Source organism: Streptomyces sp. TP-A0356 (genome assembly GCF_001417775.1).
Lineage (GTDB): Bacteria > Actinomycetota > Actinomycetes > Streptomycetales > Streptomycetaceae > Streptomyces.
Genome location: NZ_BBZJ01000042.1, coordinates 1 through 54479 on the forward strand (window position 1 = coordinate 1; position 54479 = coordinate 54479).

Consider the following 54479-nt stretch of genomic DNA (forward strand, 5'->3'; position numbering starts at 1 on the left):
GCGTCGTCGCTTCTGATGCGTCCTGGGGGGACACATGACCAACCCGTACATGCCGCCGCCACCGCCTGCCCCGCCTGTCCGTCCAGCCCCGAAGTGGGCGCGGAAACGGTACGTGCTGCCCGCGATCGGCTTCGCCTTCTTCCTCGGAATCGGCGCCGGCGCCAGCGGACAGAACGACAACAGCGTCAAGAACGCGGCCGGTGAACCGCGGCCGACCGCAACCGTCACCGCAACGGCCACAGCGACAGCGACAGCCACCGCCAAGCCTGCACCGACGCCGACGGTGACCAAGACGGTCCAGGTGAAGGTGACCGTCACCGCGCAGGCCGCCACCGACAGCAGCTCCGGTTCCGGCAGCGACGGCAGCGGCAGCGGTGGTCAGAGTGCTTCGGGCACCTGCTCGATCGTCTCCAACTCGGGGAACTGCTATTCCGCCGGCGAGTTCTGCCGCAACAGCGACCACGGAGCATCCACGACCGACGCGAGCGGTACGAGCATCACCTGCGCACCCAGCGGGAGCAGGTGGCGCTGGACCTACTCCTGACCCACGGCAGGAGCCAGCACAACCACCGCCGGCCCCGCATGGGCCGCTCGTCGTACCTGTCCGCCATCTCTTCAGCACGGCTCCGGCCAGTGGCCCGGAAGCTCGGGAACCGATCAGCACCGAGACCACCTCCTTCCCGTCTCGCCTACTGAACGAAGCCTGGCCCATCACCACGGGGGGAGTGACGGGCCAGGCTCGGCGTCCACGGTGCCACATCCCCCGCAGGTACGCAGTCTCTTCAGGAACGGCCGTGTCGACGCGCTTGGCATTCGGCTCTGTCCGCCGGGTGACGTCCCGGGGCGGGCACCGGGTGGCCGCGGTGGCATCCGTGCCGGTACCCCGCCCGGGCAGATCAGCTCAGGCTCAGCTTGGACAGGGCGGTGGTCCAGTCATTGGCGATGGCCTGCTGGGCGGCAGCGAGGGTGACCTTTCCGTCGCAGACCGCGGTGTGCAGCTTCGTCTCCACCGGGTCCTTCTTGTTGTTGATCCCGCCGCCGGACTTGTGGCCGGGGTCGGCGGGTTCGACCCACAAGTTGCGCTCGTCATTGGGGTCGCCCCCAAGCTGGAGACTGATGAGGTGGTCGTACTCTGCGTCTCCCATGCGGCCGGTGTAGCCGTAGGAGGCCGCGTTCAGCTTCTTCTCCCGGCTGGTGACCGAGACAGGCGGGCGGATGCCGCCGGTGTAGCCGCCCTTGCGGCAGATCGTCGACTTCAGCGTCGCCTGGGTGACCGCCGGAGAGATCGCACCAGGCGTGCACTTGGGATCCGGGAGCGGCTCCCCACCCTCGTAGCGGTAGTGGCAGCTGCCCGCCGGAGGCTGCTGCTGCACGGTGTACGTCTTCTGCGGACCGGCACCCACCGCGATCGCCTGCCCCAAGCCGCCGCCCGCACCGGTGGCCGATGTCTTGGACGACGGGGTTCCGCCCAGTGATCCGGCCCCGACGTTATGGGCTTTGGGCGAGCAGCCCGCCAGAAACAGTCCAGCGAGCAGCACGGACGACGCGATACGGACAGCGGATCTCATGACGGCACCTCACACATGGGCAGTATCTGAGCAGATGCTGCCCCAGCCGCCTTCCGCCCTACCGACCGGGGGGCGGCGCGAAGGCGCACAGCGTCACACGGGGCGGCGCCCACCTGCAGTGCAGGTGGCATTCCTGCTGGCTGTCGAGTATGTAGGTGGTGGTGTAGTCCTGCCACTGGCACAGCCAGGACTGCGGCGTAGTCGGCGCGGTGCCTGCCAGTCCGGTCGGCGCGCTACTCCCGCCAGGTGGTCGCGCTCTGGTCGAAGTCCTCCCGGTAGGCGCGGCGCTGGGTGAGGTCGGATTCGGTCAGCTGCGGGTGTACCGGCGGCTGCTGCGAGGCAGGCCAGAGTTGGATCAGGTGGCGTTCGCCGCGGTCGCCGACGCCGGGCTCGGGGTTGGGGGTGTGGCAGTACAGGCGCATCCGAATCCACGCCGGCAGGTGGTCGGTGGGCAGTTGGAGTGGGCCGTCTTCGGGTTCGGCTTCTTCGAAGTCTCCGCTGCCGAGGATGTAGATGCCGGGGGTGTCCTCGGTGGCGTGCAGGCTCATCTCTTCCGCGGGCCCCCAGGCTGGGTCGGTCTCGGGTGGGGGCGGCCCGTCGTGGGTCTGGACGGTGATGGTGATGGTGCCGGTATCGGTGTCGGTGAGGATGTGCGCCGTGTCGTTCCCGATGGGCCCGCACCGCCAGCCGTATGGCCACTCGGGCGGCCATTCGTAGTCCTCGCCGAGCGCGAGGAGGTAGCCGTACTCGCCGGTCTCCGGCGCCAGGGTGGTCTCAGCGATGATCATCGTGGTTTCCTCACGCAGAGGGGGCACCCTCGGCTCGCGGGAGTGCCCCATGTTGCCGTAACGGCCCACCGTGTCAGACCGTCAGGCGACGACGTAGAACGGGTCGTGGTCCATGACGTGCATCGGCCGACGCCAGTTCGTGATCCGGGCGCCCTGGGTGTTGTTCTCGTTCGGGCTCACCCACGTCGTCTCGCGCTGCGAGGCGGGCAGCTTCTTGCCGCCCTCGTAGGTTGAGGCGAACGGGTACTCGTCACAGTAGGTGCGCCCCACCCGCTTCATGTCCGGCGGCGCTGTCCGGCCCCCGCAGACTGCCCTGCGGTTGTCGTTCTTCTGCTTGGTGTTGATCATCCAGTGCAGGGGCTTGCCGCCGTTCGGGTCGCCGTAATGGCCGCCCTGGGCGCGGAGCTTGCGGATCCCGTCATCGATCCACGGGATACCCACCATCGACACCGCCGTGGGCGCGTCGGTCATGGCGCAGCCGGAGGTGCCGTAGTAGTTGTCACACCGCCAGGTCGCCGACTTGTAGCCGGTCGAGCCGGGGACGTAACCCGGTTTGGTGAAGCTGAAGACGTACCTGGTCTGGGTCTTGTTGTTGATACGACCCTTGCGCATGGGCCCGGTCGTGTAGGTGACGCTGCCGCTGGAGGCCGCATCGAGCAGGTGCGGCCCGTAGTGCGTTTTCGCGCTGGTGCCGTTCCCGGCCGTGGCGGTGACGTTGACGGTGATGCCCTTGCCCTCGCCGGTCGTGCGGGCCTTGGAGAGCTGGAACTTCTCCCCCCAGTTCGCCGACTTCGAGTTCAGCGTCATCGAGTGACGGACGGTGAACGTGGCCGTGCCCACCTGTCGAGGGACGTTGTTGATGACGCGGATGACCTTGACGCGGACGGTGGCCCACTCGCACTCGCTGAACCGGTTGATCAAGATCGTGTCGACCCTGCAGGTGGCGTTCGCCTTCGGCGCCACGGCCACCGCCCCCGCGGCGGTGGCCGGTGGAGCGGTCTGTACGGCCACCGGCGCGATGTCAGCCTGGATCACCGCCGAGGCCGCCGACCGCTCCACGGCCGCCTGCGAGAGCCCGGCGGCCGGGACAAGCAGTCCGGCCGCCAGAGTAGAGACGGTGAGACTTCTGACGATGTGATTTCGCAAGACATTCCCCCTGTGCTGACCAACGGTGCGCGAGGCGCAACCAGCAACTGGCATGCGCTCTCGTCGCGTTGGCGACATCCAAGCACGGCCCTCTGCGGGACGGCATCCGCGTTACGGCCGTCCAGGATTTCCTGCCCGGAGTTTCGGCCACACTGCCCGCGTGAAGCCGCTGCAGGTGAACGCCCCACAAGCAACACGGGCGGGCGGGCACGCCCGCCTGTGCCGCTCACGCCAGCGGACATCCCGCGAGTACCGCGGCCACCGGGCACGTCTCACGAACGCTCCGAAAGACGACAACCCGCTCAAGGAACAACCCTGGCGTCACGACCGCGTGAACAGGCCCAGCCAGCGGCCATCGAGGCCGCACGCGCCACGCACACGCCGAGCGGAAGGTTGTCTCAACTCCGACTCTCTCCGCGAGATCGGCTGGCGTTCGAGCGGCTGCAGCAGCGTCTCGCCCGGCGGGGCCGGTGCGGCCGAAGCGGCGCGCCAGTGGCCGACGCACTACGTGGTCTTCGGCCTGGTCCATGCGGGCGCGGAGCTGACCAACTGGCGTACGAGCGGCGGCGCGCAGCGTTTAAGGCGCTGTTCGCCGACCACGGCCCGGAGGCGTCGCTGACGCTGTGCCCTTCGACCACCGAGCCGGAGACGGCGAGAGGGTGGCTGGAGTGGACGGCGGCCGGGCTGGAGGGGCTGTGCTTCAAGCGGCTGGATGAGCCGTACCGGCCGGCGCGCTCCTGGCGTCAGTACAAGGTATGGGTCACCACCGAGGCCATCATCGGTGCCGTCACCGGCTCTCTCGCAGCACCTCGGACGGTGCTGCTGAGCCGCTACGCCACCACGGGCCGCCTGCGTAACCGCTCCGCTAATCCGGTCAAATTCTCTCCAATACAGAACAGTATCTATCTCTCAATAGATATATGCGAGGACGGCAACCTTCTTAGTACGGACTGAAGTTGGACAGTTCTCGATCCCGGGCGTTTTTCCATCACGTGATGGATTCTTCAGGGCGCCACAGCGGCAATCCCTCACGTGATGGATAATTCAGGTACGCTCGGGGGTTATCTAGTGCGTGCTGACGGCTTTGGAATGGTCTCTCAGCACTCGGCGCTCTCTGGGGGTGGCTCCCCCTGCAGCGCCAGCGAAGACCTCGCCCTCGGGCGGGGTCTTTCGTGTCTCTGGGTCCCTCCTGAAGGTAACGGAGAGCGCGCGGCCTGGCACACACAACTGGCGGTGAGGCGCCAGATCTTAGTGCGGGCACGGTGATCACGCTTCTGCTCCGGGAAATGGAATGGAGCACTCCGTCAGCATTGGCCAACGAAGCCCAGCGCTCAAGAAAGTGACCGAGATTCAACTCGGCACACCCTTGTTGAGTTCCGGGTGGGCGGCAATTGGTCACCCGCTTGCCATGCCGTAGCATGCGATGCAACCGGTGGTGAGTTCCTCGCCAGGACTCACACCCCGACACCGGCCTGCGCACCAAGAGAGACCATTCCATTCCGTGGTCGAGCTTCGATCGGATGATCGAAGCTCGGCCCTATCTCCTGTTAGGAGAAGCAGTTGTCGCAGGGAATCCTGGCGGCGGTGCTGATCTACGGGATCACGCTGCTCGCCGCATGTCTGGCCATCTGGCTGCTGAAGAGCAAGCCCGTACGGATCGCCGCGGTGATCGCTGCCCTCGCCACGCTGGTGGCCGCCCTGGTCCCCGCTGTGAAGGTCCTCGTGCAGGACAACAGTTCGCCGCCGGCCGACGTTGTGGCGCCGAAGGTGCCGGGCCAGGCCACGCTCGGCGCGTCGACCCCGCCCACAGAGCCGACGGACACGTCGAACGCTTCGCCCTCCACGGACAAGGAGAGCAAGTAGATGGCGCGGCACCCGCAACCGGTGAGGCAGGCAGCACAGGTCCTCGCGAACACCGGGCTCGCGGCCTCGCTGAACCTGACTAAGGAAGCGAGAGCTGTCCTCGATGCCAGGATCCAGGATCTGGGCATGGGTGGCAGGTCCGCGATGGCAGACCTGTCGTCGGCGTACGAGCTGCCGATCTCCGTCCTGCTGGAAGTGAGCTCCGTTGCCCGGTACCGAGTACACGGACGCGGGGAGCGGCTGCTTCTCCGCAGGAGCACGGGGAACGTCATCTTCTTGATGGACGGCTGCGTTGCCGAGCGGACCTTCGACGATCAGGTTGTCCGTCTGTGGCGGGGCGGTGCGGTTTTCGGGGACGATGACGTCGTCCGCAGCGCGTTGCGGGCCGACGCGAAGCTGTACAGGAACTCGTACCTGACCTTCCTGTCAGAGACCCGGACCCTGCTGATCCCCAAGGACAAACTCCGCAGCTTGGCGATGGCTGAGCCCACAACGGCGCTCATGCTCGCGCGGATCGGGATGGAGAGGGCCCAAGTCGTCGAACGGCTCTACACCTCCAACCGGAAGTCGTCGGCGTCCCGCGTGGCCGCGCTCCTCGACTATCTCGCCGGCGAGAGCACCGTGATGCGCGCGCAGACGGTCGAGAACGAGGACCGGCAGCTCGTCGTGAAGCCGATGAGGAACGCGGTCGTGGACGGCCCGACGCAGACCGACATCTCGGAAGCGCTGACCTTGGGCAGGGCCACCGTCGAGAGAGCCATAACGCAGTTGCGCAAGGAGGGCGCCCTCCTCCACTTCCCGAAGGGCGCGCGCACCTACAGGGTGTACGAGATCGGGGACCGCGACCTCCTGCAGGAGATCGCACGGGGCGGCTGAACACCGGCCCCATCGCGGTGAACCGCGGACGCGCGGCACAGAGCACTGTGCCGAGCCTCCGCTCCTCCCCCACGTCACCCGCGCAGGAAGACGAAAGCGGCGACCGGAATCACGCCACCGACGCAGGCGGAACCACGAGCGGACGACCGCGAGCGGGCTGAGCGGGGCGTGGAGATCCTGCTGCCGCTGGTGCAGGAGTCACCGCGCTCCACTTCCCGTAAGGCCACGGACCCTCTCGCGGACACGCTCACGCGGACAGTCCCACCCACTGAGACCGGTAGACCGGTGGTCTACCGGTCCAGCAACGTCCTACGTCCGTACGGACTACAGGTTGCTGTACGGAAATACGCCGTACGAATGGGAGTTCACACCCCCGCGAGGCAATCGAAGGACCGCCGCCTCGTCGGACATCGATGACGCTCACTGTTGCTTTCTCTGTCAAGTTCAGCGTGTCGAAGTGAATCGTGGCCCCCCGGGTGGCCGCTGAGTAACCCTGACTTGGTTGGCCTGGACGGTGAAGAGGACTCGAGGAGTGAGCCGGGCCGGACGGCCTGGCTCGTCGACCGTTTCCCGGAGGGTCGACGAATTACGCGAGCTCAGAGCTACTGGGAAGTATCAGTGCCGAGTCCGTGTGGAGCGTGATGCGCACCGGTGTGAAGGTGGTGGCGTCCACCGGCGACTCACCGGTGCCCGGGTTGCGGGCGTAGCGTGGGTGGGCGCCTCCGCTGATCTGCCAGCGTATGCGGTGGCCGATGGGGAAGCGGTGCGCGGTGGAGCTCATCGGCACGGTGACCTGCGAGGGCTCCTGTTCGGTCGTCCGGAGTCGGACGAACCCGTCACAGATGTTGACGGAGCGGCCTTGTGCGTCCACGTCGCAAAGGCGGGTGAAGACATCGGCGTGTCCGGTGTCCGTGGAGATGCTCATCCGTGCGGAGACGGGACCCAGGATGTCCATGGGCTCGGTCAGTGGTGGGCCGGTGAATGTCAGGACGTCGTCTCGGGCCTCCAGGGTGGCGTTGTTCCGGGGGCCGGCGGCGCGGGAGAGCAGCGGACCGCCGAGGGAGGGGGTGGGGTCGGCCGGGTGGTAGCGGAACGCCGTCACGGGTGCGGAGTCTGCGGGGGCCAGCTGGGTGAGATGCCCGCCGGGGATGGGGTACCACGAGGTGGCAACCGCGGCTGGCGGCCAGTCGTCGAGGTCCCGCCAGGTGTCTTCGCCGCCGATGTGCACACGCACCGCGGTGGGACGCAGGCCGGAGGGATCGGCGTACAGGTGCGCGCGCAGCCACGCGAGGCTCTCGGTGAATACCTCGGGCCATCCTTGCTGCAGGGCCGAAGTATGGGTCCAGGGACCGACGAGCAGGGCGGTCTCACATCCGGCCTGGCGCAGCCGGTCGTACTGCTCGAAGGTCTGGTCGACTAGTGCGTCGTGCCATCCTGTGATCAGAGCCGTGGGCACGCGGAGCCGCTGCGTCGACTTCGCCAACGACGCGCCGTGCCAGTAGGCGTCCTTGGCGTCCGGGTGTGTCATCACGCCGTCCAGCCAAGGCAGTTCGCTGCCGAAGGCTGACACGTACGCCCCACGCAGGGGCCGCGCGGTGGTGACGTCGCGCAGGCGGCGCTGCAGGCGCAGCGTCGCCTTGAGGAACGGTGCCATGCCCTGGTGCTGGTAGTTCATGGCTGCACGATCCCTACGCCCTGTTCCACGCAGGCGGTGCGCTTCGCCTGGAGAACGCCCTCGCCGTGGGCGTGGGCCCTACTTGCACCACCATTGCCTTCAGTTCTGGCGGTGGGTCCAAAGCGAGGGCCCATTGCACGTAGCCCAGGTAACTGGGACCGACGGTCCCCAGTGTTCCGTTGAACCAGGGTTGCTCGCGCAGCCAGGACACCGTGGCCTGGCCGTCGGCGGCCTCGTTGCGCCACAGATCGAACATGCCGCTCGAACCTCCGGTGCCGCGGCAGCTCTGCAGGACCACGTGGAAGCCCTGTTCGGCGAAGAGCAGGCCGTACTGGGGCGACCACGGCAGGCCTCGGCCATAGGGCGAGCGGACCAGGAGGGTGGGGAAGTCTCCCTGGGCGCGCGGGAAGTAGTGGTCAGTGATCAACGGGCTGCCGTCGGCGGCCGGCACCAACAGTCCCGGCTCCCATCCGGCCTCGTACCGTTTCGCCGGCAGACCTCGCCAGGTCGCCCTCATCATCCGGGAGGACAGCGGCGGTTTTCCGGCGGGTGGCACCCAGACTGGCCTGGCTACGGCGTCGGGCGTACGTGATGGCATCGTCCCCCTCCGGCTGCCGCTCACCGTCGCCGGCTGCTGCAACGACCCCGCCGAGCAGCCCTACATCGAGGGGGAACTCCGGCCCCGGATGGGCGATGACGTGCGCTGGGTCGGGGAGGCCGACCGGCGCACCAAGCTGGACCTCCTGGCGAGCGCCGGCTGCCTGCTGTTTCCGATCCAGTGGGAGGAACCCTTCGGGATGGTGATGATCGAGGCGATGGCCTGCGGCACGCCGGTCGTCGCACTCCGCCGTGGATCGGTGCCCGAGATCGTCGAGGAAGGCGTCACCGGCTTCAACTGTGATCATCTCGCCCAACTGGCCCAGGCGATCGGCTCGGTGGACCGGCTGGATCCCCGCGCCTGCCGAGGACGAGTCCACCGTCACTTCGACACCGATCAGATGGCGGCCGCCTACGCCGCCCTCTACCAGCAGCTTTGCTGGAGGCACCCGCGCAGCGAACCGGCCGCCCGCATGATCCCTCTGCTGCGCTAGGCGCGGTTCGGGCCTAGCGCACCACGTCACGGTCAGCCCCGCCCGCGATCCCACCTCGTGTGGTCACCTGGGGATCGAGCCGTGTTTGCCCACGTCCCCGAGGCCGTGGTCACCGATCTCGCGAAGGAGTCGGCATGCCGGACCCGACCCAGGCCGTCGGGCACGTACGAGAAACGCTTTCGCCGGTGAGGACGTGTGTCAAGCCCCGAGGCGTGCGTCACGTCCACGCGGCGACCGGACGGTTGCGCGGGTTCGTAAGCAAGCTGAGGATTGGATAAGGGCCACGCGAAAACTCCCGTTTTATTCGCTATGTGGCCTTCACCTTCTCGCTCAAGCAACCCTCCTTCCGTCCACCTCACCGCACGTGGGGAGCACTCATGAAGACAGACGCCCGTTCCACCTCCCGCCTCCGGCACGATCCGCTCGTGCGTGGCCTGGGCTGGGCCAGTGCGGCCCTGGGCGTTCCTCAGGTCGTCGCCCCGGCGGGCTTTGCCCGGGCCTTGGGCGTGGGCGACGCCTTCCGGCACCGCTCGGCGACGTCCGCCGTCGGTGTGCGTGAGCTGGCGGCGGCGACCGGTCTGCTGGGGCGGCCGCATCCGGCCTGGCTCTGGGGTCGCGTCGGTGGTGACCTCATGGATCTGACGATGCTGACCCGTGCCCTGAGGAACCACAACGGTCGCGGCCTGGGCCGTACCGTTGCCGCGACCGCCGCGGTCACCGCCATCACGGCCATGGACGTCTACGCGGCCGTGACCCGCACCCGTAGGAGCACCCCCATGGAACTGACCGCGGCCACCACCGTCACCCAGCCCCCGGACGAGGTCTATGCCCTCTGGAGGGACCTTGAGCGACTGCCGGACTTCATGGCGCACCTGGACGAGGTGCGCGTCACCGGCCCGCGCACCAGTCACTGGCGGGCCAGTGCGCCGTTCGACAAAGCGGTCGAATGGGACGCCGAGACCACCCAGGACGTCCCCGGCCAGCTGATCGCCTGGCGGTCGGTGGACGGTGCCGACATCGACAACTCCGGCGAGGTCCGCTTCGTGCCCGCCCCCGGCGGCCGGGGCACGGAGATCCGGGTGACCCTGCGCTACGACCTACCCGGCGGGGCGCTGGGCAAGGCCGCGACGCGCTACTTCGGCGAGGAACCGCACCAGCAGCTGGACGACGACCTGCGCCGCTTCAAGCAGATCGCGGAGACCGGCGAGGTCGTCCGCTCCGAGGGCGCGCCCGGTGGCAAGCGGGCCCGCGGCGAGTTCCCACAGCACCCGGCCCGACCGCTGACCGAGGACGAACTGAAGGAGGCCCTGGCATGAAGGCGAACTGCTGGACGGGACGCAACTCGGTCGAGGTGCAGGACGTCCCCGAACCGTCGATCCTGAACAGCCGCGACGCCATCGTGAAGATCACCTCGACGGCGATCTGCGGATCCGACCTCCATCTGCTCGACGGATACGTCCCCACCATGGAAAAGGGCGACATCATGGGCCACGAGTTCATGGGAGAGGTCGTCGAGGTCGGCCCCGGCATCAGCGACGACAAACTGCGCGTCGGCGACCGGGTCGTCGTGCCCTTCCCCATTGCCTGCGGCGCCTGCGCGTCCTGCCGCGTGGAGCTGTACTCGTGCTGCGAGAACACCAACCCCAACGCCGGCATCTCGGAGAAGTTCTTCGGCCATCCCACCGCCGGCATCTACGGCTACTCCCACCTCACCGGCGGCTTCGCCGGAGGCCAGGCCGAGTACGCCCGGGTGGTGCTCGCCGACGCCAACGCTCTCAAGATCGAGTCGGACCTCAGCGACGAGCAGGTGCTGTTCCTGTCCGACATCCTGCCGACCGGGTACATGGGCGCTGAGATGTGCGACATCCAGGAAGGTGACGTCGTCGCCGTCTGGGGCGCCGGGCCAGTCGGCCAGTTCGCCATGGACAGCGCCAGGGTCCTGGGCGCGGAGAAGGTCATCGCGATCGACAAGGAGACCTACCGGCTCGACATGGCCGCCGCCGAGGGGTACACGACCATCGATTTCGAGGACACCGACGTACGGTCGGCGCTGCTGGAACTCACCGGCGGCCGAGGCCCCGACAAGTGCATCGACGCGGTCGGCATGGAGGCCACACACGGCGCCTCCCACGTCCACCTCTACGACCGCGCGAAACAGGCGGTCCGCTCCGAGACCGACCGGCCACACGCCCTGCGCCAGGCCATCCTGTCCTGCCGGAGCGGCGGCGTGGTGTCGGTCATCGGCGTCTACGGCGGGCTGATCGACAAGTTCCCGGCGGGTGCCTGGATGAACAGGTCCCTGACCCTGCGCACCGGGCAGTGCCACGTGCAGAAGTACATGAAGCCGCTGCTGGATCTGATCGAGCAGGGCAAGATCGACCCCACCCGGGTCATCACCCACCGGCTGCCCCTGACCGAGGCACCGACCGGCTACGACCTGTTCAAGAACAAGAAGGACCACTGCGAGAAGGTCGTCCTCAAGCCATAAGGTCCGCGCCGATGAACTGCGGCGCCCTTGCGGCGCCCAGCGGCCGGACTCTTGGTGGCAGGAGCTCGCCGGGACGCTGGAGAAGGTGTCGGTTGTAGACACCGACCGCGTCGCTGTACGACAGCAGGGATGGGCCGCGCGCCGGAGTCCGGCGGGCGCAGCAGGTGTCCGGCCGGGCATCCGACTACAGGTTGACGGTGAGGCAAAACTGGCGGGGACTCGGTCCCGCGCCACCCGCGCCGAGCCTCATCCCCCAAGCCGACGGTGCGGACGCGGGCAACGGTGTCCGGCGACGATGAGCAAGGGGTCGAGCCTGATAACGCCCCCAAGGGGCGACCGTCCAGCAGCACGAGGGGGCTGCTAGGGAGCTGACCAGGGGAAATGGAGAGTTTCCGCTGGAGTTCCTCCTGGCCGTTCCCCTGCCGGACCCATCAGTACCGGAGGGGCCACTGCACCATGGCGCGTCAGGACCCCAGTAGATGACGGCCCGCAGTTCAGCACACACCTGTCGGCCTGCGCACGGCGCGGTATGGCTTGTAGGCCATGTTCTCCGCACCGGTGGGTTGCGGCATCAGGTTGCTCGGGTGCGTGCCAGAGCAGACTCGGCCAACTCGATAATTCAGCGAAGCTACCGCGGTACCCGTGACGGCTGACGGTGTGAGGTCCCGAGAGATCTTGGACAGTTTGGTCCCAGAAGATGCTGGACGTCATCGGTAGATCCTGGACAGTCGCTACTTCCTCGTGCGCGCGACGGCCTTGAACTGCCTGATCGGTTTGTCGCTGGTGCGGGCGTGGGTGGACAGTTCGACGTCGCCGTCCAGGACGCGGAAGACGGTGTCCTCGATGAGGATGGTCGCGGTCTTTCCGGCGTGAGCCCGGCCGATCCGCAGGCGCTGGCCGCCGACCACCACCCCGTCCGCGGGCACCTTGCGCTGAGCCCGCAGGGCCTGAGCCGTCGGCGGGATGATCGCGGTGCTCGGGCTGCGGGCTCCACTGATCGGGGCTCGTTGCTCCGGTGGGACGGGTGCGGGCAGCGTCTTGACCACGCGGCCGTCGGCGATGACGTGCATCAGCCGGCCGTCGAACCGCAGGGTGACCTGCTGTCCGGCGAGCTGGGCCGAGAGCTTGACGCCCTGCCCGCCGAGGCCGACGTCGCCGTCCCGCCCGACCAGCCGGTCGACCTCGATCACGAGCGGGGCCTGCGGCCCGTCGGGCAGGGCGGACGCCGCCGGTTCGGGGCCGGCGATCCGCCCGCCGCGGGCAAGGGCTCGGCCGCTCAATCCAAGAACGTCACGGTCTCGGACAGCGCAGCGCGGGGGATGCGGGGATGCACCGCATCCGGGTCGGCGAAGCCGATGGACATGCCACAGAACAGGACTCGTTCCGGCGGCGGCGAGATCACCTCTGCGACACTACGGTGGTACTCCGCCCACGCCAGTTGCGTACAGCTGTGCAGTCCTTCGGCGCGCAGCAGCAACATCACGGTCTGCAGGTAGATGCCCGCATCGGCCCATTGCGGTGCTGGCATGTCCCGATCGAGGTAGCAGAACAACGCCGTGCCGGCGCCAAAGCAGTTCCAGTTCTCGGATCGGGCTCGGGCTCGGGCCGGCTCGTCGTCGCGGGCGATACCGAGCGCGCTGTACCGCCGTTCCCCCAAGACGGCCATTCGTTCTCGGTAGGGTGAGCGGATCTCGGGCGGGTATATCGCGAACTCGCGGTCGTCGCCGCGGTGACCCGCGGCCACCAGCTCGGCCACTCGTTTCTTCAGCTCTGCCAACCGGACACCGGACAGGACGTAGATGTGCCATGGCTGCAGGTTGCTCCCCGACGGCGCGTCAGCGGCTGCCGCCAGCACCCGTTCGAGTGCTTCGCGGGGCACGGGCCGATCGGTGAACCTGCGGATGGATTGTCTTGTCCGTACCGCACCGTAGACGTCCACCGTGCCAGCGTAGGGAGTCGCCCGAGCCGAACACGTCGTCGTAGCCGCCGTCGCGGTATCAGCGTGGGACATGTTGCACACGTACCTCTCGCTCCTGGGGGTCTGGGTTGATGAGCTGCGGCTCGGATCGGTGTTTGACGATGTGGTCGACGAAGGCGGTCAGGTAGCTGTTGGCGAGGGTCAATCCGCGGCCGCCGTCGATGCTGCCCAGCGCGAGCTGGGATCGCAACGGCGCAGCGAGGTAGTACGTGGCGTAGTCGGTGAAATTGAAGTGGCGCATGCCGATGATCTGGTAGCAGAAGGCTGGTCCGGTGCTGGCGGCCAGCAGGGCGCGGGCGGTGGCCTGGTCGGACCGGTCGGCGGGGCTGGTGGGCCGGCAGATGCCGGTGACGCACGAGTCGCTTTCGATGGTGAGGCTAGGCCGGTTGAGACCGGTGTGGACCACCGGGCCGTACTGGGTGCCGTCGAGGTTTGCGGCGGCGGCGCAGTGCGGGTCGGCGTGGCAGGCTTGCAGTGCGGCAGCTCCGCCGAACGAGTGTCCGATGTAGGCGATGTGGGTGGCGTCGATGTGCCCGGCGAGTGGTCCAACCCGATCGAGGTCGGCCACCTGGGCCGCGGTGAACCGCGCGTCGGCGGCCCATACCGGTACGAGGCGGTCGCCGGCCTCCTGTGCGACGCCGGCGTGCAGGTCGGTGCCGTCGAAGCCGGCGGGGTCGCCGGCTGGGCTGGCGTGCACGGCGTGACCGTGCAGCACCGTGAGGTTGGCGCTGTAGGTGGGGGTGACACCGGCGACGAGATAGCCATGACTGGCCAAGTTTTCGGCGATTGTGGTGTATTGCGGCGCTGCGAAACCCATGCCCGGCTCCAGTACGACGATCGGGAACTGGCCGGTGGTCGCCGGTACGCCGTCGAGGGCGTGGTTGCGCACAGCGCCGAATTCGGTTTCGCCCAGTGCCGGCAGGCTGGCCAGGTGTAACTCGCCCCAGGCGCCCGGCGCGTAGAGCGCGGGGCGGCCGGTGGTGTTTGGCGGCGCCGGGTACCACAACCAGACCGACAGCTCGCGAAGGCTGCCAGCGCGCGGGGCGAGCGGATCAATCCGGCTGTGGTCGATCCAGTCGAACATGGTCCGCCCGACGCGGTACGGCCCGGTCGTGGCAGGCAACGTCACCGGGCGGGTGTGGCGGATCGTCACGTAGCCGACGTACCCGCCGACGGCGACGAGGATCGCCAGTACCAGCGCCAGGATTGCCCTCAGCGTCCGGCGCAGCCACCTGCGCCTGGCGCGGTCAGCCCGCATGGTTGTTGCTCCCCGCTGCCGTGACGGCCCGCAGTCCGCGAACTCCCGAAACCGCAGCGACCGTCAGCGCGGCGGCCATGACAAGCGCGAACACTGCGACTCCGGCGGATCGGGCCCGGGCCATCGTGTAGCCGACGGCGGCGATGGTCGCGATCACCATTGCGGCGGTCGCGACCAACCCGGCCACCACGGCCACGGTCAATGCGGGACCGTCGGGCCGCGACCGCATCAGCGCGAGCGCCGGGCAGGCGGCGCAGCCGGCCGCGGTCACCACCCCGAGAACGGCCAGCAACAGGAATCCGGCCATCCCGATCCCCGCACCGGTTCGCGTGTGGTGCCGCAGCAGCCCCGCCAGCGCCGCGGCGGCGGCCAGGAATCCCAGCACCAGTACGGCCGGCGCAACTAGCGGCGCGACAACGCGCGCACGGTACCGGGACCGGCGCACCATCGCGACCGACAGGGGCAGCCAGGCGGCCGCCATCGCCAGCACCGACCCGAACGCGGCGAACGTGAACACGTCGTACCAGCCGGCGCCCCGCCCGTGTGCGAACACGGCACCGTCGGTGGTCAGCTTGGCGAACAGGATCGTGCCGGCGGCCAATGCGGCCCATGCGCACGAGGTCACCCCGACGGTAGTGCGCATCCGACCGGCATGGTCATGCAGCCGGACCGGCGGATGCAGCCAGACGCGCACCGCGGCGGCCACGACGTCAAGCTCGGTGGCCAGGCGCACCCCGCTATCGGCAAGCAGCGCGCTGAACTCGTCGGCGTATCGAGCCCGCCAGGCTGGCGGGTACAGCGCAACCAGCATGCGAATCCGCCAGCCGTCCGTGGTGCTCACGCCCGGCCCCCGGCCAGCCCAAGACGCCGCAGCCCCAGCTCGGCGACCCGACGCATCTGCTGGACCTGGTCGGCCAGCGCCCGCTGTCCGGTTGCGGTGATCCGGTACGGTCGGCGCCGGCCCTCCGCCGGCAAAGCCTCGATCAACCCGTCGTCCTCCAGCCGAGCGAGTACGCCGTACAAGGTGCCGGGCCCGAGTTGGACGCCGACCTGCTCGGCGATGTCGCGCGTGATCGCGTACCCGTGCTTGTCCCCCTCGGCCAGGCTGGTCAGCACCAACACAGCCGGATCTGCCTCGGCGGCCACAGCGGCTCCCTTCCCTACGGACGGATGGTCGCCCGACGTTATATCGTGCTGCGATATAACGTCAACCGGTCTATTCGGGATGCAGCGGCGACGTGATCGATTGAACTCTCGCCGTCGGCCATCCAGCCCGGCGAGCTGTCGCCTCGGCGCTGACCGCCTCGGTCATGGTGGCTGTCGCGTTCACAGCCTTCGCCTCTCACCACCCAGTACTACAGCCGGAGATCTTGTGACGGAGCCTGCGTGGTGTCGTTGACCGGGCATGATGCTGGGTGTGACGGCTGAGCAGATAGCCGGGTGGGATGCCGAACTGTCTTCGTTGACCGGTTCGTTGGGATACTTGTTCAACCGGCCGGAACCTCGGGCGGTGTTCGCGCAGTTCATCGAGGGGCTGCTGACGGACTTGCCGAAGAAGAACGGCTGGACACTGTCGGAACGCGCCGGGCATGTGACTGCGGACCGGATGCAGTGGCTGCTCAACGGCTCGGTGTGGGACGCCGACCGGCTGACCACTTCTGAGGCAGGCCCAGGGCCTTCAGGTCGGCCGAGGTGTTGTGCTTTCCGTCGACAATGCCCGTGAAGATGGTGTCGATGCTGTTCATCTGAAGGTAGTAGTGGTCGCTTTGCTGCTTCTGGGAGGAATGCATCCCCAGGAGCAGCACGGCGGCCGCGCCGACGGCGCCCATGGCTCGCGAGGAGATGAATCTGCCCACGTGCCCGCGTGCCTTGAGCCAGGGCACGCCGCGCAGGAGTAGGACGAGCAGGATGCTGCCGACCAGCGGCAGCAACTGCGTTTTGGCGCCGACGGCGAGTAGCCCGCCCCCCACCACCAATGCCAGTCCGAGCACCCCCGCCGTCAGGCCGCGGCCGAGAAACGCGATGCCGGCCAGCACGAGCAGGATGCCCAGCAGACCGGCGGGCTCGCTCAGGGGTGAGGCGAAGTAGTCGAAGTACGCGGCGTCCGCGACGATCAGCCACACGCCCCCGGCCACCGCGATCCGCGCGACCAGGGGAAGACGCAGTGCCATGGTCAGGAATGCCAGCACCGAACTGGCGATCAGGCAGCAGATCAACCCTGCCCTTGCCGAATACCTCATCCATGCAGGTGGGAGCAGCTACCGCGGGTGTCTGAGCGTCGTGACGCGGTGGACGTCTGCATGCGCCCACGTGAGCACGATCACCGCGACATGATGGGTGGTCATGCTGCTGCGACTGGCATACCTGGGCATGACGAACGCGTTCGCGTTGCTGCGACTGCTGCCGATGGGTGACCGGGAGAAGGATGTAGAGATCCTGGCCTTGCGCCACCAGGTCGCCGTGCTCGAGAGGCAACTGAGCGGGCAGCGGGTGCAATTCGACGCGGGTGACCGGGCGCTCCTCGCCGCACTGCTCCACGGTCTGCCGCGAGAGGCGCTTCGCCGGATCCGGTTGCTGGTCCGGCCGGACACGGTGCTGCGCTGGCACCGCGACCTGATCGCCCGACGTCACGCCGCCGCCTCCCGGCCCAAGCGAGGCGGCCGACCGCGTACCGTGCATTCCATCCGAGCACTGGTACTGCGTCTGGCCAGGGAGAACCCGAACTGGGGTTATCGGCGCCTGCACGGCGAACTGCTCGTCCTCGGGGTGACGGTGGCGGCTTCCACCGTCTGGGAGATTCTCAAGGACGCGGGCATCGACCCAGCGCCCGAGCGAGCCTCGAGCACCTGGGCGGGCTTCCTGCGTTCCCAAGCCGACGCACTGCTGGCATGCGACTTCTTCGAAACGGTCACCCTGACCGGAGCACGGCTGTACGTGCTCGCGGTGATCGAGCACACGAACCGGCGCATACGGATCCTGGGCTCGACTGCTCACCCGACCGCCTCCTGGGTGACCCAGGCCGCAAAGAATCTCGTCATGGACCTCGAGGACACCGGCTGTCGAGCCCGCTACCTGATCAGGGACCGGGACGGGAAGTTCCCCAAGCTGTTCGATGCGGTCCTCCAGGACGCTGGCATCGAGATCGTCCTCAGCGGCATCCGGATACCCCGCATGAATTCGATCACCGAGCGGTGGGTGCAAACCTGCCGCCGAGAACTGCTGGACCGGACACTGATCTGGAACCAGCGCCATCTCCTTCACGCCCTGCGCGAGTTCGAGACTTTCTACAACGGGCACAGGCCGCACCAGGGCCTCGCGAATGCCCGTCCTCTGCGTCCATTGCCCGAACCAATCGACGATCCGGAGCGGATCGCACGCCTCGACATACGACGAAGCGCGAGGCTCGGCGGCACCCTGCACGAGTACGCGCATGCGGCTTGACCAGCACGGATGAGGTATTCGGCAAGAGCAGGGCTGGAATCTGGCCGGATGCCCTCGGCCACCCGTTCGCTGAACCTCGGAGTCCTGTACTGCACGAGTTGGTGATCCTGCTGGCTCATTGTGCGGTGGCCTCGACGGTGTCCTCCGACTTGCGGGCCAGCAAGTGGGCGTCGAGGAAGCCCCGCTCAGAGGCCGGGTCGTGGAGCAGCCGGGCGAACGTGACGAGCCCGGCCCGGGCCAGTAGCTCGGCGAATCGGTCCGCCGGCCAGCTATAGGCGGGCGTCACCTTGTGGTCGAAGCGGACCGGCTCGGGCCCGTCGGTCGCGAAGAACGAGACCAGGAGCAGGCCCCCTGGTGCCAGGCCACGCGCCTGCTCGGCGAGCAGCGCGGGTAGTTCCCCAGGAGGGGTGTGAATCATCGAGTAGTGGGCCAGCACGCCGCCGAGCGCGCCGTCCTCGACTGGCAGGGCCTCCATGCGCGCCTCGTCGAACTGCAGCGCCGGATGGGCCCGCCGGGCGTGGTCGACCATGGCTGGGGAGAGGTCGAGCCCGAAGGCGTCCAGCCCCAGGTCATGCAGCATGGCCGTCAGATGTCCGGGCCCGCAGCCGACGTCGGCTGCCCGCGGGTTCCCGGTCCCGCGCACCAGCTCGGCAAAGGTGCCGATCATGTTCCGTGAGAACGGGTGCGTCTCCAGCCGATTAGCGAACATCGACGCATACAGCTCGACGACCCCGTCGTAGGCCGCCCTGGTCTCGTCCTGGTACTCCACCACGGGAAGGAAGTTAACACCCGCCGTTCGCAGCTGTTCTGCCACCTCGTGCTGAATCCCGCGCCCGTCGACGCTGACGCTCTCGCTACCACGACAAGACCACCACCCGGCTCCGCAACGAGGCCGGTGGGACCCGGAGCCGATACGCCGTTGGCAACCACAGTCGGTCACCAACTGGCTGGGTTCCTCGGGGAACCGGCGACAGTTGATTAGGCGATCACACCAGTAAGACCCCTATTCGGTCACGCGGCAAGGGAGAGGTCGAGTCGGGCAAGGTGACTGACGCGGGTGCAGTCGAGCGGGTGGCCGTTCCACCAGGCATCGAGGCGGATGAGGTTGAGTGCAACGGCGGAGAAGACGTGCTCCAGGTGGGTCTTCTGGAGACCGAGGTAGCGGGCACGTCTTATCCCGGTGACCGCGACGGTCGCGCACCGGGCAGGGGCGGCATGTCTCCTTGTCGAACTTGATGACGATGGCCTTGGTGCCGCGCAGAGTGGCGGGGCTCCACCAGGTGCTGGTGTCCCCGCGTGGGCAGGTGGCCTGTCGCTTGTCCCAGTCGATGGTGAACGCGGTGCGGTCGAACCCGACGCCAGCACGCGCCTGGGGTGAGCTGTTCATCAGGACCGGGGTGACCAGGGTGACTCCGAAGTTCTTCTTCATGCCCACGATCAACTCGGCGGAGGCGTAACCGGAATCGAGGAAGTGCTCGGCGGGCAGGAGATCGCGGGCGGCGAGCATGTGATGGACCGGTTCGGTCATTTCCGCATCGGTGACTGTGGCGTCGGTGGTCGCGATGCTGGTGATCAAGCGCGGCGGCGGTCCGTCGGCTCCAGGGATCAGCGCCTGGCCGCCGGAAGCCGGGTCCTGGTCATCGGCATCGTCGCAGGACTCACTGATGTGGATCTTGTAGCCGGTCCACCAGGAGCCCTGTTTGAGGCCGTAGCGCGCGTCGGTGTCGTACGGAGAGGCCAGCCGCAGTCTGCCGGGCGGGAGGTCTTTGCTCTCCCGCCGTTTCACCTCCGCTCCGGCCTCGGTCACGGTGCGGTGGTAGTTCTGCACCCACATCGTGCGCAGGACCTGCACCGCAGGGAGTTCACGCAGCCAGGCCGGGGCGTCAGGGGCATGCACCGCCTCCAGCAGCGCGAACCCGTCCCGGCCGTAGACCAGGGCCATCTCCTCGCGTTTGCTCCTGGAAGCCGGCGGATGCCAGGAGTGAATCCGCGGGCCGTAGCGCTCGACCCAATCGTGAACGGGCACCGCCCCGGTCAGCCAGTCCGGGGCCGCGCAGGCCAGCGCCTCCAGCGTGGCCCGCAGTGTTTCCCCAGCCAGTTCCAGCCTGTTCAGGTCGCGTACCGCCGCCAGCACGCGGGTGGAGTCGGTGCGCTGCCTGCCTCCCGCCTTCACCAGGCCCGGTCCTTGAGGGCGGTCAGCAGCAGGTCGAGCACCTTCTCCTCCATCCCGTGCTCGACCAGTCGCGTGCGGAACTCGGACAGCACCGAGGCGTCGAACCCGGGATCATCCAGCTCCAGGCCGAGCGCGTACTTCAGGTCCATGCCGTACCGCACCCGATGCGCTGCCGCCCGGTCGGTGAGGTTCTCGGCGAACTGCAACACCGTCACCAGCGCCAGCTGGCCCGGTGACCAGCCCGGCCTCCCTCTGGATCCGAACGCCTCGGCAAACTCGGCGTCCGCAAACAACTCGCCCAGCTCGTCCCGGACCCGCATCGCCAACGGGTACGGGCCCCGTGCCGCCACAACCCGCGCTACTTGCGCGGTCAGCTCAGGCACCTTCGGCCACGGCCTCGGCCGCATCGACATTCCACACCCCACCCGCGACCGCGATCGCCAAGACGGCCGCTGCTGTCCCGACCAACGAGCTACCAGCCCCGCCGGGCACGGAATAAGCCAGCAGGATCGGTGACAGAGTTCTTACCGGCTCACCCAACTTTGCGCCGAAACACGGAAGTCCGGAAAGACTTACCCCGGCCGAGGTATGCAGTGCACAGGTCACTTCCTGTTCACTCCATGGCTCTACCCGCATAGACGGAGTGGTGGTGTCATGCCGTCAGCCGCCCGGCACCCCACAGTCCGGGCCGACCCTTCAGGAGAAGTCCGCATGCGCCGCTTCACCGCCACCACCTGCGCCCTGGGCCTTGCGGCCACCGGCCTGATCGTCGCATCGACCGGCACCGCCCACGCTTCGGCCTGTTCCCACGCCTACCTGCCGCTGCCCGATGCCTCGTGCACGCCCGGCGCCTACAACCCCAACGTCACCCAGTCGAACATCCACAGCACCATCTGCGTGTCCGGCTGGACCGCCACCGTCCGCCCCCCGACCTCCTACACAAACCCCCTCAAGGCCCAGGGCATCATCGACTACGGCTACTCCGACACCAACATGGCCGATTACGAGGAAGACCACCTCGTTCCCCTCGAACTCGGCGGCGCACCCCGCGACACTGGCAACCTGTGGCCCGAGCCCTACTCCGGCTCCCAGACCGCGCACTCCAAAGACGGAGTGGAGACGAAACTGAAGAACGCCGTCTGCGCCGGCACCATCACCCTGTCCGCCGCCCGCAACGCCATCAAGAACAACTGGACCACCGCCTTGCAGGTCACCGGAATTGGCTGACCCCGCCAACCGCCGGGACATCCAGACGACACGTTCCGGATGCCCCGGCAGCACGGGATCGGCAGCAGCGGCACCTGGGAGGCGTCCCGCGAGACACGCATGCCCGCCCCGAAGCACATCGCCCTGCGCCTCGGCATCGCACCCGCCGACCCAACCGTCCGAACGACGTACGGTTCCTCGCCGACGGCAAACCCGCCCGGCTCTCCGTCAGCTGGGAGCCCATGGCCGTCACCGGCGAGACGCCGATCCTGCTTCCCGGGATGGGCCCGCTCGCCGGTGCAGGCGGGTCCAGCGGATGCACTCATTTGGCGTCAACATCGAAACGTCGGTAGAGGTCCCGCGGCCTGCCCGGGGTCGCGTGGCCTGGGGGATCCGGCGCCTGGCTTCATCGGGCGGTCTCCCCCATCAGATCCAGGACGTCGAGGATGGCCATGGCAAAGCGGCGCAGATGGCCGCGTGCCTCCTGGGCGGAGGGCCGCTCGGCGTGAAGGCGGTTGACGAGTCGCACCTCGTCGACCGGATAGGGCTGCACTCGGTGCGGCACGATCTGAACGAGTTGGTCAACGACTCTGCGGAACCGGCCAGCCAGAGCCGCAGCTTCGTCCGGAGTGGGTGAGGCGTGCTCGCCCAGCAAGGCCTCGAGGTCCTCGTAGACGGTCTCTTCGACCAGATCCTGGCGCAGCGCGATGAGAAGGGTCTGCAGCGCGGACCTGTCGGTGGTCCACTGGGGCAGTTCCTCGACCGGGCAGGAAGGTGTGGGCATCAGGTCCTCCACGGGATGGTGAGGGAGCACCAGGTCGCGGACCCGTGGGGGCTGACGCCCCAGTCGGTGGCGATGGCGGAGACGAGCAGCATGCCGCGGCCGCTTTCCTCGTCCGGCGCCGGCTGATGCACCTGCGGAGCGTGCGGGGAGCCGTCGTCGACCAGGATCACGAGCACGTCGGCGGTGAGGAGGAACCGGAAGGCGATTTCCGGTCCGGTCCCGTACCGCAGCGCATTGGTGACGAGTTCGCTGATCAGCAGCTGTGCAGGGTCGATGAGGGGTGTGAGCTGCCAGTGCCGCAGCTTGGCAGCCGTGATCCGCCTCAGACGTCCGACCCACAGTCCCTCGTACGCCGGCATGGCCTCGCCTGCCGCGCGCGGGGCGCGCGCGATGCGCAGCTCGAGGTCGTCGAGCGCGCTCTCGGAGGGTACGGGGAGGTATTCGGTAAGTTCCGAGCCGACCGTCATCGTGCTGCTCTCCCCTGCCTCAGTGAGTCCGAGGCGTGTGGACCAGCGCGACGCCGAAGGTGAGGACCGCAAGGCGGTTCGGTCGCCATGACTGCTTCGGTGATCCAGGTCCGCAGCGGTGGCTCCCGTGAGGTCATGAGTGGCCGCCTCCTTGCTCGCTCGTCACACTGTCGGGGGTCTGGCGTGGCTGAGGGGGTATGGCAGGGGACGTGGTGACCGTCGGGTCGCTCGCCACAAGGACCGGGTCGTCGCTGCTGATCAGGGCGGAGAGTTGAGGGAGGCGGCGGGGACGCTGCTGCATCTTGGCGTAGCGGCGTCCCAGGCCGTCGCGGGTGACGCGAACCTCCTGCCAGCCCAGCTCCTCGCGGAAGTAGCAGGCCAGCCGGTTGTCTGGAACAGTGCAGCGCACCCACTGCAGCTCGAGGTCAGTGCGCCGGGCGGCGTAGTCGAGCACCCACAGGGTCATCAGCCGCGCTAGTCCGGCGTCGCGCTGGTCGGGATGGGTGTACATCGTGGCCAGGCTCATGGACGGCTCCGCGCGCTCGCTGAAGGTCCATCTCCATACGGGTGAGGTGGCGTGCAGGACGACGCAGCCCACGGCGTCGTTGTTCTCCGTGAGCAGCATCAACGCCATGTCGTCGCCGGTATTTCCGATCAGCACGCGGAGGGCGATGCTGTCTGCGGGTAACAGGCCATGCCGACGAGCCCAGTCATCGCGCGCTCGGAGGAGTTCATGGACCACCTGGCGGTCGTCGTCAGTGGCCGGGCGCATCTCGTACACCAAAATCTCGTCTCTCATGAGGGCCTTGTGGGGCAGATCACGGACCGCACTGCGCGGCAAGCTGAGTTCACTGCCGCGTAGTGGACGTGCAGGTCACGGCAGCAGCGAGCGAGGGGAACCACGGCCACCGTGTCGTGCGCGGTGTACATGGGTCGGGCGCTAAGGAAGTGCGCGGCCTCGTCGAGACTGCGCCGTGCCAGGACGTGCAGGCGTTCGTTCTGCGGCGAAAGGGCCTCCAGGACGCCCTGCACCTCCAGGGCCAGCAGGGCGAGGTGGCCGCGCAGGAGCAGCGCGAGGAGTTCGGATTCCGCCCGGTCCGGGCGCAGCGCGCGAGGGTCCAGCACGCGCTCGATGACGGCTCCGGTCAGGACCGTGTCCACGGGCAAGGCCTGGTGGGCAGCGGTCTCATGCTCGACAGTGACGATCACGGCTGGCCCTCGCTCTCACCGGACGGTGCCTGATGAGTCCACCCCGCCGGGATCCGTAGGGCCCCAGCACGTAACGCGTGCCAGGTCCAGCGCAGGGCCGGCCCGGGCGCTCTACCGGGGAACTGGGGCTCCATCGAGCTCTTGCAGTTCCCAACTACGGTCGCGGAGTTCAGCACGTGCCTCCCGTGGTGGCCAGAAGGCGACCGACCTGCACATGCCATGCCAGGCGGCCGATGGAGACGGGTCGTCGAGTACGCGGGGAAGGTCACGGGGCTTCCCTCCCGGCGTCGGCCGTCTCGATCTCGGCCCAGATGACGGAAGTGCCGTCGTGCTGGATGTGTCCGAAGCGGTCAGCGGTTCGCGTCAGGAAGGTGAGCACGTGGACGTGGACCGCTTCGCTGAGCGCGGCGGGGACCGGTGCCGAAATACGGAGACCGGTGTCGGTGGCTTCGGTGCGGACGGCGCCGGGGTCGTCGCAGTCCAGGGGTGCGCCGAGCGCGGTGCTGAGCATGGAGGCGATCGCGGTGGCCCTGGTCGTCGGCGAGCTCACGGATCTCCCCTGTACACACGTGATCACTTAACGTATATCTAATGCATTAGCTTGTACCTGATGCATTAACTTGTCAATCGAGAGCCGTGAACCGGCACCAAGACAGCCGCCGACCAGTACGGAGTCCGCGCATGGGCAACGCCGAGCCGCCGCCGCACCAGGTGGTCGCAAGCGACCTGCGGCGTCGACTCGCGGAGGGCGAGTGGGAGGTCGGCGCGAGACTGCCCTCCCGCGCACAGCTCGCCCAGCACTACGGCGTAGGCCCAAACGTGCTGCAGAAGGCCCAGGAACGACTCATCGTCGAAGGGCTCCTCGAAGGCCGCGCGGGATCAGGGACCTATGTGGCCCCGCCGCGCCAGCGGCGCCGGATGATCCGCTCCCGGCACCGCGAACGCCGCGGCGGCAGCCCCTTCCGCGCCGATATGTGCGAGGTCGGCAGCAACGGCACCTGGGAGTCGTCCTCCGAGGCCCGCACACCCGCCCCGGAGAACATTGCCCGGCGCCTCGGCATCGAGCCCGGCGACTTGACCGTGCGCACGGCGTACGAGTTCCTCGCCGACGGCAAGCCCGCCCAGCTTTCCGTCAGTTGGGAACCCATGGCCATCACCGGCGACACACCCATCCTGCTTCCCGAGATGGGCCCCCTCGCCGGCAAGGGAGTGGTCGAGCGGATGCGCGCCATCGGTATCGACATCGAAACCTGGCTGGAGATCCCACGGCCTGCCCGCGCCACCCCCGAGCAGGCCGACCTGCTCGGTCTCAACGCCGGCGACCTGGTCCTGGCGATCGAGCGGACGTACTACGCCAGCGACGGCCGCGCCGTGGAGACTGCCGACATCGTCGTCCCTGACCGCAGCTGGGAAGTAGCCTACGAGTTCGCAGTCGACCCGCCCCAGTCCGGCTGACCATCCGCCGCCAGGCCCCAGCATGGCCGCCGCGCAGCGCCTCATCGAGCGGCGATCACCGCCGCCGGTCCTGCGTACACAGATCACAGCCCGGGACGAGATCGACAAGAAGTCGTACGAGGGGGATCGGACTGGTGGGCTCGCATGTTGAGGTGTCGCGTATTCGCTGACGGCTGCCTGGCTGCGTTGACGGTGAGTGATTGATGTAGACGGCTCACCTTCGGCTCGGCGGGTGTAGGAAGATCCCGGCATGGACAACTGCGACAGTCATCAGGCCGTGCAATCGCCGCGATTACGGCCCGGGGATCGGGTGCGGATCGTCTCTCCAGCCAGTCCACCCAGCCGCGAGGGAGTCGCCCGTGGCGTCGAGCTACTGACGTCATGGGGGCTTCGGGTCGAGTTGGGCGAGCACGTCTTCGACCAATGGGGGTATATGGCCGGCCGAGATGAGGATCGCGTCTTCGACCTGAACTCCGCGTTCGCTGACCCGGGAGTCCGCGCGGTGATTGCCACCCGGGGCGGCAAAGGCGCCTACCGCATCGTCGACGACCTGGACATCGACGCCCTGCGGCGCGACCCAAAACCCTTGGTCGGCTTCAGCGACATCACCCACCTCCACCTTGCCCTGTGGACCGGGCCGGCGTCAGCCGAAGCCCTTCGCCGCGCGCTGATGACCACCGACCCTGTCATCCTCCACCGGGACACCAGCCAAGCCACCGCGGCGGTCACCGTCGAGGGCACCGCGACCGGTGTCTTGGTCGGCGGCAACCTTGACGCGATCCGCACCGAGGCCGGAGCCGGTCTGCCGAGCCTTAAGGGGGCGATCCTCTTTCTCGAGCACCAGAGAGGCACAGGGCTGGGAGAGGTCGACCGCGCGCTGACCCAGCTGACCCGTACTGGGGCCCTGGAGGGACTGCGCGGTGTCGCACTTGGCCAATTCCTCGGCTTCGACCAGGATGCCGATGATTCAACCCTGGGGGGATGGGGCATCGCCGACGTACTGCGCGACCGGCTGACACGCCTGGGTGTTCCTGTTCTCGGCGGACTCCCTGCCGGACACGGCCTGCATCCTCCGACCATCCCGCTTGGCACTCAGGCCACGATTGACACCGTCGAGGGAACCTTGACGGTTCAGCCAGCCGTCGCCTGACCGTCGACCGCCTTACCCAGCGTGGAAGGCCCACGCGGCGGTGATTGATCGGCCAGTCATTCACCTACGGCATGCCCTCCTGGGCGGTCCGGTGTGTCAGATCGTCCGTGGCGGTCTTGTCCTGCCAGGCGAGCGGCCTGAACTGGGGGGAACGTCGTTGGAACTGTGCGCGGCCAGCTTTCCAGTGTTCGTAGGCGTCTGTGCTCATCGACTGCAATTCTCCAACTCCGCGCGGGCGTCGCCCGCACCCGATCACGTGCGGGCTCTTCGGCCATGTCACCGCCGTGGTCCGGTCACCGCGAATGACCGTCTGGCCGGTCAGATCAGGGTTTCCAGGTGCGCAGGAAGGAGGCGATCCGGGCAGCGGTGCAGCGTGGGTTGTTCAGCTCGTGGGCGAGTGCGGTGAGCTGTTCGCGGGTGGGGTTGACGGGGATATTGCTGGCCTCGAGGTACATGACGGCGACGGCGCAGGCGACGGTGAGGTTGGAGCGTTCCAGCCAGCGGCAGCGGCCCAGGTTGTGCACCAGGGCGGCGGCACGCGCGTAGGGTCCGTCGTAGACGGGGTGGTCGAGGAGTTCACCGCGGTGTCGGGCGACAGCAGCGACCGGCACGCCGTAGTCATCCACGCCCGGGTCGCGTTGACCGGCCCGCTCTGCGACTTCAAGGATCCAGGATTCGTCGACGTGCAGGATCACGCGGCGGCGCCGGGCTGCGGCTGGGCGTATGGGGCGTCGAGCTGCTGCTCCAAGTTGTCGAGGAAGGCGCCGTGCTCCTCGATGAGGCGCTGCGCGGCGGCCATGCCGGCGGCGCGGGCACCGGTGGTGTCCTCGATGATGAGGCGCTCGACGTACCGGTTGAAGTCCAGGCCGCGGGCAGCGGCGGCGCCCTTTCCTGCGGCCAGCACGTCGGGCTCCAGCCGGACCTGTGTCTGCTTCTTCTCGGTGGCCATACACGCATGGTAGCAGGGTGGTAGCAGGAAGGGTGTGGGACCGCCAAAGCACGGCCGAGCGGGTACTGAGCTGCAGATTCGGGTGGCACAGGGGTGTGGTTCCCTCCGGGCCACCTGACCTCTGCTCCCGGTCTGCGGCCGGTGAACCGTGGCGGCCTTCAGCAGCGCAGGCCGACGATGCCCCAGCCGCGGCGCTCTGCTTCTGTGACCACCTCTCCCCAGTCGGTGAGGAAGTCGGCAAACGATTCGAACGTCTTGATCCATCCGCTGGGCTCCGCAGCGTGCTGTGTGAACGGTTCACGCAGCACCTCCAGCTGCGGTGCTGCCTGCCGCCACCATCCGGCGATCACCGGCACGTGATCGGGCGGACACCACAGCAGCAGTTCCGCGTCCCAGGTGTACGGCAGCTCCGGGAGCCCCGAACCGACCCCGGTGGTGTCCTCCAGACGGCCCCAGAACAGTGCGTCGTTGAACCGGTCCAGTACGTCGCGCACCGTGGGCTCGACGAAGTCGCGCATGTGGTCCCAGCGGTGACCGGCCCAAAAGTGCGGCTTGTAGGAGCCGTGCGCGTTCCGCAGGGCATACCTGCCGTACCAGTCCTCACCCGGCTGCGTGGGCCACGACCAACCGTGCTCGAAGAGGTCGTCGCTATACACCTCTCCGAACGCGGCATCGACCAGCAGCTCTTCCTGATAGCCGGGCCCCGCCGACTCCACCCGCGGCCAGTCCACGATCAGCACCTCTATCCCCACACCCATCACACCAGCGTATGACGGGGAAACAGGATTGATCACCGCAGCGTTGACGGACCAGGCTTTCGACTCCGCCACGCCGTGGAGGGCAAGATCACCGTCATCTTGCCCGCCGTCGACTGCCCGCTGCACCCGAACGAAGCGCACATACGAGAGACCGGCCGCTCTCGGGTAATCGGCTCTACGGCCAGGCGAGCTTGCCGTCTCGGACGACCAAACGCTCGAATCGGTCCGACTCTGAGCTGTCCCGAGTTTCGTAGGGTCCGGTGATCTCGTTTCAGGCGGACTGCGGGGTGGCTTCCTAGTGTCGCCACCAGTCGCGTTCGTACTCGGCGGGGGGTACGTAGTCGAGGGCGGAGTGGAGCCGTTCCTCGTTGTACCAGGTGACCCACTGGAAGATCGCCCGTTCGACCTGGTCGAAACCGGTCCAGGGGCCTTGCATCTCGATGGCCATCGCGTTGTCATACGAGTCCGCGACCGAGCCGACGGACGCGGCGGCCCCGATTTCGGCGAGCCGGCCGGTGTAGCGAATCGACACGTATAGGGCGAGTTCAACCGGTCGTTGCAACACCGGGCTGCAGTAGTGAGCGTAGCTGCTCCTCGAAGACCTCGGCCGGGGTCTTCCAGCCGAGGATCTTGCGGGGTCGGTTATTGATCGCCAGGGCGACGGCTTCGAGGTCCTCGGCGGACCACCGGGACAGGTCGGTGCCCTTCGGGAAGTACTGCCGCAGCAGCCCGTTCGTGTTCTCGTTCGTGGGTCGCTGCCAGGGCGAGTGCGGATCGGCGAAGAACACCTTCGTCCCGGTCTCGAGCGCGAACTGGGCATGCCCGGAGAGTTCCTTCCCGCGGTCCCAGGTCAGTGTCTTGCGGAGCTGCTCGGGGAGCTTCGTCATCGACACAGCGAGGGCAATGTTCATCGTGACGGCGCCGTAACCGCCCAACGCCGGGCCGTTCTTCACGGGCGGCACCTCGCCCCAGCCCTCCATCCTCGGCAGATGCACCAGGAGGGTGGATCGGCTGCTACGCTCGACGAGCGTGCCGATCGCGGACCGGCCCGTCCCGATGATCAGATCGCCTTCCCAATGCCCCGGGACCGCGCGGTCTGCGGCCTCTGCAGGACGTTCACTGAGGACGACATCCGCGGTGACATGCCCTTGCGGCTTGTTCCGTGACCTTGACCGGGGCTCTCGAAGCGCCCGCCCGGTGCGCAGGCAGGCGACCAGCTCACGCTTGAGCGCACCACGGCCCTCGATGAACAGCGACTGGTAGATCGCCTCGTGGCTGATGCGCATGGACTCATCCTCGGGGAAGTCGGCCTTCAACCGGTGCGAGATCTGTTCCGGGCTCCATGCTGTCGCCCACCGCCTGTCTTGCCGGTGCGGCTTGTTCAGCCCTTTCCACGGAGGCGTCTGCGGTCCTGCGGCGACGGTCCCGTCAGGCCGGTGAACGTTCCCCGACAACCTCTCCTGAACGTACTCACGCAACCGGTCGTTGCCCAGGAGCTTCGCGCTCTTCGGGCGTTTGGCCGCCTGCTGAGCCTTCCACTGGGCGACCGTCGCGCGGTACTCCTGCTTGCCGCTGCGCGTGGCGGCGTTGCGGCGCAGTTCTCGAGAGATTGTCCCGGGGTCACGCCCCAGGGCGCGGGCGATCTCGCGCACACCCTTGCTCATCGCTCTGAGGATCGCGATCTCCTCGCGTTCCTCGAACGTGAGGTACCGGCCCGAGGGCTCGGCCAACGAGATCGGAGGCATGCCGCCAGCGTGACGAAACCACCTCGCACCCACCGGCCACGACACGCCGACCGCCAGCGACGCCTCGGCCGTCGTGACGCCCGTGGCGATCAGTCGCCAGAACTGGCGCTGCACGACCCGAGACGGATCAGGCCGCCCCGGCGAGCGCATCGCCGGCCGCAACGCACGGTCAGCGCGCCACTGCCGACGCCGCCCCTCCGGAACATCGCTGGTCTTCAAACTCCAGTCCGCCGTGGCCACGTCGCACACCTCCGAGATCAGGGTGTTGCGACGACCAGTTGAATCCACCTAGCGACCCCCTGTCGCTGTGATGGACCAGCCCGGAGTCCTTCTTGATCCGCCGCCTCCACAGCGCCATCTCCAGCGCATCCAGCGGGAGTTCGGTGCGCATGTGGTTGGCGACCTGCCAGCCGACGATCATCCGGGAGAACACGTCCAGGACGAACGCCACATACACCCAGCCCGTCCAAGTGCGGACATACGTCATGTCCGCCACCCACAGCTGATCCGGCCTGGATGCGGTGAAGTCGCGGACCAGGTCCGGCGGCCGGGGCGCCGATGGCTCAGGCACGGTGGTCGGCCGCCGCTGACCGCGGATGACGCCCTCCAGGCCCAGCTCTTCCATCAGCCGCTCGACGGTGCAGCGGGCCACCTGCACACCCTTGCGCTTGAGGGCGCGGGTGATCCGGCGGACGCCGTAGGTGCCGCCGGACTCGGCATGGACCTGTTCGATCAGCGGCATGAGCTGCTCGTCACGCAGCCGGCGGGCCGACTTCGGCCGCTTCTTGCGCGCGTAGGACGCCGACTCGGACAGCCCCAGCACCCGGCAGGCGAACCCGACCCCGAGGCCCTTGTCCCTGAGGTGCTCGATCACCTGGTCGGCCTCGTCCGGGGACGGTCGAGTTCCGCCGCAAAATACGCGCTCGCGGCCTTCAGAGTCTCTCGTTCGCCCGCCTCAACTCCGCGTTCTCCCGGCGAAGTTGCCTCAGTTCTTCCTGCTCGGCGGTGGTCAGCCGGTCGTCGCGTTCGCCGGTGTCCGCCTCGGCTTGGCGGACCCAGCCGCGCAGGGCCTCCTTGTGGATGCCCAGGTCCTTCGCGACATGCGCGATCGGACGTGCCGGTGGTGCGGACCTCGCGGACGGCCCGCTCGCGGAGCTCGTCCGGGTACTTACGTGGTGCTGGCACTGCTCGTGGTTCTCCTTCGGGCCAGGATCATAAGCCTGGCTTCAGGTACTCCACCAAACCGGGGTCAGCTCAGTTCCTGAGGCCGACATGACAGGACGTCGGCTATGACTGGTCGGCGAACGGCTAGCTGGGCTGGCATGACACAGGGAACGAATGATCGGTTCCCGGCACGCCACGTCGAGGGTGCGGGAACCGATCACTGTGTGGGCGTTACGCCGCGGTGATGCAGGTCTTGAGACCGTAAACCGGCCCCCAGTCACCGCTTGCGGTGTGGTAGAAGGCGTTGGGGGTCGTGTAGATCACCGTTCCGCCGGACCCGTACATGTACACGCGTCGGTGCTGCGTCTGGTTGTTGCCCCAGGAACCGCCGCTGAGCAGGTACGAGCTGGTGTTGTAGTAGCCGCAGTAGTAGAAGTCATACTCGTCGCCGGTGTACGCGGATCCCGTGTACCCGCAGAAGTTCCCATACGGGCAGGAATCCGAGGCTGCTGGCGCGTAGGTGGTACGCAGGTCCCTGGCGTACCTCTCGCCGGGGACGGCCACGGTGGCCTTTCCTCCGCGGAAGGCAACGGTGTTCGGGCCAATCTGTCGACCATGTGTCCTTGCGACCACTTCATCGACTCTTTGCTGGAGGATCCTCGTCTGCTTGGCGGTCAGTCCCGCGCGCTGTGCCTGAGCCGCGTAGGAGTTGCCGGCCGTTTCGGCCGAGGCGGCTTGCGTGCTGAAGGCAACGGCCAGGATGGCCATCATCGCCATCAGCAGCAGTCTCGGTTTACCAGACATCAGGTTCACAGTTCACCTCTCCTGTTGCGTTTCGAGGGGCAGCTCCGCCCGCCCCCGTGAGGCAACGGCCGCTCCGGTCACCAACGCGGTCCGTTCTGCCCGGCACTCCGGCACGCGGCTCCCCCGGCGGCCCAGGCATACGGATGTCCGGTCCGCGCCTTCCGTGTTCGGACCTCACGGCCGAGACTCGGCATGCCCGCTACAAGTCACATGGTCGAGGACCTGACGGAAGCGCCGCAAAGCATTCGTTCCTGGCCGAACACCGCAGGTCTGATGCTGTCCGCAAACGGCTACACACGGGGGAACAGATGCTTCGCGTGCACTTCACGCCAGATGACCTCCTCCAGGTCACCTTGGCGCCGGCTCCGGCACCGCTGATGGAACTGGTCCTCGCCACCGCCATGCTGCAACAGCACGACATCGACCCCGTCTTCCGGCGCTGGCAGCATCGCTCGCTTCGAACCCTCCCCCGCGCCGCGCGTCCCCTGCTGGACCTCATACCTCCGACCGGGAAGGGCCCACTGTTCCTTGATCCCCTCAGCCGGGGACTGGATGACGGTCTCGACCAGGTCCGGGCAAGCCCAGCCGCCTTCGTACAGGCCGACCTGAAGCGCGTGTGCGCTGCCGAACGGATGCCGACTGCGTGGACGATCCGCCTTGCCCAACAGGACCGCGATGCCTGGCAGATCCTTCACAACGGGGTACGTGCCGGGCACGACGGCCTCTTGGCGCCCGCCTGGGAGCGGATCACGTCCGGCTTCGATACCGAACGGGCGTGGCGCACCCAGAACCTCGCACGGCACGGGCTCCGTCAGATGCTGGCCGGCCTCACCCACGGAATCCGCTGGTCCGGGACTGTCCTGGAGATCTGCTCTCCCGAGCATCGCGAGATCCACCTGGCAGGGCGCGGCATCACCGTGCTTCCATCGGCCTGCTGGGCCGGCCGGCCGCTGATCGGTGTCTATCCGCACGGTCCCGCGGTGTTGGTCTACCCGGCCGTTACTCCGCTTCCGCTGCTGGAAGAGCCCTCGGCCACCGACCCGGTAGCCGCCCTCCTGGGACGTACCCGCGCCGCGATCCTGGCCCTGCTCACCCGGCAGCGCACCACCACCGACGTGGCGCGCGAGCTCGACATCAGCAAGTCCTCAGCCTCCGAGCACACCAAGGCGCTCCGGCATGCCCGCCTGATCGTCAGCCAACGCGAAGGACAAGCGGTCTGGCACACCTGCACGCCCCTCGGTCTCGAACTCATTGGCAGCACTGGCCCAATCAGCCCCGGCACACGCAATCCGGTGCCGCCGGCACAAGGTTAGGACCCCAGCAGCGGCTTGATCTCTGCGCAGGCCAAAGCATTGTCCGCCGGGACGGGTGGCCTTCTCCCAAGGGTTGCGGTGGCTGGTTAAAGGATCACAGACCGACGGCGGTGGAGGCCGCACCGTGCGCGGGTGCGGCCTCCACTCAAGGGGAGGCCCCCACAGCGTCGCCCTCTTCAACGATCACGCGGCCGGGACGCAAACGGCAGGAATCCCGCACTCACTGCGTCAGGTCAAGGTCACGTGGCCACAGGCCCGTCGGGGGGCGGCTCATCCGCGTACTCCCCCGTGACCAGGTAGACCACGCGCCGGGCCACGGACACCGCATGGTCGGCGAACCGCTCGTAGTAGCGGCCGACCAGCGTGACGTCCACGGCTGTCTCCACCCCATGCTGCCACCGGTCGACGGTCGACTTACTTCTTCAGGTTCTCGCGCGCCTTCTCCGGCCTGACGAGCGAGGTCTTCGGGTCGTAGGGCTGCACCCGGATCTTCAGCGCCGACAGTCTCCGCGCGAGATCGTCGGCGACGCTGTGCAGGCCGACCAGGTTCACATCCCCTCGCTGGCGGGTCGGGGGCAGTTCGTCGGGGTAGCTGTCGAGCGGTCCCAGCGGTTCGTGCAGGTCGGTCAAGGGTTCCTCCCGTGCCGGGCGCTAACCTTCCGATTCTCGATCCGCCCCGAGGCCCAGACAGCGCGAAGGCGCAGATCAGCCACGCGCTGGTCGGTTGCCATCCCCTCAGCGGTCGCGGTCCGCTCCCCTGCCCTGATCCGGCCGGGGCGTGTGGTGCTGCCGCTGGTCGGCGGGATGGGCGGCGTCAACCGGCTGCTGGGGCTGCGGCCGGTCGGCGACGGCGCGGCGGCGGGCATCGGCCGCCCTGGTGATGGCGGCGAGCCGGTCAAGGTTCTTCGGGGTGCGTATCCACGTCGCCGGGTCGGTCGTGCCGCCCTCCAGTAGCTCCGGCATCGCCGCCTGCTGGTGGGCTTGGATGGCCGCGGCATGCTGCGCCGGGGTGAGGGTGGCGTCCCGGTCCGGGTGGTCGGACGGCGTGCGGTGCGGCCGCCGCCTGGTGGTGGTCGTCGGCAAAGAGCTGTGGTCGATGCCGTCGCGGCCGGGGCTCCGTCCCGCGTGGCGGGTGTGATGCGGGCGTCACGGATCGCGTTCTGCAGGGCGAGGCTGGCGACCCGGGCGTGCTCGTATCTGCTCGACTCCCGGGGCGGTTTGCCGTCGGTGCCGGCGATTCACCACCGGTGGGGCCAGGCGAAATCGGCGGTGTAGGTGAGCTGGTCGGGCGACGGGGCCCGGCGGCCGGGCTGTGGGACGGTGAGCCGACGGGCGTGGCGGGTCAGGGCACGATCGGCGATGTAGTCGTCCAGGCCACGCGTGAACTCACGGCCGCGCAGGGTCTCCAGCAGGTGTCGGGGCTTCGGCCAGGACGTGACGGCGGGCGAAGGCGCGGCGCACGGTGAAGACGGCCGCGGCGACGTCGACGGCGGCGAGCGCGGTGTCCACCAGCGGGCCCACCCGGGCCCGGATCGCCTTCCCGGCCGCACGGCAGCGCTCCAGGAGCCCGTCGACCATCCGCTTACCGAAGCGCAGGATCGCGGACGCACGCCACCATGCACGCAGTTACTCCAGCGGGCACGGGGTCTTCTTCTCCGGGCGGGTGTCCTGCGCCGCCCACCACCCGAGACCGGCGCGGCCGCGCTCGTCTGGCAGCCGCCCATGTTTCTGCGCGTACGTGTAGGTGAGGCCCTCCATCACGTCCTCGATCCGCTGAGTGCCTGTTGCTGAGCCGATCACGACATGCCGCCTTTCCGGCAGGGAGCGGCGACATCAGCAAGGTGGGCGCTCGCCCTGGTGGCATGTCAGAGTGTGCCGTCCGGCTGATCTTCGTGTATGTGCTGTTGAGCCGAGCCTGGCTGCGGGGACCTGTCAACCGCTCCTCTCCCATACCCGAACCCCGATGGCGGGGCCCCCGCCATCGGGGTTCGGGGGGCCGAGCGGGGCGCGTGTGCACGGCATTGAGGCGTGCACAGCGAATCTCGACAAGGAGAGCTCATGAAGCAGGTGTGCCTGCGGGGGGCGGCGGTCACTTTCGGCCTGACCCTCGGCCTGGCGGCGGTACCTTCGGTCGCGTACGCCCAGACCTCCGTCGCGTGCGGTGACAGCGCCGGGCTGATCACGGTCATCCAGAACGCCGCCTCCGGCGACACGATCAGTCTGGCCAAGGGATGTACCTACGCCTTCGGTAGTGCGTTCGACGGGGGGGGGAACGCGCTGCCGCCCATCACCAAGAAGCTCACCATCAAAGGTGAGGGCTCGGCCCTCGTACGTTCCAACCGGGGATCGCTGTTCCGCCTGCTCAAGGTCGCCCAGAGCGGCGACCTGACGCTGGATGGCATCGAGATCAGTGCCGGCCACACCGGGACGGACGGGGGCGGTATCGCCAACGAGGGCAAGCTGACACTCGTGCGCAGCGAGGTCACCGGGAACACGGCCGACCAGGACGGCGGCGGCATCAGCAACGAGGGCGGAACGGTCACCCTCCGCGACAGCAGTGTCGCCGGTAACACCGCTCTCAGTAGGGCCGCCGACGACGGCGGCGGCCTCAGCAACAACAACGCGGGCACCCTCACGCTGAAACACACCAGCGTCATCGGTAACACGGCCGACCAGGACGGCGGCGGCATCGACAACAAGGGCGTCCTGTCCATCGAGGACAGCACCTTCAGCGGCAACACTGCCCGGGACGACGACGGCGGCGCCATCAACAACAGCGGCACCGGAAGCGTCACGGTCAAGGGATCCAAAATCGTCGACAACGTCGCCGGGCTCGACGGGGGTGCCATCAACAACGGCGAACAGGCCAAGCTTGATATCTGGGACACCGACCTCTCCGAGAACATCTCGGGCAACGACGGCGCCGCCGTCAACAACGAGGGCACGGCGACCCTCACGAAGACCGAGGTCACGAAGAACTCGGCCGGCCGTGACGGCGGCGGCATCAACAACGAGGCGAAGGGAAGCCCCGCCCACCTCACGCTCAACCACAGCAGGGTCACCGACAACGTTGCCGCGCGCAACGGCGGCGGCATCAACAACCAGACCGGTGCCTCCGTGACGCTCAACGACAGCCAGGTCGTCAGGAACCGCCCCAACAACTGCCTCCCGCTGATTACCATCGCGGGCTGCCAGAACTGATCGTCAGCACGCGGGCGGGCAAAGGAGGGCCAACCCCCCCTTGCCCGCCCGCGTCGCCGTCGACCCGCCTGCCGGCTCCGGGTGGCTGAGGCGGTAGGAGGCGTGGACGTCCGTGACGGCTTGCTGCCAGGCGGTCCGAAATGATCACTTCACAGACGCGCAGGTACCGTCTCCCACGGTTAGCGGTACCTGACGTGCGGTGCCCCGTGACGGAGAGTCAGATGGTCTCCATGCGAAGATCCACAATCCTGAACTCCGCTCGCCCACGCCTGACTGCTGCCGCCGTCCTGGTCGCAGCCCTCTCGCTGCTGTCCGCGCTCCCGGCCGTTCCCTCCTCGGCCGAGGACATGCCGGTGCGCGGCACCGCCTACATGGGCATGTCCGTCCTCACGCATGACGGCCGCGACGGCACGCCCGAAGCCCGCCCTGCCGACGCCAGGGCTGGTGAAACCGAGGGCGTGGACGTCGCCAGCTACCAGCGCGACGTGGCCTGGCCGACCCTGTGGGGCAGCGGCGTCAAATGGGCCTACACGAAGGCGACGGAGGGGACGTCCTACACCAACTCCTACTTCGCCCAGCAGTACGACGGAGCCCACGACGTGGGAATGATCCGCGGCGCGTACCACTTCGCGACCCCGGACCAGGCCGGCGGTGCCGCCCAAGCCGACTACTTCGTGGATCACGGCGGCGGCTGGTCCAACGACGGTCAGACACTGCCGGGCGTACTCGACATCGAGTGGAACCCGTACGGCGACGACTGCTACGGCAAGTCGACGAGCGCGATGGTCACATGGCTGCGTGACTTCCTCGGCCGCTACAAGTCCCGCACCGGGCGCGACGCGGTGATCTACACCGCCACCAGCTGGTGGGCCACCTGCACGGGCAACTACGCGGGCTTCGCCGCCACCAACCCGTTGTGGATCGCCCGGTACGCGTCGACGGCGGGCACACTGCCGGCCGGCTGGTCGTCGTACACGATGTGGCAGTACACCTCGAAGGGTCCCACGGTGGGCGACCACGACAAGTTCAACGGCGCCGTGGACAAGGTGCGCGCCCTGGCCACCGGCTGACTCACGCCGTCGCATCCCCCTGTCCCGTCCAGGCGGATGAGTGCCCAGGCGCTCGACCGGCGTTCCTTCATGCGCATCGCGCAGATGGCACTCGTGACCGAATGATCACCCACGGCGGTTGCCTCGAACACCACTCGGCTGGCCACAACGCACTGAGCCATGCCCGCCACCCTGCCCGGGCGGGCGATCAGCCCGTTGATCATGCGCGAATGCGGTGAAGTGGATCCGCCCGAAGGGATCACAGACCGGCGCGGTGGAGGCCGCCCCGGGTGCGCAGGTGCGGGCTCCACGCGTGAGGGAGAAAGGACCTCGCCCTCTTCAACGATTACGCCACCGGGATGCAACGGCAGGGTTCACGCAGTCACCCGGTCGCGTCAGGGTCACATGGCCGCAGCCCATCGGTGAGCAGCTCATCCGTGTGCTCGCCCGTGACCAGGTAGACCATGCGCCGGGCCACGGACACCGCATGGTCGGCGAACCGCTCGCAGGAGCGGCCGACCAAGGTGACGTCCACGGGTGCGGCTCGTCCATAACGGTCGTCGTCCTGCCTCCAGCTGAAGTGTCGCCCTGACGTCCTGCGCGGTGATCACTTGGGCGGGCTGCGCCATCAGACACTGCGCGCGCTGACCCATCTCCAAAATCGGGCTCTCCTGCCGTATGTGTGGGTCATGCTGGGGCGGGTTGGCGTCCGGGGAGCTGGGGGGCGGGGCCGGCGAGGGTGAGCATGACGAGGGCGATGACGGCGTCGGCGGAGTGGAAGCCGAAGCCTCTGCGGATGATCAGACGGGTTTTGGTGTTGGTGGACTCGATCAGTCCGTTGCTCATGCCGGTGGTCAGCGCGGAGCGGATTGCCTGGTAGTGGCGGCGGATACGGCGTTGGAGGTCGACGAAGACGCCGATGCGGCAGCGGCGGGCCCAGCCGATCCACCGGTCCAGTGCCCGCAGGGCGGCGGCGGGGCGGGACTTGGCCAGGGTGAACACGGCCCGCAGGGCCTCCTTCAGGCGCCAGGCGCGGTGCAGGCGGGGATCGGTGGCGGCGATCCAGGTGAGTTTCGCGGCCTGCCGGTCGGTGAGGTCGGCTTCGTTCTTCCACAGGGCGAAGCGGGAGTCTTTCAATGCCCGGGCCCGCTCGTGATCCTGGGCCTGGCGGCGGGCGCGGTTCCAGCTCGAGCGGCGTTCGGCATCCAGGGCGTCGGTGGCCCAGGCGATGACGTGGAAGGGGTCCATGACGCGCAGGGCATGCGTGGCCCGGTGTTCCAGGACGTCGGCGATCCAGGCGGCGCCGTCGGCGCTGATGTGCGTCAAGCGGGCGGCGCGGTCGGCGCCGAGTTGGTCGAAGAAGCGGTGCAGGACGTCCTTGCCGTGCCCGTCGGCCATCCACACCACCCTCGCGGTGTCGTGGTCCACGGCGACCGTCATGTACTTCTGTCCGCGGCGGTGGCTGATCTCGTCGATGCCGATCCGCCGCAGCCCCGACAGCCGGTCGACCAGCCGGTCGCGGTCGGCGACGTACCGCTCGACGATCGCGCCGATGGTCCGCCAGGAGGTACGCATCAGTTGCGCGGCCGCGCTCTTGGAGCACTCGGCAGCCATCCATGCCGCCTGGGCGTCGAAGGCGTGGGTGAGCCCGGCGCCGTGACGGGCCCAGGGCACCGCGGCGACGGTCGTCCCGTGCTCCCGGCAGGCCACCCGCGGCGCGTCCGCCTCCAGGAACACCCGCAGCACCCCGTGGTCGAGGTCCCGCCACCGGCGCCGCCCCCGCCCCGCGTCGTACCAGGGCGCCGGACGCCGGCAGATCCCGCACCGCTGCCGACGGCGCGCATCGGGCCGTACCGACACGACACACACTGTTCGTTTTCATCGATCCGGACGCCCTCGACCACCGTATGTTCGGCCGTCAGCGTGCGCTTCCATATCCTGAAGAGGGACACGCCGTTTTCCTGCTTGACCCAACTTGAGCCCAGACACCTCAAGGATCACAGGAGTCGGCGTGTTTCCTGTATCGGGGCAGCTCAGGGCGCCCACACATACGGCAGGAGAGCCCGAAGAAGCCGAGGTACGTACCGGCGGCTGCCTGTGCGGCCGTATCCGCTTCACCACCCGGGGTCCGGCAGTCTTCCCCACACCTGCGCCTGCGAGCATTGCCAGAAACTCGGCGGCGCCCCCGTGATGTGGTGGGTGGGCTTCGAGACGGTCACCTGGACCGGCGAGAGCGAGCCGACCTGGTACGAAACCTTCGAAGGCGAGGCGAAGCGCGGCTTCTGCCCGACCTGTGGCAGCCGCGTCGCGGCGATCGACAGCGACATCCCGGAGATCGGCATCAACGTCACCGCCCCTTGACGACACCAGCGGCACAGAACTTGTCCCCATTCACGTGTCCTTCCGCGACAACGCCGTGCACTGGCTGCCTCCGGTGCCGGAGACCGAGCACAGCGCAGCCGGTTGACCGCCCGTCCGCTGGTCGGCGACTTCCCCCGCTCCCTCGATGGTTCCGGCCGGGATCCTGTCCTCGCCGGCCAGCAGGGCGCTAACCCCGAGGCCGCAGCGGGACCTGCTCGGCCTTTATCCGCCCAGGCGACGACTGACAACCTGCCCCTCGCCAACGACGTGTTCGTCATGTCTTGGCTCAGCTCGCGGCCGCGTTTACGGCGCGGCCTTCACTCGTGCGGGCGAACCAGAGGCTTCAGCTGCACTTTTGACCATATGTGATGACTAGTCTTGTGATGACGGCGAGTAGTCAGCGGCGAGTGCGTGGCACGGTCTACGGGCCCGGGGGGTGCGGTGGAGGTCAGGGACGTGCGTCACGCGTACGGCCGTCGCGAGGTTCTGCGGGGCTTAGACCTTGACCTGCGGCCTGGTCTGCTGGCCGGGATCGTCGGGGAGAACGGTGCGGGCAAATCGACGCTGTTGAAGATCTTGTCCGGTGAGCTACGCCCGCAGCATGGAACGGTCCGTCACGGGGGCACTTTCGGCTACTGCCCACAGGACGTAGTGGTCAACGACGCGCTCACCGTGCGGCAGCATCTGGAGTTTTTCCGCGTCGCGCGAGGGCTGCCGGATCTTCGACATGCGGAGGAGGCCATGGAGGTGCTGCGGTTGTCGGAGTACGCCGATGAGCGGGCCGGCCTGCTCAGTGGCGGGACCCGTCAGAAGCTGAACCTGACCCTGGCGCTGATGCATGACCCGCAGGTGCTTCTGCTGGACGAGCCCTACCAGGGTTTCGACTGGGACACCTACCTGTGGTTCTGGGACTTGGCGGCACGGCTTCGTGACGCGGGCCGCTCGGTTCTTGTCGTCTCGCACCTGGCCTATGACGCCGAGCGCCTGGATGAGTTGTGGCGGCTTCAAGGCGGCGTCCTGCACCCCGCGACGGCGGTGCCGGCATGAGGCGACACCTGCATCTGTTCGTCACAGCGTGCCGCTTCGACCTGATCGAGCACGCCCGCAACAGGCTCGCCATGGTTCTGGTCGCCCTGTTCATCCCCTCCTGGGTCAGCCTGGCCTACGCGGTCATCCCCAGCAGGACGGTGACGTTCAGGCTGCGCGCGACGGGCCGGCTCCTGGCACCGGCCGGCAACCAGATCACGCAGATCACCGGAGCGATCAACGCCGTCACCCTGATCACCGGGTTCATGATGTTCGCCGCCACGTTCAACGGCGGACGATTCGACCGCCGTCTGGCCATGGCCGGCTACCCCCGCATCCATCTCGTCCTGGCCAAGACCACCTCTTTGACCCTGACCTCGGGCACCATCGCCGCCTATGCCACCGCGGTGATCTGCACGGCCTGGAGCCCGCGTCAGCCCGTGCAGCTCGCCGCGGCCCTGTTCTGCGGAGCGATGACCTACGGGGTACTCGGCGTCGTCTTCGCCTCCCTGCTGCACCGGGAGGTGGAGGGCATGTTCGCCCTGGTCATGACCAGCGTCGTCGATGTCGGCCTGCAAAGCCCGCTGGCCAGCGGCGGCAACAGCACGGCCGTGGACTTCCTGCCTACCTACGGCACCATGCAGGCTGCCACCGCGGCAGGCTTCACCCACACACCCCTGCCCGGCAATCTGGCCGTCCAGATCCTGTGGTTCGCCGGCGCCGCACTCCTGGGCCTGCTCGCCTTCCACCGCCGCACCAAAAACGCCCTGACCGCAAGACCTCCCTTCCGTCTGCCATGGCCACCCAGGCACCGGCAACCTGCGCGCCCGGCCCGGGCCACGTCGACGACCCGCTGAGCAGCATCCCGGTGCGACGGGTCACGAGCGCCTCGAGGGATACCTCGCGCCCTCATCGCAGAGCGAGTCCTGGCTCCGGAAGGGTGCCGGTTGACCAGAAAGGGTTCACAGATGCTGGTAAGGCGTTGGCTGGACGCGGCGGGTATCACTGATCCCGTCCTTCGGCACTGCTACACCGTGTGCGCGCGCGAGCTGGCCAACCTCGACGGAGGGATCCCCCGTTGGCTGATCTCGCGCGGCGTTCCGGCAGCAGTTCGGCCTCACATGATGGCAATTGGCGCACACGCGTCTCGTGCTGACGCCTACGCGGATAGCGGCCCGGTCGAGGACCGGCAGCGCCGACTGGCTGCCTTCGCGGAGGCCACCAGCGCGGCCTTCGCTGGCGGTGGCTCGCCCGACCCTGTCCTGCATGCCCTCGTGCACACCTACCAAACCTTCGGCATGCCGCTGTCACAGATCCAGGACATGTTCACCGCGATGCAGCGCGATGTCGACTTCCGTGACTTCGCCACCTTCGAGGAATTGCGCCAGTGGGCTGAGCAGTTGAACGCCGGTGGCTGGGCCAGCCTGTTTCGGACGATGACAGCCACCGAATGTGTGGAAGTAGAGGCACTCATACGCGAGTTCGCCGTGCTCTGCCAGGTAACCGATGTGCTGTGTGACCTGTCAGAAGACCTTGATGACGGGCGTCTGTACCTGCCACTGGAAGATCTCGACCGGTTTGGCTCCTGCAGACCTCAAGGCCAAACGCTGGACACCGGCTATGGCCGACCTCACCGCGTTCGAGGCCGCGCGCGTCACTGATCGGGTCTCCGCCTGGATGGTTGAACTGGACCACAGCCCCGTAAGCCTGTTCGCCCACACTCTGGGCGAGCACGCCGCGCTGCTCATCACCCGAGTGCTGGCCGCAGGCCCGGATGTACTGCACCGATCGGCCCGGCCACCTCTGGGCACACTCCTCAACGTGTGGCGCCCTCTGATGCGCACCGCGATCCCCTGCTGACCCGTGGAAGGATGCGCGATGACCATCGCTGTGGGCCCAGAGATCGCCCTGATCGAAGCCGAGTTGCTGCGCTGGGTGGGCAGCGGCGACAGCCCGCTGGAGCTGGCCTGCCTGGACGCCCTGTTCCCCCCGGGCAAGCTCCTGCGCCCGGTCCTGTGCATGGAGTCGGCCAAAGCCGTGGGCGGCACCGCCGAGCAGGTGCTGGCGTTCGCGGCCGGCATGGAATGCCTGCACGTCGCCAGCCTCGTCCACGACGACATCATCGACCAGGACCCGGTACGCCGCGGGCGGGCCTCCACCGCCGAGCAGTACGGCCTCGCCGAAGCCCTGGTAGCAGGCGACGGACTGTCGATGGCCGGAATGGCAGCCATGCTCAGCTCCGGCCCCGCCGAGCGCGTGCTCCATGCAGCACGGATCACCGTCGACGCCCTACGCCACATGTGCCAGGGCATCATGCGCGAAATGCAAATCCGCGGCGACCTGACCTGCGGAGCGCCGACGGCCCTGAGCATCATGCAGGCCAAGACCGCTGTGCTGACCGGCGCCGCCTGCCAGGCCGGGGCAATCCTGGCCGGAGCAACCCCACAGCAGCACCAGGCCCTGCGCCAGTACGGAGAACAGCTCGGCATGGCCTTCCAGATCCGCGACGACCTGCTCCCCTACACCGCCGAGGACCAGCGCACCGGCAAGACAGCCACCAGCGACGTCGCCAACCTCCAACCCACCCTGCCCGTCCTGCTCGCCTACGAAGCCGCCGACGAAGCCGACCGCAACCTCCTGGCCACCGTATTCCGCGACGGCACCGATCCCGTCACCGCACACCGAGACGTCCTCGCCGTGCTGACACGCACCGGCGCTCTCAGCCAGGCGGCCCGGATGGCATCCTCCAGCGCCGAACAAGCACGCGCCGAACTCACCGGACTGCCGGGCTCCACCCAGCTCGCCGCAATGGCCACATCAGCAGCCGACCGCCAGCGCTGACAGCGCGCCTGTCCGGCACGGCTGGGCCAAGCCCCCTCGATCTCTACTGCCGCACCAGCCCCACAACAGCCTCAGGGTTTCGAGAAAGAGCTGAACACTGAACCGCCCCGGGTTCGGTAGAGATCTCAGGTTGTGGTTGTGGCCTGGGGTTTCGTGAGTTCCGTGTAGTAGTTGGCTTCGTACTCGGCGGGCGGGATATGGCCTATCTCACCGTGGAGTCGGCGGTGGTTGTACCAGTCGACCCATTCGGCGGTGGCCAGCTCGACCTGGGAAAGCGTCTTCCAGGGCCGCTGGGGTTTGATCAACTCGGTTATATACAGGCCGATCGCCGATTCCATCAGGGCATTGTCGTAGGCGTCGCCGACCGAACCGATGGACGCGGCGATGCCGGCGGCGTCCAGATGCTCGGCGAGCCTGAACGACGCCCTGCGACCCGGCATCCGAATGATGGATCAACTCGCCTGGTCGGATGGGTTGTTGCTCGCGGTCGCGTTGCCAGATCGCCATCTCCAGGGCGTCCAAGACGAAGACGGTCTCCTTGACGGTGGCCGCCGACCAGCCAACGATCCGGCGGGAGAAGGTGTCCACGACGAACGCGACGTAGACGGTCGCCGACCAGGTCTTCACGTGGGTGAAGTCCGCCACCCAGCAGCGGTTGGGGGCGGCGGCGACGAAGTCGCGGTCGAGACGGTCGGGAGCTCGCTCGACCTGGCCGCCGGGAAGCGTGGTGATCACACGCTTGCCGCGGACGGCCCCCTGGATGCCCATCTCACGCATGAGGCGTTCGACGGTGCACCGGGCCACGACGCGTCCCTGCCGGTTCAGCTCACGCCAGACCTTTCTCGCCCCGTAGACACGGTAGTTGGCGGTGTGGACCTGGCTGATCAGTTCCTTGAGCTGAGCGTCCCGCACCGATCGTGCGGACGGGGCTGCCAGTCGATTCTTGTGGGCGTAGTAGGTGGAAGGGGCGATCTTGCAGTCGTACTCGGTGAGCGTCCTGCAGATCGGCTCGACACCGCCGAAGCGGTCCCGGTGCTCGTCGATGAACGCTACGAGCGCGTGTGTGGCCGGTCGAGCTCGGCCGCGAAGAAACTTGCCGCGGCCTTCAGGATCTCATTCACCCGCTTCAGCTCGGCGTTCTCCTTCTTCAACGCCTTGATCTGGGCGGATTCCTCCGTCGTCGTCCCCGGACGTTGCCCCGCGTCGATCTCATGCTGCTTCACCCAGTTCCGCAGCGTCTCACGGGAACCGATGCCGAGCTTGTCCGTGACCGCCTGCAGGGCCGCTGTCTCGTTCGGGTAGTCGTCGCGCACTTCGGCGACCATGCGCACCCGCACGGAGCAATGCTCAGGACTTGTGGATCGGCCTTCGGGACGGGACGCGAAGGGCGTACCTTCCCGAATGATCTACAAGTCACCGAGTAGGCCCGCGTTCGCAGCGCGGGTCGGGAAGGCACGCCCGTGCTCAGCGTAGTGAATGCCGACGGTTCCACCGAGTCCGGCTCCCTGATCGACGAGATCGTCCGTGAGGGCGCCCGGCGGATGCTCGCCGCCGCGCTGGAGGCCGAAGTCAACCAGTACATAGCCGAGTTGGCCGACCAGACGGACGAGGCCGGGCGCCGCCTGGTGGTCCGCAACGGCCACCACCGGCCCCGCACCGTGACCACCGCCGCAGGTCCCGTCGAGGTCACGGCCCCGCGCGTGAACGACACGAGGGTGGACGCGGCCACCGGCGAGCGGATGCGATTCTCCTCGAAGATCCTGCCGCCGTGGTGCCGTAAGTCGCCCAAGGTCAGTGAGGTGCTGCCGCTGCTGTATCTGCACGGCCTGTCCTCGGGGGACTTCGTGCCCGCGCTGGAGCAGTTCCTCGGCTCGGCGGCCGGGCTGTCGCCGGCGACCGTGACCCGGCTGACGAAGCAGTGGCAGGACGACCACGCCGCCTTTCAGCAGCGCGACCTCGCCGAGTCCGACTACGTGTACGTGTGGGCCGACGGGGTGCACCCCAAGGTCCGCCTCGGGCAGGCGCACTCCTGCGTCCTGGTGCTGATGGGCGTGCGCCTGGACGGCACCAAGGAACTGATCGCGCTGACAGAGGGGCTGCGTGAGTCGGCCGAGTCCTGGGCCGACCTGCTGCGCGACTGCCGCAGGCGTGGCATGCGCGATCCCGAGCTGGTCGTCGGCGACGGCGCAATGGGGCTGTGGAAGGCCCTGGCGGAGGTGTTCCCGGCTGCCCGCCACCAGCGGTGCTGGGTCCACAAGGCCCGGAATGTCACGAACGCCCTGCCGAAGTCCGCACAGCCGGGCGCGACGAAGGCGATGCAGGAGATCTACAACGCCGAGGACCGCGCGCACGCCGAGAAGGCGATCGAGGCGTTCGCGAAGACCTACGGCGCCAAGTGGCCCAAAGCCGTCGCGAAGATCACCCAGGACCGCGACGAGCTGCTGGCGTTCTACGACTTCCCGGCCGAGCACTGGATCCACCTGCGGACCACGAACCCGATCGAGTCGACCTTCTCCACCGTCAAGCTCCGCACCAAGGTCACCCGCGGGGCCGGCAGCCCGGCCGCAGCCCTCGCGATGGTGTTCAAGCTCGTCGAGTCCGCCCAGACACGCTGGCGCGCGATCACCGGCGCCCACCTCGTCGCCCTGGTCCGCACCGGCGCCCGGTTCGAGAACGGCGTCCTGGTCGAGCGACAGGAGCAGGCCGCGTGAACACGACGAAGGACTACGGAGACTGCCAGATCTATCTGCGAGGCGGCAATCGCGAGTCTGTGACCGCGCTCGTCGCGGCAACTCTCGGAGCCCTCGCCGACGATCACTACACGATCCGTTCAGGTCGGATGATCTTCGAGATCCGGCCCAACCCGGACGACGGGCTGGCCGAAGACTTCATCGGATGGCCGTTCACGATCGAGGCGGAAGCCGACGACCCCGGCTCCCTCCTCGTCGAAGCAGTGTCACGCGTACTCAAAGCAGTCTGGAACCACGGCTTCGACGCCGTTGCCGCCTGCGACTTCGAGGACGAGCTCCCGGACCTCGGCGGGCTCCCGCGCTATCCCTGAACCCCGCCGAATCCACAGGTCTTGACTATTCCTCCACCGCACGACGGCGGAGCTCAAGCGGGTAACGGGAGGGTCGTGCCATGACTCAATCCTTACATGGAATCGAGCCTCCACCTGACCCGGGGCGGTTCAACGACACCGTCATCACCACCCGGGGCGCCGATGTCCGGGTCGACGCCCTGGTGGCTGGCCTGCCGCGGCAGGCGTGGAAGCGCCTGTCCGCCGGCCCGGGCGCCCACGGACAGCGCCTCTACGACTGGGCCCGGGTTCCGATCCGGATCTGGTGGGAGAACGGCTTCGGCCACTGGGTTCTGGCCCGCCGCAGCCTCTTCGATCCCACCGAGATTGCCTACTACGTCTGCTACGGCCCGGTCGGCACCCGGCTGAAGGACCTGGCCCGGGTGGCCGGAGCCCGGTGGCAGGTGGAGGAATCCTTCCAGGCCGCGAAGAACGAGTGCGGCCTGGACCACTACCAGGTCCGCCGCTACGACGCCTGGTACCGACACATCACCCTGTCGATGGCCGCACTCGCCGCACTGACCGCCATCCGTGCCCAGGAGCTGTCAAAGGGGGCAGCGATCTTGGACAAACCCGCCTGATACCCCTGTCCGTCGCGGAGATCCGCCGTCTGATCGGACTGCTCCTCCGCCCACAACACCTCACCCCGACCCACCATCTGCACTGGTCATGGTGGAGACGGCTCAGCCAGACCCGCGCCCGGTTGAGTCACTACAAACGCCGAGGCCAAACCCCATAACTGTGATTGCAGTACTAGGTGGGCAAGCGGATTGGGTCGCTCGGGCTGAAATATGAACATACGGGCCTCCGGCAGGTCTAGAAACATGCGGCTTCTTGAATATTTGCGGTTATCTAACGCGGGGTGTTGTGACTCGTCGGGTGGTCCACACACTCAGTTGACGGTCGGTGGCAGTCCGTTCCGGTCAAGGCCGGCAAGAGGTCAATCCTTCAACGTGTTGCAGTCGTGGGGGTGGCGGGAAGGAGGTGCATGGTCGGTGATGATCCTTCGCGATTGTCTATGATCGAAACCCTGCGCCAACTGACCAATTGGACGAGCGGGGCGGCCCGTGGGGGATGATATGCCGATAGCCCAAGTGCTCACCAATGATGGTTCCTTGCCGTGCCAGAGCGATGAGGTCAGCTCCAGACGGCTGAGCGGTGCGACGCAGGTCAACGGAGCGACTGAGCGGATCCTTTCTGAGGCGCGGCTCGACGTCTGGTGTGCGGTCCGCTTCGAGCGCCTGGGAGCGGAGGGATTCAGCCTCTATTCGTATCTCTCGTCGCGCTGCTTGCGTCGGGGTGTGCGGATCCGTTTTCTTGCTTCCAAGGCCGCACTCGACGATGCGCATGTGGCGGCGTTCATGCGGCGCGTCAGTGCAGACGGAGCCACGGTACGACTTGCCGACGAGCTGGACAGCCATGTCCTGGTGGCGGACAAGCGGACGGCTTTGATTGCTGATGAGCCGGGGGACCCCGAGAGGGCGGCCATCGAGACGGAGGAGCCGGGGCTTGTATGCAACATGGCTGCTCTCTATCGCCTCGCGTGGCGGCAAGCTGTGGATTTTGACGTGTTCATAGGGGATCGCCTCGACCTCTCGCCGGAGGATCAGCAGCTGCTTTTGCTGATCACGGGTCCTGGGAAGGACACAACCAGGGCCCGGGAATTGGGTGTTTCGCTGCGCACTTTTCATCGCCGCGTCGCCGATCTCTATGAGCGGCTGGGTGTGACGAGCCGCGTGGAGGCCGCTCTCGTGGCACGAGATCTGGTCGTTTAATCGTCCGATGGTGTGACCTGTTTGGCCTGCTCTCCGGCGTGCAGGCCAAACAGATCGCGCTGACTCCCGTTCAGTATGCGGCCTTCGCAAGGCGCTTCGTCTCGCGATCCGACATCCGGCTGCCGGATTCACGTCGGGTCATCCGCTGCAGCAGGGCGGGCGCCGCGATGAATCCGACGATCGTCCATGTGACGAGTACGCCAATGATCGTTAGGTGCTGCCAGTCGCCGGCGAGTTCCTGAGCCTTGGCGTGGTCGGGCAGGAGCGCTGAACGTACGCCCTGTGCGATCCACCGCAGGGGGAACACCGAGGCGAGATGCTGTACCCACGTCGGCTGGTTCTTCAGCGGGGAGAACGCTCCGGAGACGAACATCAGCATCATGATGGGCATCATGTACAGGCCGAGCGCTTCCCTGGCGGGCGGCAGAAGCGCGCCTATGGCCGCACCGACCGGCACGACCGCTGCGATGCCGAGAGTGACGACCCAGATGAGGGTCAGCCACTGAGCGGGGGCGCTGGGCAGGCTGGCTCCCAGGATCAGGTTTCCGCCGGCGAGCAACAATGCGACCGCCATGGCGATGTTGGCCAGGACGAATACGGTTTTGGCCGTGAGGTAGGCGGCCATCGCGCCGGGAATGCCTCGCAGCCGCAGCAGGGTTCCGTCTTCGCGGTCGCCGAAGAGGAACTGCGGGACCGTCATGAGCCCGAACATGACGTTCGTGGCACCGACGCCGCCGGCGAGCATCAGATCGGTGGTTTCTGGTGTCCTTCCGTCGGAGCGCCAGGATGCAACGCCGAGGAATATGACGGGTGTTGCCAGGTAGGAGTAGAGGTCCTTGCGGTTGCGCAGTACCTGACGCAGTTCGAGGGCTCCTCGGGCGAGGCCGAGTCGGATGGGGCTCACGACGCCTCCTTGGCGTTGTTGGAGGCGACCTCGGTGGCGACCATGTCGAGGTAGGTGTCTTCCAGAGTGGGGCGGCGTATTTCCAGATCGGGGACCGGGCCGTCGTGCTGCTGGTGCAGCTCCCAGGCAGTCTGGGAAGGGTCTGCTGTCATCACGCGTTGTGGAGTGCCGGCGGGATCGGTCCAGCGGACTTCGGACCGGGCCCGGGCGGCGGCGGCGAGTTCGCGCAGACTGCCGCAGGCGGCGAGGCGGCCGCGCTGGAGAATGCCGATCCGGTCGGCGAGCTGCTGGGCTTCTGCCATGTCGTGGGTAGTCAGGACGATGGTCATGCCGCGTTCGTCCCGCAGTGTGCGCAGCAGGGTGTGGAAGTCGCGGCGGGCTTCGGGATCGAAGCCGGTGGTCGGTTCGTCAAGGAACAGCAGCTCCGGGCGGCCAATGACGCCAAGTGCCACATCGAGCCTGCGTCGCTGGCCGCCTGACAGCTTCGCCATCTGCTGGTCGGCCTGCTCGGTGAGGCCGACGGTGTCGAGCAGTTCCGCCGCATCGAAGGGGTTGGGGTAGTACCGGGCGAGGTGGTGCAGCAGTTCGGCAACGCGCCATCGGCCGTGGTCGCGGCTGCTTTGCAGCACGATGCCGATGCGGGCCCGCCATGCGGCGTCGCCGGTCTCGGGGTCCTGACCGAGGACGCTCACCTGCCCGGCCGACCGCCGACGGTAACCCTCGAGGATCTCGATGGTGGTGCTCTTGCCTGCACCGTTGGGGCCCAGGAGTCCGAAGAGTTCACCGCGGCGGATGTGGAGGTCGACACCGTCGAGAACGTCGCGCTGTCCGTAGCGCATGCGCAGGCCGGTGGTCTGAATGACGGTGTCTTGCAGGTCTCCGTGGGTCGGTGATGCTGCCGGCGCTTCGCGCTGCCGGCTCTTTTGGGATACCGGGTGTGGCACGTTTCTGTCCCCCTGATGTGGCCTGCCGGGTCTGGTTGCGGGCGTGTTGGTCGTGGGATGGGCAGGGTGTCGCACGCTGACAGGGCCAGGGGACACCGTCTGCCTGCCCCCTACGCTAGTACTTGCCTAGCGAGAAAGTAAATGCCAGGATTCCAGTAGTACCCCGCTCGCGGCTGGAGAAGACCATGGATGACATCCCGCGCCCGACCGCCGCCCAGGCCCGTGCCGCGCTGGGAGCTGCTGAAGCAGCCAGAGCGGCCGCCGCGCGGCCGGCACGCTCACTGCCCGCCTGGTATCCCGCCACGAGTGGCCTTCTGTTCACGGTCGGCCTCGGGCTTCTCGGTCTTCAGTGGGCCCTGCCCCACGTCTCGTGGAAGTTGGCGTCGGCGCTGGAACTGGCAGCTGCTTTGCTGGTGGGCACACACTGCCTGCTCGCGCAGCGCTTCGAGAGGCGCCCTGGCATCATTCAGGTCTCCCCGCGCTCGGTGAGTCCTCAAGTGCTGATCGGCGCCTACGCAGCTGTCCTGGTAGCTGCCGCGATAGCGGCCCTGCTCTGGCATCTGGGCGCGTTCGTGATCGCAGCCGGTCTCGGCGGCGGTCTGGTGAACTGGCTCGTTCTGCGACGTGAGCGCAGAACGGGGGCCTCTTCATGAGCAGCGACGCCTCGCCCCCTGCCCTGGACCCGCTGATCCAGCATCCGACCCGGCTGGCCATCATGGCCTTCCTCTCCGGCTGCGCCGAGGCAGAGTTCAGCGCGGTCCGCGATGGCTGCCAGGTCTCCGATTCGGCTCTCAGCAAGGTCATTTCTGCCCTGGAGTCGGCCTCCTACGTCACTGTCCGGAAGGGTTATGTGGGCAAACGTCCGCGCACCTGGCTCAGCCTGAGCGATGAGGGCCGTACCGCTCTCGCCGGACATCTCGCTGCCCTGCAGCGCATCGCCGCCGATGCCGCTGCACTCGGTTCGACGTTGGGCACCTCCAGTTAACCAAGCTGCTTGCGGGTCCTGATGTCGGAGTACGGGGTGTTTTCAGGTGTACGCCGACGACGAGCGCCGCGAGCGCGCGCTGAAGGCGATCGACCTGATCGGCCTGGACGGCTTCGAGTCCACCTACCCCAAGGAGCTGTCCGGCGGCATGCGCCAGCGCGTGGGCTTCGCCCGCGGCATCGGCGTGGAACCGGACGCGCTGCTGATGGACGAGCCCTTCTCCGCCCTGGACGTGCTCACCGCCGAGAACCTGCGCAACGAACTGGTCGGCCTGTGGGAGGGGCACGAGGCCCCGGTGAAGTCGATCCTGATCGTCACCCACAACATCGAGGAAGCGGTACTGCTGGCCGACCGCATCCTGGTGCTGTCCTCCAACCCCGGGCGGATCCAGGCCGAGCTCAGATCTCCCCCGGCCTCGCGATCGCAACAGCCCTCGTTTCGAGTCCATCGTCGACACCGTCTACGACATCCTCACCGGCCGTGAGGAAGCCGCAGCGGCAGCCGTGGAGGCTGCTCCCGCAGCAGCCGCCGCGCGTCCCATGCCGGCGCCGACCAACACGCCGCTGCCGGACGTCAGCGTCGGCGGACTCGCCGGTCTGCTCGAAATCCTCGTCGCCCGCGGCGGACAGGACGGCCTGGCAGAGATCGCCGACGAGCTGAGCTTCGAGATCGACGACCTGCTGCCCCTGGTCGACGCCGCCGTGCTCCTCCAGCTGGCCCGCATCGACGGTGCCGACATCGCCATCACCGACGCCGGGCGGGAGTTCGCCGCCGCCGACATCCTCACGAGCAAGCAGCTCTTCGCCCGCCACGCGGCCAAGCACGCCCCGCTGGTCCGCGCGATCGTCCAGGCCCTGGCCGCGACCGACGGCAACACGCTGCGCGAGGGCTTCTTCCTCGACCTGCTCCGCCGCGGCTTCTCCGCCGAAGAGGCCCGCAGCCAGCTTCAGACCGCCATCGACTGGGGCCGCTACGCCGAGCTGTACGACTACGACCGCGACGACGCCAGGCTCACTCTCGAACCCGGCGCTCAGAAGTACCTGTAGCCGCGGGTGGGTCAGTTCCGCTCGCGCTCGGCAGCGTCGGCCAGTAGGTGGGCGATGCCTGCGGGCAGGTCGAGGTTGTGTTCCAGCCAGGCGGCGTCGTGCCCGTGGGTGGCGAAGATCCACGCGGAGTAGAGATGGTTCAGGCTGGGTGCGTCGGGTGTGAGCAGGAGTGGGCGGATGGCGTCCATGGGGAAGCCGTCCAGGGCGCCGCTGGTGAACCACGACTCGTCGACCGTCTCGGTCAGCTGCCGTTTGGCCTCTCGCTGGGCCCGGTGGTGGCTGTGCACGACGGCCGCGACCACGACGAAGGCTGCGGTGGCGGCTCCGACGAGGGCGCCGGCGACGATCGGGCGGTCGGCGCGCGGGGCGGTGGCCAGCGCGGTCATCTCCAACGCGGTCAGCAGCAGGACACCCAGTACGGCGGTGCCCTCGCCGGTGTACGGGTGGGGCAGGGGCCTCATCGCCGTCTCCCTCCTACTTCCGTCTTCCATCGTGGTCTGTGCGCGGTCCGGGTGTCGTTGGGCCGACTGTCCTCTTACGGGATTCGTACGGGGCCTCGCGGTGTGTGGTCAGGCCAGCACGCGGGGCCGGTCGTGTTCGGTTTCCTCGTCCTCCAGGTGCCAGTGCAGGTCGCGCACCCCTGGTTCCAGGGAGAGGCGGGCGATGACCTGTTCCAGGGCGGGGGCGACCTGGCCGGGAATGGTGACGGTGGCGCGCAGGCTGGTGGCCTGGTCGTCGTCCTCGCGGCGGGCCCGCAGCCCGGTCGGGGCCAGCGCGCCGGCGGTGAGGGCCTGCAGCAGCTGGGCCCTCACGTGGGTCTCGGCCTGGCGCTCGCACACCACGTGCACGGTTGCCCGCGCGGTGGCGTCGGGGTCGGTTCCGCCGGCCGGGGCGCGGTCCAGCAGTCGTCCGGCGGGCCGCAGGACCAGGTGCACGGCGAGGACCGTGAGGGTGCCGAGTGCGGCCAGTGCGAGGCGGCCGGAGGCGGCCAGGACACCGGCGGCGGCCGAGCACCACAGGGTGGCGGCGGTGTTCAGGCCCCGTACCCCGGCGCCGTCGCGGAGAATCACGCCGCCGCCCAGGAATCCGATGCCCGACACGACGTAGGAGGCGACCCGGGTGGGGCTGCCGGGGTCGCCGACGGCGACGCTGTAGAGCACGAACAGGGTGGCGCCGGTGGCGACCAGGGCGTTGGTGCGCAAGCCCGCCATCCGGGCCCGCCACTGGCGCTCGACGCCGATGAGCGCCCCGCAGGCTACCCCGGTGGCGAGCCGGATCAGGAAGTCGGTCGTGGTCAGGGCGTGCATGGCGCACCTCCTTGCAAGGGCCTGTCGGCATGCGACGGCGCGTGGCGGGTGGTCAGGTGAGGGGCTGGAGGAATTCCAGCCGGTTGCCGACAGGGTCGAGGGTGAAGAAGCGGCGGTGACCGAGGAGTTGGTCGTCCCAGACGACGGGTACGCGGTGGGTGCCGAGCTGGTCGGCGAGGGCGTCGATGTCGTGGACGCGCAGGCCGGGGTGGGTTCGGGTGCCGGGCAGGAACGGGGTCTCGGTGCCGAGGTGGAGTTGGGCGCCGCCGTGTTCGCCGGTGAACCAGCAGGCGCTTCGTACCGCCAGCACCGGAGGTCCGGTGACCTCCTGAATACCGAGCAGGTCGGCGTAGAAGGTGCGCAGCAGCGGCTCGCATCCTTCCGGGGCGGTCAGCCGTACGTGATCAAGGGTCGCCAGCATGGCCAGGACTCCTCCAAAGCAGCATTGAACAAGGGGGCGGGCTCTTACGCGCCGCCATGCCAGCGGGCTTCGAGCCGACGGTGGCCGTCAGGACCGGTGACGGTGTGCCAGTGGGCGTGCGGCCGTCCCGGACCGAAGCCGGCCGCCCGCAGCGGCGTCGAGGTGCGGGCGGGGGCCGCGTGCAGCACGGT

At 68.1% G+C, this 54479-nt stretch carries 61 protein-coding genes and 7 pseudogenes (1 of these 68 running past the window's edge); 28 read left to right on the forward strand and 40 right to left on the reverse strand.

The genetic code is table 11. From position 1 onward, the window contains the following. Positions 1-34: 34 nt before the first annotated feature. A complete protein-coding gene (locus ASC56_RS35465; RefSeq protein ID WP_063785058.1) occupies positions 35-544 on the forward strand; it encodes a hypothetical protein in 510 nt (169 codons plus the stop codon). Positions 545-896: 352 nt separating this feature from the next. Here the strand turns inward: ASC56_RS35465 and ASC56_RS35470 are convergent, their stop codons facing one another. From ASC56_RS35470 to ASC56_RS35480, 3 genes are all read right to left on the reverse strand, one after another. Then, positions 897-1568 carry a hypothetical protein gene (locus ASC56_RS35470; protein WP_055495730.1) on the reverse strand — a complete coding sequence of 224 codons (672 nt, stop codon included), beginning with the start codon at positions 1566-1568 and terminating at the stop codon, positions 897-899. Positions 1569-1801: 233 nt separating this feature from the next. After that, entirely contained in the window at positions 1802-2356 is a 555-nt protein-coding gene (locus ASC56_RS35475) for a hypothetical protein (RefSeq protein ID WP_055495731.1), read from the reverse strand. An 81-nt stretch (positions 2357-2437) separates the two neighbouring features. Further along, positions 2438-3502: a NucA/NucB deoxyribonuclease domain-containing protein gene (locus ASC56_RS35480; protein WP_234377228.1), complete on the reverse strand. Its 1065-nt coding sequence runs from the start codon at positions 3500-3502 to the stop codon at positions 2438-2440. Between the two features lie 492 nt (positions 3503-3994). On the opposite strand from ASC56_RS35480, the gene ASC56_RS39080 reads away from it, so the two are divergent. The 3 genes from ASC56_RS39080 to ASC56_RS35490 all read left to right on the forward strand — a co-directional run bounded on the left by ASC56_RS39080 (position 3995) and on the right by ASC56_RS35490 (position 6241). Beyond that, entirely contained in the window at positions 3995-4456 is a 462-nt protein-coding gene (locus ASC56_RS39080; RefSeq protein ID WP_234377229.1) for a hypothetical protein, read from the forward strand. A gap of 606 nt (positions 4457-5062) precedes the next feature. Next, positions 5063-5365 carry a hypothetical protein gene (locus tag ASC56_RS35485; RefSeq protein ID WP_055495733.1) on the forward strand — a complete coding sequence of 101 codons (303 nt, stop codon included), beginning with the start codon at positions 5063-5065 and terminating at the stop codon, positions 5363-5365. Next, a complete protein-coding gene (locus tag ASC56_RS35490) occupies positions 5366-6241 on the forward strand; it encodes a Crp/Fnr family transcriptional regulator (protein ID WP_055495734.1) in 876 nt (291 codons plus the stop codon). Positions 6242-6827: 586 nt separating this feature from the next. Here the strand turns inward: ASC56_RS35490 and ASC56_RS35495 are convergent. After that, a pseudogene (locus tag ASC56_RS35495) lies at positions 6828-8433 on the reverse strand (CocE/NonD family hydrolase). Here ASC56_RS35495 and ASC56_RS35500 point away from each other — a divergent pair. The 3 genes from ASC56_RS35500 (at position 8336) to ASC56_RS35510 (ending at position 11495) form a co-directional block, all read left to right on the forward strand. Beyond that, positions 8336-9007, forward strand: a complete 672-nt coding sequence (locus tag ASC56_RS35500) for a glycosyltransferase (RefSeq protein ID WP_234377230.1) — start codon at positions 8336-8338, stop codon at positions 9005-9007. The pseudogene ASC56_RS35495 and the gene ASC56_RS35500 sit on opposite strands and share 98 nt — an antisense overlap. A gap of 377 nt (positions 9008-9384) precedes the next feature. Then, positions 9385-10323 carry an SRPBCC family protein gene (locus tag ASC56_RS35505; protein ID WP_055495736.1) on the forward strand — a complete coding sequence of 313 codons (939 nt, stop codon included), beginning with the start codon at positions 9385-9387 and terminating at the stop codon, positions 10321-10323. Further along, positions 10320-11495, forward strand: coding sequence for a zinc-dependent alcohol dehydrogenase (locus tag ASC56_RS35510; protein ID WP_055495737.1), 1176 nt, complete (start codon positions 10320-10322; stop codon positions 11493-11495). Before ASC56_RS35505 ends, ASC56_RS35510 begins: the two co-directional genes overlap by 4 nt. A gap of 731 nt (positions 11496-12226) precedes the next feature. Here the strand turns inward: ASC56_RS35510 and ASC56_RS35515 are convergent. The 6 genes from ASC56_RS35515 to ASC56_RS35540 all read right to left on the reverse strand — a co-directional run bounded on the left by ASC56_RS35515 (position 12227) and on the right by ASC56_RS35540 (position 16947). Beyond that, positions 12227-12775: a hypothetical protein gene (locus ASC56_RS35515; RefSeq protein WP_055495738.1), complete on the reverse strand. Its 549-nt coding sequence runs from the start codon at positions 12773-12775 to the stop codon at positions 12227-12229. Next, a complete protein-coding gene (locus ASC56_RS35520; RefSeq protein WP_055495739.1) occupies positions 12772-13434 on the reverse strand; it encodes a nitroreductase in 663 nt (220 codons plus the stop codon). The genes ASC56_RS35515 and ASC56_RS35520 overlap by 4 nt, the downstream gene beginning before the upstream one ends. A gap of 58 nt (positions 13435-13492) precedes the next feature. Then, the gene (locus ASC56_RS35525) at positions 13493-14731 is read right to left on the reverse strand and encodes a hypothetical protein (RefSeq protein ID WP_055495740.1); all 1239 of its coding nucleotides are present in this window, start codon (positions 14729-14731) and stop codon (positions 13493-13495) included. Beyond that, the gene (locus ASC56_RS35530) at positions 14721-15572 is read right to left on the reverse strand and encodes a hypothetical protein (protein ID WP_234377231.1); all 852 of its coding nucleotides are present in this window, start codon (positions 15570-15572) and stop codon (positions 14721-14723) included. Before ASC56_RS35530 ends, ASC56_RS35525 begins: the two co-directional genes overlap by 11 nt. Continuing rightward, positions 15569-15877 carry a PadR family transcriptional regulator gene (locus tag ASC56_RS35535; RefSeq protein ID WP_079102943.1) on the reverse strand — a complete coding sequence of 103 codons (309 nt, stop codon included), beginning with the start codon at positions 15875-15877 and terminating at the stop codon, positions 15569-15571. Before ASC56_RS35535 ends, ASC56_RS35530 begins: the two co-directional genes overlap by 4 nt. 473 nt (positions 15878-16350) lie before the next feature. Next, complete coding sequence (locus tag ASC56_RS35540) at positions 16351-16947, reverse strand: hypothetical protein (protein WP_055495743.1); 597 nt, start codon at positions 16945-16947, stop codon at positions 16351-16353. Between the two features lie 127 nt (positions 16948-17074). Here ASC56_RS35540 and ASC56_RS35545 point away from each other — a divergent pair, with 127 nt between their 5' ends. Then, positions 17075-18172 carry an integrase core domain-containing protein gene (locus tag ASC56_RS35545; protein ID WP_055495744.1) on the forward strand — a complete coding sequence of 366 codons (1098 nt, stop codon included), beginning with the start codon at positions 17075-17077 and terminating at the stop codon, positions 18170-18172. Between the two features lie 115 nt (positions 18173-18287). On the opposite strand, the gene ASC56_RS35550 is transcribed toward ASC56_RS35545, so the two are convergent. Continuing rightward, positions 18288-18944 (reverse strand): trans-aconitate 2-methyltransferase, encoded by a 657-nt coding sequence (locus ASC56_RS35550; RefSeq protein ID WP_055495745.1) that lies wholly within the window; start codon positions 18942-18944, stop codon positions 18288-18290. Positions 18945-19183: 239 nt separating this feature from the next. Further along, a pseudogene (locus ASC56_RS39085) lies at positions 19184-20758 on the reverse strand (transposase). 298 nt (positions 20759-21056) lie between these two features. Here ASC56_RS39085 and ASC56_RS35565 point away from each other — a divergent pair. Continuing rightward, entirely contained in the window at positions 21057-21572 is a 516-nt protein-coding gene (locus ASC56_RS35565; protein ID WP_055495747.1) for a hypothetical protein, read from the forward strand. Positions 21573-21957: 385 nt separating this feature from the next. Here the strand turns inward: ASC56_RS35565 and ASC56_RS35570 are convergent, their stop codons facing one another. The 5 genes from ASC56_RS35570 to ASC56_RS35590 all read right to left on the reverse strand — a co-directional run bounded on the left by ASC56_RS35570 (position 21958) and on the right by ASC56_RS35590 (position 24561). Next, entirely contained in the window at positions 21958-22335 is a 378-nt protein-coding gene (locus tag ASC56_RS35570) for a DUF6415 family natural product biosynthesis protein (RefSeq protein ID WP_159039809.1), read from the reverse strand. Then, positions 22335-22802, reverse strand: coding sequence for an ATP-binding protein (locus ASC56_RS35575; protein ID WP_055495749.1), 468 nt, complete (start codon positions 22800-22802; stop codon positions 22335-22337). The genes ASC56_RS35570 and ASC56_RS35575 overlap by 1 nt, the downstream gene beginning before the upstream one ends. Positions 22803-22935: 133 nt before the next feature. After that, on the reverse strand, positions 22936-23601 hold the full coding sequence (locus ASC56_RS35580) for a GNAT family N-acetyltransferase (protein WP_159039810.1): 666 nt from the start codon (positions 23599-23601) through the stop codon (positions 22936-22938). Then, positions 23598-24011 (reverse strand): DUF6415 family natural product biosynthesis protein, encoded by a 414-nt coding sequence (locus ASC56_RS40955; RefSeq protein ID WP_159039811.1) that lies wholly within the window; start codon positions 24009-24011, stop codon positions 23598-23600. Before ASC56_RS40955 ends, ASC56_RS35580 begins: the two co-directional genes overlap by 4 nt. A gap of 265 nt (positions 24012-24276) precedes the next feature. Further along, entirely contained in the window at positions 24277-24561 is a 285-nt protein-coding gene (locus ASC56_RS35590; protein WP_055495752.1) for a hypothetical protein, read from the reverse strand. Between the two features lie 131 nt (positions 24562-24692). On the opposite strand from ASC56_RS35590, the gene ASC56_RS35595 reads away from it, so the two are divergent. Together ASC56_RS35595 and ASC56_RS35600 are read left to right on the forward strand one after the other, a co-directional pair. Further along, positions 24693-25466 (forward strand): GntR family transcriptional regulator, encoded by a 774-nt coding sequence (locus ASC56_RS35595; RefSeq protein ID WP_055495753.1) that lies wholly within the window; start codon positions 24693-24695, stop codon positions 25464-25466. A gap of 250 nt (positions 25467-25716) precedes the next feature. Further along, positions 25717-26616 carry an LD-carboxypeptidase gene (locus tag ASC56_RS35600; RefSeq protein WP_055495754.1) on the forward strand — a complete coding sequence of 300 codons (900 nt, stop codon included), beginning with the start codon at positions 25717-25719 and terminating at the stop codon, positions 26614-26616. 64 nt (positions 26617-26680) lie between these two features. Here the strand turns inward: ASC56_RS35600 and ASC56_RS40960 are convergent, their stop codons facing one another. The 9 genes from ASC56_RS40960 to ASC56_RS40965 all read right to left on the reverse strand — a co-directional run bounded on the left by ASC56_RS40960 (position 26681) and on the right by ASC56_RS40965 (position 32036). Continuing rightward, a complete protein-coding gene (locus ASC56_RS40960) occupies positions 26681-26824 on the reverse strand; it encodes a hypothetical protein (protein WP_159039812.1) in 144 nt (47 codons plus the stop codon). A 115-nt stretch (positions 26825-26939) separates the two neighbouring features. Continuing rightward, the gene (locus ASC56_RS35605) at positions 26940-27311 is read right to left on the reverse strand and encodes a hypothetical protein (RefSeq protein ID WP_055495755.1); all 372 of its coding nucleotides are present in this window, start codon (positions 27309-27311) and stop codon (positions 26940-26942) included. Next, on the reverse strand, positions 27308-27565 hold the full coding sequence (locus ASC56_RS35610; protein ID WP_234377232.1) for a hypothetical protein: 258 nt from the start codon (positions 27563-27565) through the stop codon (positions 27308-27310). The genes ASC56_RS35605 and ASC56_RS35610 overlap by 4 nt, the downstream gene beginning before the upstream one ends. 158 nt (positions 27566-27723) lie before the next feature. Then, complete coding sequence (locus ASC56_RS35615; protein WP_159039813.1) at positions 27724-28323, reverse strand: hypothetical protein; 600 nt, start codon at positions 28321-28323, stop codon at positions 27724-27726. Positions 28324-28618: 295 nt separating this feature from the next. Beyond that, on the reverse strand, positions 28619-28855 hold the full coding sequence (locus tag ASC56_RS35620) for an integrase core domain-containing protein (RefSeq protein ID WP_079102944.1): 237 nt from the start codon (positions 28853-28855) through the stop codon (positions 28619-28621). A gap of 13 nt (positions 28856-28868) precedes the next feature. Next, positions 28869-30068 (reverse strand): IS30 family transposase, encoded by a 1200-nt coding sequence (locus ASC56_RS35625; protein ID WP_199836162.1) that lies wholly within the window; start codon positions 30066-30068, stop codon positions 28869-28871. A 169-nt stretch (positions 30069-30237) separates the two neighbouring features. Beyond that, a complete protein-coding gene (locus ASC56_RS40325; protein WP_107309454.1) occupies positions 30238-30942 on the reverse strand; it encodes an IS3 family transposase in 705 nt (234 codons plus the stop codon). A gap of 58 nt (positions 30943-31000) precedes the next feature. After that, on the reverse strand, positions 31001-31177 hold the full coding sequence (locus ASC56_RS43395; RefSeq protein ID WP_107309455.1) for a transposase: 177 nt from the start codon (positions 31175-31177) through the stop codon (positions 31001-31003). Positions 31178-31463: 286 nt separating this feature from the next. Beyond that, positions 31464-32036: a hypothetical protein gene (locus tag ASC56_RS40965; protein WP_063785062.1), complete on the reverse strand. Its 573-nt coding sequence runs from the start codon at positions 32034-32036 to the stop codon at positions 31464-31466. Between the two features lie 308 nt (positions 32037-32344). Here ASC56_RS40965 and ASC56_RS35640 point away from each other — a divergent pair, with 308 nt between their 5' ends. Then, on the forward strand, positions 32345-33349 hold the full coding sequence (locus ASC56_RS35640) for a helix-turn-helix transcriptional regulator (RefSeq protein WP_055495759.1): 1005 nt from the start codon (positions 32345-32347) through the stop codon (positions 33347-33349). A 239-nt stretch (positions 33350-33588) separates the two neighbouring features. On the opposite strand, the pseudogene ASC56_RS39105 reads toward ASC56_RS35640, so the two are convergent. From ASC56_RS39105 to ASC56_RS40970, 5 genes and pseudogenes are all read right to left on the reverse strand, one after another. Then, positions 33589-33753, reverse strand: a pseudogene (locus tag ASC56_RS39105) (PhoU domain-containing protein); the annotation flags it as partial. 10 nt (positions 33754-33763) lie between these two features. After that, positions 33764-33979, reverse strand: coding sequence for a hypothetical protein (locus ASC56_RS35645; RefSeq protein ID WP_055495760.1), 216 nt, complete (start codon positions 33977-33979; stop codon positions 33764-33766). Positions 33980-34084: 105 nt separating this feature from the next. After that, a complete protein-coding gene (locus ASC56_RS40335; protein WP_234377233.1) occupies positions 34085-34432 on the reverse strand; it encodes a hypothetical protein in 348 nt (115 codons plus the stop codon). A 303-nt stretch (positions 34433-34735) separates the two neighbouring features. After that, a complete protein-coding gene (locus ASC56_RS41410) occupies positions 34736-34927 on the reverse strand; it encodes a hypothetical protein (protein WP_055495761.1) in 192 nt (63 codons plus the stop codon). A gap of 48 nt (positions 34928-34975) precedes the next feature. Next, positions 34976-35149, reverse strand: coding sequence for a hypothetical protein (locus ASC56_RS40970; protein ID WP_159039814.1), 174 nt, complete (start codon positions 35147-35149; stop codon positions 34976-34978). Positions 35150-35407: 258 nt separating this feature from the next. On the opposite strand from ASC56_RS40970, the gene ASC56_RS35660 reads away from it, so the two are divergent. Beyond that, on the forward strand, positions 35408-36550 hold the full coding sequence (locus ASC56_RS35660; RefSeq protein WP_055495762.1) for a hypothetical protein: 1143 nt from the start codon (positions 35408-35410) through the stop codon (positions 36548-36550). A 230-nt stretch (positions 36551-36780) separates the two neighbouring features. Next, positions 36781-37620 carry a lysozyme gene (locus ASC56_RS35665; protein WP_055495791.1) on the forward strand — a complete coding sequence of 280 codons (840 nt, stop codon included), beginning with the start codon at positions 36781-36783 and terminating at the stop codon, positions 37618-37620. 361 nt (positions 37621-37981) lie between these two features. On the opposite strand, the pseudogene ASC56_RS42610 reads toward ASC56_RS35665, so the two are convergent. Further along, positions 37982-38261 (reverse strand): annotated as a pseudogene (locus tag ASC56_RS42610) (phosphate transport system regulatory protein PhoU); the annotation flags it as partial. A gap of 25 nt (positions 38262-38286) precedes the next feature. Then, positions 38287-39551 (reverse strand): annotated as a pseudogene (locus ASC56_RS35670) (ISL3 family transposase). Between the two features lie 247 nt (positions 39552-39798). On the opposite strand from ASC56_RS35670, the gene ASC56_RS42615 reads away from it, so the two are divergent. From ASC56_RS42615 to ASC56_RS35695, 6 genes are all read left to right on the forward strand, one after another. Then, entirely contained in the window at positions 39799-39960 is a 162-nt protein-coding gene (locus ASC56_RS42615; protein ID WP_234377234.1) for a hypothetical protein, read from the forward strand. A gap of 441 nt (positions 39961-40401) precedes the next feature. After that, positions 40402-41007, forward strand: coding sequence for an ABC transporter ATP-binding protein (locus ASC56_RS35680; RefSeq protein ID WP_055495763.1), 606 nt, complete (start codon positions 40402-40404; stop codon positions 41005-41007). Continuing rightward, on the forward strand, positions 41004-41843 hold the full coding sequence (locus ASC56_RS35685) for a hypothetical protein (RefSeq protein ID WP_055495764.1): 840 nt from the start codon (positions 41004-41006) through the stop codon (positions 41841-41843). The genes ASC56_RS35680 and ASC56_RS35685 overlap by 4 nt, the downstream gene beginning before the upstream one ends. A 111-nt stretch (positions 41844-41954) precedes the next feature. Beyond that, positions 41955-42647 (forward strand): squalene/phytoene synthase family protein, encoded by a 693-nt coding sequence (locus tag ASC56_RS35690; RefSeq protein WP_234377235.1) that lies wholly within the window; start codon positions 41955-41957, stop codon positions 42645-42647. After that, a complete protein-coding gene (locus ASC56_RS42620; protein WP_234377236.1) occupies positions 42607-42846 on the forward strand; it encodes a hypothetical protein in 240 nt (79 codons plus the stop codon). The genes ASC56_RS35690 and ASC56_RS42620 overlap by 41 nt, the downstream gene beginning before the upstream one ends. Positions 42847-42864: 18 nt before the next feature. Beyond that, entirely contained in the window at positions 42865-43827 is a 963-nt protein-coding gene (locus ASC56_RS35695; protein ID WP_055495765.1) for a polyprenyl synthetase family protein, read from the forward strand. Positions 43828-43952: 125 nt separating this feature from the next. Here ASC56_RS35695 and ASC56_RS35700 read toward each other — a convergent pair. Beyond that, positions 43953-45152: pseudogene (locus ASC56_RS35700) on the reverse strand (IS3 family transposase). Positions 45153-45287: 135 nt separating this feature from the next. On the opposite strand from ASC56_RS35700, the gene ASC56_RS35710 reads away from it, so the two are divergent. The 4 genes and pseudogenes from ASC56_RS35710 to ASC56_RS35725 all read left to right on the forward strand — a co-directional run bounded on the left by ASC56_RS35710 (position 45288) and on the right by ASC56_RS35725 (position 48681). Then, on the forward strand, positions 45288-46538 hold the full coding sequence (locus ASC56_RS35710; protein ID WP_079102947.1) for an IS256 family transposase: 1251 nt from the start codon (positions 45288-45290) through the stop codon (positions 46536-46538). Then, positions 46535-46888, forward strand: a complete 354-nt coding sequence (locus ASC56_RS35715; RefSeq protein ID WP_055495766.1) for a hypothetical protein — start codon at positions 46535-46537, stop codon at positions 46886-46888. The genes ASC56_RS35710 and ASC56_RS35715 overlap by 4 nt, the downstream gene beginning before the upstream one ends. Before the next feature lie 167 nt (positions 46889-47055). After that, positions 47056-47487, forward strand: a pseudogene (locus ASC56_RS40975) (transposase); the annotation flags it as partial. A gap of 513 nt (positions 47488-48000) precedes the next feature. Continuing rightward, on the forward strand, positions 48001-48681 hold the full coding sequence (locus tag ASC56_RS35725) for a hypothetical protein (RefSeq protein ID WP_159039816.1): 681 nt from the start codon (positions 48001-48003) through the stop codon (positions 48679-48681). Positions 48682-48751: 70 nt separating this feature from the next. Here the strand turns inward: ASC56_RS35725 and ASC56_RS35730 are convergent, their stop codons facing one another. Both ASC56_RS35730 and ASC56_RS35735 read right to left on the reverse strand, forming a co-directional pair. Then, on the reverse strand, positions 48752-49585 hold the full coding sequence (locus ASC56_RS35730; RefSeq protein WP_055495768.1) for an ABC transporter permease: 834 nt from the start codon (positions 49583-49585) through the stop codon (positions 48752-48754). Further along, positions 49582-50424, reverse strand: a complete 843-nt coding sequence (locus ASC56_RS35735; RefSeq protein WP_055495769.1) for an ABC transporter ATP-binding protein — start codon at positions 50422-50424, stop codon at positions 49582-49584. The genes ASC56_RS35730 and ASC56_RS35735 overlap by 4 nt, the downstream gene beginning before the upstream one ends. 290 nt (positions 50425-50714) lie before the next feature. Here ASC56_RS35735 and ASC56_RS35740 point away from each other — a divergent pair, with 290 nt between their 5' ends. From ASC56_RS35740 to ASC56_RS41425, 4 genes are read left to right on the forward strand one after another with little or no spacing between them, the layout of a single operon-like run. Further along, positions 50715-51182, forward strand: a complete 468-nt coding sequence (locus ASC56_RS35740) for a hypothetical protein (protein ID WP_055495770.1) — start codon at positions 50715-50717, stop codon at positions 51180-51182. Further along, on the forward strand, positions 51179-51514 hold the full coding sequence (locus ASC56_RS35745) for a transcriptional regulator (protein ID WP_055495771.1): 336 nt from the start codon (positions 51179-51181) through the stop codon (positions 51512-51514). The genes ASC56_RS35740 and ASC56_RS35745 overlap by 4 nt, the downstream gene beginning before the upstream one ends. 46 nt (positions 51515-51560) lie before the next feature. Continuing rightward, a complete protein-coding gene (locus ASC56_RS41420) occupies positions 51561-51998 on the forward strand; it encodes an ATP-binding cassette domain-containing protein (protein ID WP_055495772.1) in 438 nt (145 codons plus the stop codon). A 55-nt stretch (positions 51999-52053) separates the two neighbouring features. Continuing rightward, positions 52054-52560 carry an AAA-associated domain-containing protein gene (locus ASC56_RS41425; protein WP_055495773.1) on the forward strand — a complete coding sequence of 169 codons (507 nt, stop codon included), beginning with the start codon at positions 52054-52056 and terminating at the stop codon, positions 52558-52560. An 11-nt stretch (positions 52561-52571) separates the two neighbouring features. On the opposite strand, the gene ASC56_RS35760 is transcribed toward ASC56_RS41425, so the two are convergent. The 4 genes from ASC56_RS35760 to ASC56_RS35775 all read right to left on the reverse strand — a co-directional run. After that, positions 52572-53021 carry a hypothetical protein gene (locus tag ASC56_RS35760; RefSeq protein ID WP_055495774.1) on the reverse strand — a complete coding sequence of 150 codons (450 nt, stop codon included), beginning with the start codon at positions 53019-53021 and terminating at the stop codon, positions 52572-52574. Between the two features lie 108 nt (positions 53022-53129). Continuing rightward, positions 53130-53867: an MgtC/SapB family protein gene (locus tag ASC56_RS35765; protein WP_055495775.1), complete on the reverse strand. Its 738-nt coding sequence runs from the start codon at positions 53865-53867 to the stop codon at positions 53130-53132. 52 nt (positions 53868-53919) lie between these two features. Next, positions 53920-54288: a glyoxalase gene (locus ASC56_RS35770; protein WP_055495776.1), complete on the reverse strand. Its 369-nt coding sequence runs from the start codon at positions 54286-54288 to the stop codon at positions 53920-53922. 44 nt (positions 54289-54332) lie between these two features. Continuing rightward, positions 54333-54479, reverse strand: the 3' portion of a protein-coding gene (locus ASC56_RS35775; protein ID WP_055495777.1) for a hypothetical protein. 117 nt of this gene lie beyond the right edge of the window; 147 of the gene's 264 nt are visible here — the last part of the coding sequence; its start codon lies off the right edge, out of view; its stop codon occupies positions 54333-54335.

Coding starts and splice junctions, on each gene's coding strand:
- ASC56_RS35465 (WP_063785058.1), top strand. CDS start 35: ATGACCAACCCGTACATGCCGCCGCCACCGCCTGCCCCGCCTGTCCGT.
- ASC56_RS35470 (WP_055495730.1), bottom strand. CDS start 1,568: ATGAGATCCGCTGTCCGTATCGCGTCGTCCGTGCTGCTCGCTGGACTG.
- ASC56_RS35475 (WP_055495731.1), bottom strand. CDS start 2,356: ATGATCATCGCTGAGACCACCCTGGCGCCGGAGACCGGCGAGTACGGC.
- ASC56_RS35490 (WP_055495734.1), top strand. CDS start 5,366: ATGGCGCGGCACCCGCAACCGGTGAGGCAGGCAGCACAGGTCCTCGCG.
- ASC56_RS35505 (WP_055495736.1), top strand. CDS start 9,385: ATGAAGACAGACGCCCGTTCCACCTCCCGCCTCCGGCACGATCCGCTC.
- ASC56_RS35510 (WP_055495737.1), top strand. CDS start 10,320: ATGAAGGCGAACTGCTGGACGGGACGCAACTCGGTCGAGGTGCAGGAC.
- ASC56_RS35525 (WP_055495740.1), bottom strand. CDS start 14,731: ATGCGGGCTGACCGCGCCAGGCGCAGGTGGCTGCGCCGGACGCTGAGG.
- ASC56_RS35545 (WP_055495744.1), top strand. CDS start 17,075: ATGCTGCTGCGACTGGCATACCTGGGCATGACGAACGCGTTCGCGTTG.
- ASC56_RS35565 (WP_055495747.1), top strand. CDS start 21,057: ATGCGCCGCTTCACCGCCACCACCTGCGCCCTGGGCCTTGCGGCCACC.
- ASC56_RS35570 (WP_159039809.1), bottom strand. CDS start 22,335: ATGCCCACACCTTCCTGCCCGGTCGAGGAACTGCCCCAGTGGACCACC.
- ASC56_RS35575 (WP_055495749.1), bottom strand. CDS start 22,802: ATGACGGTCGGCTCGGAACTTACCGAATACCTCCCCGTACCCTCCGAG.
- ASC56_RS35580 (WP_159039810.1), bottom strand. CDS start 23,601: ATGAGAGACGAGATTTTGGTGTACGAGATGCGCCCGGCCACTGACGAC.
- ASC56_RS35595 (WP_055495753.1), top strand. CDS start 24,693: ATGGGCAACGCCGAGCCGCCGCCGCACCAGGTGGTCGCAAGCGACCTG.
- ASC56_RS35600 (WP_055495754.1), top strand. CDS start 25,717: ATGGACAACTGCGACAGTCATCAGGCCGTGCAATCGCCGCGATTACGG.
- ASC56_RS40960 (WP_159039812.1), bottom strand. CDS start 26,824: ATGAGCACAGACGCCTACGAACACTGGAAAGCTGGCCGCGCACAGTTC.
- ASC56_RS35610 (WP_234377232.1), bottom strand. CDS start 27,565: ATGGCCACCGAGAAGAAGCAGACACAGGTCCGGCTGGAGCCCGACGTG.
- ASC56_RS35615 (WP_159039813.1), bottom strand. CDS start 28,323: ATGGGTGTGGGGATAGAGGTGCTGATCGTGGACTGGCCGCGGGTGGAG.
- ASC56_RS35625 (WP_199836162.1), bottom strand. CDS start 30,068: ATGCCTCCGATCTCGTTGGCCGAGCCCTCGGGCCGGTACCTCACGTTC.
- ASC56_RS40965 (WP_063785062.1), bottom strand. CDS start 32,036: ATGTCTGGTAAACCGAGACTGCTGCTGATGGCGATGATGGCCATCCTG.
- ASC56_RS35640 (WP_055495759.1), top strand. CDS start 32,345: ATGCTTCGCGTGCACTTCACGCCAGATGACCTCCTCCAGGTCACCTTG.
- ASC56_RS41410 (WP_055495761.1), bottom strand. CDS start 34,927: ATGGTCGACGGGCTCCTGGAGCGCTGCCGTGCGGCCGGGAAGGCGATC.
- ASC56_RS35660 (WP_055495762.1), top strand. CDS start 35,408: ATGAAGCAGGTGTGCCTGCGGGGGGCGGCGGTCACTTTCGGCCTGACC.
- ASC56_RS35665 (WP_055495791.1), top strand. CDS start 36,781: ATGCGAAGATCCACAATCCTGAACTCCGCTCGCCCACGCCTGACTGCT.
- ASC56_RS35685 (WP_055495764.1), top strand. CDS start 41,004: ATGAGGCGACACCTGCATCTGTTCGTCACAGCGTGCCGCTTCGACCTG.
- ASC56_RS35690 (WP_234377235.1), top strand. CDS start 41,955: ATGCTGGTAAGGCGTTGGCTGGACGCGGCGGGTATCACTGATCCCGTC.
- ASC56_RS42620 (WP_234377236.1), top strand. CDS start 42,607: ATGGCCGACCTCACCGCGTTCGAGGCCGCGCGCGTCACTGATCGGGTC.
- ASC56_RS35695 (WP_055495765.1), top strand. CDS start 42,865: ATGACCATCGCTGTGGGCCCAGAGATCGCCCTGATCGAAGCCGAGTTG.
- ASC56_RS35735 (WP_055495769.1), bottom strand. CDS start 50,424: ATGCGCTACGGACAGCGCGACGTTCTCGACGGTGTCGACCTCCACATC.
- ASC56_RS35740 (WP_055495770.1), top strand. CDS start 50,715: ATGGATGACATCCCGCGCCCGACCGCCGCCCAGGCCCGTGCCGCGCTG.
- ASC56_RS35745 (WP_055495771.1), top strand. CDS start 51,179: ATGAGCAGCGACGCCTCGCCCCCTGCCCTGGACCCGCTGATCCAGCAT.
- ASC56_RS41425 (WP_055495773.1), top strand. CDS start 52,054: ATGCCGGCGCCGACCAACACGCCGCTGCCGGACGTCAGCGTCGGCGGA.
- ASC56_RS35760 (WP_055495774.1), bottom strand. CDS start 53,021: ATGAGGCCCCTGCCCCACCCGTACACCGGCGAGGGCACCGCCGTACTG.
- ASC56_RS35765 (WP_055495775.1), bottom strand. CDS start 53,867: ATGCACGCCCTGACCACGACCGACTTCCTGATCCGGCTCGCCACCGGG.
- ASC56_RS35770 (WP_055495776.1), bottom strand. CDS start 54,288: ATGCTGGCGACCCTTGATCACGTACGGCTGACCGCCCCGGAAGGATGC.